The following is a 54,728-nucleotide window of genomic DNA, read 5'->3' as shown; positions in this document are numbered from 1 at the left end:
CGGAGGAAGCAGGAGGAGTCGGGGTAGTTGATGGAGTCGAGGACGCCGTAGACGGTGACCTCGCCCCGGTGGACGTAACCCTCCACGGCGACCTGGACGCCCGAGAGCGCCTCCTCGGCGAGACAGACCTCGGCGCCGATCCCGTCCATCTCCGGGGGCAGGTCGATCTGCTGGAGTATGTACTCGAAGGGGCGGCCGACCCGGCTGATCCCCTCCTTGATGCGGGCGCAGGCCTCGCGGAACTCCTCCTCGTTCTTGACGCCGTAGGCCAGCTCGGAGGAATAAGAGAGCGCGGGCTTGAGCCACATCGGGTACCGCACCCCCTCGGGCGGCCGCGGCTCGTCCGCGTCCAGGTCGACCCGGCCGAAGCGCGGGTGCGCGTCGGTCACCTTCTGCTGCTCGAGCCGGCTCCAGTACTTGTGCTCGCACTTGACGATCGACTCCAGGCTGGTGCTGCGGGTGCCGTAGCGGTCGCCGAGCATCGCCACCAGCGTGCTGACGGGAAAGTCCCAGTAGCCCACGATCGCGTCGATGCTGCCGTCGAACGAGTCGAGGATGCCCTGGGCCTTGTCGAGCAGCTCCGGCACGGAGACCTCGCCGCCCTGCAGCTCCTCGACGGTGAGCAGCGGGTGGAAGCGGTACTCAGCCGCGTCGAGAACGCTGTTCAGGGTGGGCGCATTGGCGTCGTCCAGACCGATCACAAAGACGTTCTTGCGGGGTGCAGCCACGGATTCTCCTTCAGTCGGCGTCGGAGCGGCCGGGTACCCGCACGCCGAAAAGGCACACGTCAGGTGGGGCGCGCGAAGATCCCGATCGGCCCCGCCCGGCCAGCGGACCCGTGCCGGGTCGCCGATCCTGGGGCCATGACGCCCACTGTGCCGATGACGCGCCGGGCCCGGTTCACCGCCTGGTGGACGGGGCTGCCGCCCGCGGCCGGATCCGCGGTGATGGCCACCGGGATCATCTCCGTCGGCCTGCACCTCCTCGGCCACGAGACCCTCTCCCGCGTGGCACTGGCCCTTGCCGCCGTCGCCTGGCTCGCGCTCGCCGCGGACTTCACGGTCCGCCTCGCCCGGCAGCGCTCCCGATGGAGGGCGGAGGCGGACACACCGCCAGCGCTCACCGCCGTCGCCGCGACCTGCGTGCTGGGCACCCGCCTGTCGCTCCTCGGCCGGCAGCCGCTCGCCGTGACCCTGCTGGTGATCGCCGCCGTCCTCTGGCCGGTCCTGCTGCCCGCTGTCCTGCGGCACTGGGGGCACCGCATGCCGGGCGCGGTCTTTCTCGTCTGCGTCGCCACGCAGGGGATCGCCGTGCTGTGCGGCACCCTGGCCGTCGCCCTGCCCGCGCGCCCGCTCTCCGGCGTCGCGCTCGTCTTCTTCTGCCTGGGCCTGGCGCTGTACGGGGCGGCCTTCGTCCGGTTCGACCTCGCGAACCTGCGTACGGGGGCCGGTGACCAGTGGGTGGCGAGCGGTGCCCTGGCGATCTCGGCGCTGGCCGGGGCGAAGCTCGTGGCCGCGCCCCTGTTCACCGGAGCCTGGCACGACGTCCTGCGCACGGTGACGCTGATCGTCCTCGCGCTGGACCTCGCCTGGTACCTCGTCCTGCTGGTCGCCGAGGTGCGCTGGCCGCGGCCGCGCTACGACGTGCGGCGCTGGGCCACGGTCTTCCCGATGGGCATGACGGCCGTCGCCACGCTCTCGGCCGGCGCGGCGGCGGGCATCGGCTGGCTCGACGCGCCGGGCAGAGTGCTGCTGTGGATCGCGGTGGCGGTCTGGCTGTGCGTGTTCGCGGGGATGGTCAGACGGGCAGCAGACGGGCGATGAGCGCGCTGAGCTGCCGCGCGTTGCGGCACTCGTACATCTCGACCAGTTCGGCGTACGCGTCCGCCGCCGAGTCCCCGGTCGACCACTGCGCGCGCCCTTCCGGGTTGAGCCAGTACACCCGGCGGGCCCGCTCCGCGATGTGCCGCAGCGCGGGCAGGTTCGGATCGCTCATGTTCGTCCGGGCGTCGCCGAGGACGAAGACCGTGGAGCGCGGGCCGACCGCGTCGGGGTACCGCTCGGCGAACTCGCCCAGGGAGGTGCCGTAGTCGCTGCTCCCGTGCCATCCGGTCACCGTGGCCTGCCCGAGGATCCGGGCGCCCAGGCCGCCCGGGTCGGCGGCGCCGCTCGCGACCAGGCCCGTCACCTCGTCCACACGGTTGACGAAGGCGAACACGCGCACCTTGCTGAACTGGTCGTGCAACGCCTGGACCAGCAGCATCGTGAAGTTCGCGAAGCCTGCCACCGAACCGGACACATCGCACAGCAGCACCAGCTCGGGGCGGGCCGGGCGGCGCCGGCGCAGCACGGGACGCATCGGCACGCCGCCTGTCGACAGCGAACCGCGCAGGGTGCGGCGCAGGTCGATGCTGCCGTTTGCGGCCCGCCTGCGCCGGGCGGCAAGGCGGGTCGCGAGCTTGCGTGCCAACGGATGCACCGCCCGGCGGAGCTCGTCCAGGTGCGCGCGGCCCGCGAGGAGGAAATCGACGCGGTCCGCGGTGGTCGCCACGGCGCGGCGGGCGATCTCCTCCGTGCCGCGCCGCTCGGCGACCCGGCGCCGCGCCTCGGTGCGGACACGCTCGCGGAACCCCTCGATGCGGCGCCGCACCTCGTCGGCCTCCAGGCGGTCCGTGAACGTGGCCTCGCCGGTGTCCTGCCCGGTGGAGCCCGCGCGCAGGGCCGCGAGGACACGGGTGAGCAGCGTCTCCGGCCGCAGCCTGCTCAGCGTCTGGTACGACGACCAGCCGTCCGCACCCGACGAGGAGGAGCCGTAACCGCCGAAGCCGTCCACCGCCTCACCCGCCAACTGGCCGAGCAACGCCTGGTCGTCGGCGGCGAGCGCGGCGACGAGCCGTTCCCGCAACGCGTCCCGTTCGGCGTCTCCGCCCTCGCGCACGCGGTCGCTCCCGCCGTCCGGCGCACCGACCCCCAGCGGAAAGTACAGGTCGAAGACGGGGTCGAAGACCGCGCGCTGGTCCTCCCGGTGCAGCAGCGCGGCGGCGAGCCCCTCCCTGACCCGCTCCCGGTCGGCGAGGCCGAGCGCCTCCAGGGCGGCCGCGGCGTCGACGGTCTCACCAGGGCCGATGCGCAGCCCGTGCGAGCGGAGGGTGCCGACGAGACCGGTGAGGCGGCCGGTGATGCCGGAGGCAGGGGAGCCGGGGCCGGGGGAGCCGGGCCCGCCCGCGGTCGGCGGGGCCGTCACACGGCGTCCAGGTCCAGCTTGGCGGCGGCCTTCAGCACGTCGTCCTGGTGCTTGAGGACGACGCCGAGGCTGTCGCGCACGACGGTCTCGTCCAGCGTGTCGGCGCCGAGCGCGAGCAGCGTGCGCGCCCAGTCGATGGTCTCCGCGACCGACGGCACCTTGCGCAGGTCCATCGCGCGCAGCGCGCCCACCACCCGCACCACCGACGCGGCCAGCACCTCGTCGAGCCCCGGCACCTTCATCCGGACGATGCGCCGCTCCAGCTCCTCAGCGGGGAAGCCGATGTGGAGGAACAGACAGCGGCGGCGCAGCGCCTCGGACAGCTCGCGGCTCGCGTTCGAGGTGAGGACGACGAACGGGCGGCGCTCGGCGCTGACCGTGCCCAGCTCCGGCACCGTGACCTGGAAGTCGCTGAGGACTTCGAGGAGCAGCCCCTCGACCTCGACGTCGGCCTTGTCCGTCTCGTCGATCAGCAGGACCTTCGGCTCGGCGCCGCGGATCGCCGTGAGCAGCGGGCGCGGGAGCAGGAACTCCTCGCTGAAGATGTCGGTGCGTGTCTCGTCCCACGACTCGTCGCGGCCCGCGGTGATGCGCAGCAGCTGCTTGGCGTGGTTCCACTCGTACAGCGCGCGCGACTCGTCGACACCCTCGTAGCACTGCAGCCGCACGAGCCGGGCGCCCGCGACCTCGGCGACGGCCTTCGCCAGCTCCGTCTTGCCCACGCCGGCCGGGCCCTCCACGAGCAGCGGCTTGCCGAGCCGGTCCGCCAGGAACACGGTCGTGGCGACGGCGGGGGAGGCCAGGTAGCCGGTCGTGGCCAGGCGCGCCGAGACGTCGTCGACGGAGGTGAAGTACCCGGTCGTCATGGGGAGTTCTCCTGACTGCTCGTCCCGACCGGAGCGTCGCCCGGGTCCCGGTCCCCGTACCCGATCAGTTCCGGCCGTCCGGCCACAACAGGCGGGCGCCTTTTGCGTCGAACGTCACTCCCCGGGCGCGGTCCCTCCCTGCTGGGTCTCATGCTGAGACCGGCCTTCGTATGCTGGCGTCATGAGGCGGACTTCCTTTGCGAACTGGCCGTGCTCCATCGCCCGCACGATGGACCTGCTCGGCGACTGGTGGACCCCGCTCGTCCTGCGCGAGGCGTTCTACGGCATCAAGCGCTTCGACGCCTTCCAGCGGGAGCTCGGCATCGCCCGCAACACCCTGACCGACCGGCTCCGCCGCCTCGTCGACGAAGGGCTCCTGGAGAAGCGGGCCTACCAGCGCGACCCGGTGCGCCACGACTACGTGCTCACCGAGAAGGGCCGCGATTTCTTCGGCGTCCTCGCCGCCATGAACAGCTGGGGCGACCGCTGGCTGAGCGGCGAGGAAGGCGCACCGGTGGTGTTCCACCACGACCGCTGCGGCCACGACAGCCACGCCGAGGTCGTCTGCGCCGACTGCAAGGAACCGATGACGGCCGCGAACACGAGCCCGCGGCTCGGCCCCGGTTACCCGCCCCGGCTCGCCGAACGCCCGGACGTCCAGGCACGCTTCAACCGCTGACGGCACCGCACTCCAGGGCGTACGACAGTGCTCGCCCCTCGGCCGCCGACCCTTGACGAGTGAGTTCATCTACGCAACTCTCAAGCTCAGAGACGACTTGGAGGGCGGTCTTCGATGGAGTGGACAGGTGCGCGTTACGGGGACGGGCCGACGGTCGAGGTGTGCGGGCGGATCGCCGCGTCACCGGAGCGGGTGTGGGAGCTCGTCTCCGACATCGGTCTGCTGCCCACGCTGAGCGCGGAGTTGCAGTCGGTCGCGTGGCTGGACGGAGCGGCCGGCCCCGCGCTCGGCGCGCGGTTCACCGGGCGCAGCAGGCACGCGTCGCTGGGGGAGTGGGAGACCACGTCGTACGTCGTGGCGTGCGAGGCGCCGCGCGAGTTCGCGTGGGCGGTGAACGACCCCGAACACCCCAGCGCCCTGTGGCGGTTCGGCCTCGCGGCGCAGGACGACGGAGGCACCCTCCTGACGCAGTGGATGCGCCTCGGCCCCGGCCGCTCGGGGCTCAGCCACGCGATCGAGCGGATGCCGGAGAAGGAGCAGAAGATCGTGTTCGTACGGCTGAGGGAGTTCGAGCGGAGCATGACCGCCACGGTCGACGCGATCAAGGCGCTGGCCGAGGGCACGGCCGGCGCGCCGACCGCGGAAGGGGCGCACGCCTGATGCGTACGTCGACGACGATCGAGGCGTCCGGGGCGGACTGGCGGGAGACGGTCGACTTCGTCACCGAGGCCGAGAAGCTGGGCATGGACATCTGCTGGGTGGCGGAGGCCTGGGGCTCCGAAGCGCCGTCCCCGATCGGCTACTTGGCGGCCCGCACGGAACGGATGCTGCTCGGCTCGGGCATCATCCAGCTCGGCACCCGCAGCCCGGTCGCCATCGCCCGGGCGGCCCTCACGCTCTCGCAGATCTCCGAAGGGCGCTTCCTGCTGGGCCTCGGCCCTTCGGGGCCGCAGGTGATCGAGGGCCTGCACGGCGTGCCGTTCGCGCGCCCGCTCTCCCGGATGCGGGAGACCGTCGACATCGTCCGGCGGGCGGCCTCCGGCGAGAAGATCGTGTACGCGGGGCGGGAGTTCACCGTCCCGCTGCCCGGCGGCGATGCCCGGCCCATGCGCCTCTCGCTGCGCGCCGAGCACGACCTGCCGATCTACCTCGCCACTCTCTCCCCGAAGATGCTCCGCCTCACGGGGGAGGTCGCGGACGGCTGGCTCGGCACGAGCTTCGTGCCGGAAGGCGCCAAGGGGGCCTACTTCGACCACTTGGACGCGGGTCTCGCCGCGGCCGGCCGCACCCGCGCCGACCTCGACATCTGCCAGGGCGCCGAAGTGGCGTTCGCGGACGACGAGGACGCCCTGCGCGCGATGGTCGCGGGACGCAAGAAGGAACTCGCCTTCTCCCTCGGCGGGATGGGCTCCGCCACCACCAACTTCTACAACGGCGCCTACAGCAGGCAGGGCTGGGCCGAGGTCGCAGCGGAGGTCCGAGAGCGCTGGCAGGCGGGTGACCGGGACGGCGCGGCCGGTCTCGTGACCGACGAGATGGTGCTCGCGACCACTCTGATCGGCACCGAGGAGATGGTGCGCGAACGGCTGCGGGTCTGGCGCGCCGCGGGAGTCGACACGGTCCGCCTCTATCCGGCGGGCGACACACTGGCGGCGCGGCTCGACACGCTGGGGCGGGCGATCGAGCTCGTACGGGAGGGGTGAGCCGCCCGCCCGCTCGCCAGGCCGGACCTGCCCGGGCCCGCCGAACCTGCCAGGAGGCGCGGTGGACCCGGAACCGGCTCAGGCGTTCAGAGCTGGAGAGGGATCAGGACTCGAAAGGGGTCAGGACGAAGAGCGGGATCTCCCGGTCCGTCTTCTTCTGGTACTCGTCGTACGCCGGCCAGACCGCGACCGCCCGCTCCCACCACAGCCGCCGCTCCTCACCGGAGGCGACCCGGGCGCGGTAGTCCTTCTTCACCGGGCCGTCCTGCAGCTCCACGTGCGGGTGCGCGATCAGATTGTGGTACCAGGACGGGTTCGCCGGGTCGCCGCCCTTCGACGCGACCACCGCGTACTCCCCGGCGTGTTCGACGCGCATCAAGGGGTTCTTGCGGAGCTTCCCGCTCTTGGCGCCGACCGAGGTCAGCAGGATGACCGGCTTTCCCTGCATGGTCGTCCCGTCGGTTCCACCGGAGCTCTCGTACAGCTCGGCCTGCTTGCTCGCCCAGTCCCACGTACCCGGCTCGTATTCACCATTCAGAGGCATACCCGCTTCAACGGCCGGGCCCTGCGGACTGTTCCCGCCCCGGCCGTTGCGACGAGCGGGCCGGGCTAGCGCAGTTGCGGGATCTCGATGGCGGGGCAGCGGTCCATGACCATGTCCAGGCCCGCCGCGCGCGTCCTGTCGTACGCCGCCTCGTCGACCACGCCGAGCTGGAACCAGACCGCCCGCGCACCGGCGGCGACCGCGTCGTCGGCGACCTGGCCGGCCAGCGCGCTGTTGACGAACACGTCCACCACGTCGACCGGGAACGGCACGGCGGACAGGGAGGCGTATCCCTGCTCGCCGAGGACCGTCTCCGCCTTGGGGTGGATCGGCACGACCCGCTTGCCGAAGCGCTGCAGGACGGCCGCGACGCCGTACGCCGCACGGTCGCGGTTGTTGGACAGGCCCACGACGGCCCAGGTGTCGCCGAGCTCCGTCAGGATCTTGCGCACCGTCTTCCGGTCGCCGTACATGACCTGCCTCCTCAAGGGTCGCGGCCGGACGCCGTAAGGGCGTGGCCGGATGCCGTCAGGGCCGCGCTCGGTCAGACGTTCACGCCGAAGTCCGTCGCGATGCCGCGCAGCCCACTGGCATAACCCTGGCCGACCGCACGGAATTTCCACTCCGCGCCGTGTCGGTAGAGCTCGCCGAAGACCATGGCGGTCTCCGTGGAGGCGTCCTCCGACAGGTCGTAGCGGGCGATCTCCACGCCGTCCGCCTGGTTCACCACGCGGATGAACGCGTTGCGGACCTGGCCGAAGCTCTGGCCGCGGTTCTCGGCGTCGTGGATCGACACCGGGAAGACGATCTTCGAGATGTCGGCGGGGACCTGCGCGAGGTTCACCTTCACGGCCTCGTCGTCGCCCTCGCCCTCACCGGTGAGGTTGTCGCCGGTGTGCTCGACGGAGCCGTCTGGGCTCGTCAGGTTGTTGTAGAAGACGAAGTGCTGGTCGGAGACGACCTTGCCGGAGTCGTCGCAGAGCAGCGCGCTGGCGTCGAGGTCGTAGTCCGTGCCGGTCGTGGTGCGCACATCCCAGCCGAGGCCGACCAGTACGGCGGTGAGGCCAGGGGCCTCCTTGCTGAGCGAGACGTTGCCGCCCTTGGCCAGGGAAACTCCCACGATGTCCTCCTACGGTCCGAGTGCTGGAATCCGGTGTCTGGCTCCCCGAAATCTACAGGAGTGTAGAAGTGGGTCGTGCGGCGGTGCCCCGTTACGATAGGGCGCTCCCCGTCCGCCGTGGAGCACACAGAGGCTGGAGGGATCCCGGGCATGAGCCATGCCGACGAGCACGAGGGGCGCGACGAGCGGCAGCCGCGGCTGCGCCGCCGCGCGCAGGGCGAACTGGAGTCGCAGGTCCTCGCCGCGCTGCACGCCGCGCGCGGGCCCGTCAGCGCGGCCTGGGTGCAGGAGCGGATCGGCGGCGACCTCGCGTACACGACCGTCATGACGATCCTGACCCGCCTCCTCGCGAAGGACGTGGTCACCCGCGAGCGCGCGGGCCGGTCGTTCGCGTGGACGCCCGCGTCGGACGAGGCCGGACTCGCCGCGTTCCGCATGCGCAAGGTGCTCGACGGCGAGAGCGACCGGGAGGCCGTGCTCGCCAGCTTCGTGACGACGCTCACGCCCGACGACGAGGAGCTCCTGCGCGGGCTGCTCGGGCAGGCGGGCGCCGAGGCCGACGACTGACGCCCGATGGGGGTTCTCCACTGATGGGCGTCTTCGTCTTCCTGCCCCTCGTGCTGCCGCTGACCGCGTGGCCGATCGCCCGCCTCGCCGAGCAGCACCTCCACCCGCGCACCGCGACCCGGCTGCTCACCGCCGTCGCCGGCGTGATGGCCGTGTGCAGCACGCTCTGTCTGGCGCTCCTGATGGTCGTCGGCACCGCCCAACTCCCGGGCAACCCGCTGCCGGACGGCTGGTCCGACCCCGAGGTGCGCGCGGCCGTTCCCTACGACGAGGTCGCCGGGAAGGTCGCGATCCCCGCGCTGCTCGCCGTGTGTGCGGCATGTGCACGCACACTGTGGCGGCACGCGCGCGTACGACGCCGCGGGCGCCGCGCCCTCGAAGGGCTGCGTGGCGGCTCCGTCGCCGTCCTCGCCGACGAGGCGTCGTACGCCTACGCCCTGCCGACCCGCGCCGGCGGCCGGGTCGTGGTCACCACCGGCATGCTGTCCCGGCTCGCGTCCCCGGAGCGCCGCGCGCTGTTCGCCCACGAGCGGGCCCACCTCTCCGCACGGCACCACCGGCACCTGCTCGTCACGCAGTTGGCAGCCCGCGCGAACCCCTTCCTGCGGCCGCTGCGGACCTCCGTCGCCTACGCCGCCGAGCGGTGGGCGGACGAGGCGGCGGCCGGCGCGGTGCGGGACCGCAAGGCCGTCGCCCGTGCGATCGGCAAGGCGGCCATGGTCTCCAAGGGCGTGCCCGCACCGACCTTCGCGGGTCTCGCGGCGCCCGGTCCGGTACCGGGCCCCGTACCGCGCCGCGTCGCCGCGCTCCTCGCCCCCGCGCCGTCCGCCCGCACCCGCCATTCCGTGTTCACGGCGGTGGGACTCGCGCTGTGGTCCGCGGCGTTCGGCACCGCCGTGTCCGCGATGTCCTCGGCGAACGCCGCCGTGACGATGGTCCTCATCCTGCGGGCGGCCACGCCGCTCTGAGCCCCGGCCGCCACGAGCGGACCGGCCCCGGGGGCCGGTCCGGCAGGGGGTGGCCAGGGCGTGTCTTTCGGATCAGCCCGGGCCCGCGACGCCTGGCACGGCGCCTCGCGGCGTTGTCGCATCACCCACGGACACCCGGTCCGCGGGCGATGCTCCGCCTTGCGATGCACCGCACCAGACGCCGCGGGCTGTCCGGACCGATCCAAAAGACACGTCCTAGAGGTCGAACTCGTGCGGCGGCAGGTCGAGCGCGAAGCACGCCTCGCGCACCACGGCCTGCTCGTCCTTGTCGAAGTCGCCGTCGGCGCCGCCGATCACGATGCCGATCTGGATCACCGCGCGGGCCTCCGCGGGCTTCTTCTTCGCCTTGGCGACCTCCTGGAGGACGCTCACCTTGCCGAACGCGAAGTCGGCGGTCAGCTTGTCCACGTACTCGTCGAAGCGGCGGCGCAGGTCGTCCGCGGGGAAGTTCTGCAACACCTCGTTCGTCCCGATGAGCTGGGCGACGCGGTGGCGCTCGGACGGGTCGACGGTGCCGTCCGCGGCCGCCACCAGGGCGCACATGGCCATGCTGGCGTCGCGGAAGGCGCCGCTCTTGAGGTCGTTCTTCTTCGCCATCAGCTGGGTCTGCATCGTCGACGCGGACTCTTTGACGCGGTCCCACAGGGCCATGGGGAACTCCATAAACGTATCGATGTATCAGGGGTGTCCGGCGCGGTCCCGGTACGCTGCGCGCAAGTCCGGGCCCCCGCCAATTTCTACAACAGAGTAGAAACTAGCAGCCGGGCCGAGAAGTTCCCGCCCAGCGGAAGGTGCGCGTGATGACTCCGACGGCACATGAGCTCCTGCGGACCACGGCCGCCCGCCTCGTCCCCGACCCCGCCGCCAATCCGCTCGTGCCGCGCGTCGCCGACGGCCGGGCACGGGCGCGCACGATCGCCGTCCTCGCACTGGAGCAGCGGCACGTGATCCCCGCCGACCGGCGCTCCTTCCAGCTCCTGACCAGGCGGGCGGCCGAGGCCAAGGACCTCGAGTCAGCCGCCTTCTTCGACACCCTCGCCGACGGCGAGAGCCTCGCCCGGGAGCGGCTCGCCCCGCTGCTCGACGCCTGCGGGGTGAGCAGGACCGAGGCGGCGACGTACGAACCGCAGCCGGGCTGCCAGGCCTATCCCGCGTACGTGGCGTGGCTCGCCCTGAACGGCGAACCGGCCGACGTCGTCCTCGCCCTCACCGCCAACTTCGCCGCATGGGGCGCCTGTTGCGCCACCATCGCCCGCGCGCTGCGCGACCACTACGGCTTCACCGACGAGGCCTGCGGGTTCTTCGACCTCTTCGCGGAGCCCGCGCCGGACCTCGACCGGCAGGCACTGGCCGCGGTGCAGGCCGGCCTCGACCGGGGACAGGTCACGGCGGTCCATCTGCGCTACGGCCGCCTCCTCGCGCGCTACGAGGAGATGTTCTGGCAGACCCTCGCGGAGGGGGACGCCGACGCCGACGGGGCTGCCGACGGCGACGTCGACGCCGCGACGCGGGGCCGGTGACACCGTGCTGGACGCACCGCCCGCGCGCGACCTCCCCGGCGGAGGCCTCACCGACGGCGCCATCGGCACCGGCGGCCTCGTGTTCTTCGTCGTGGCCGCCGCCGCGCCGCTCACCGTCATGGCGGGCGTGGCCCCGCTGGCCATCGGCATGGCCGGGGACGCGGCACCGCTCGGCTATCTGCTCGCCGGGGTGCTGCTCACCGTGTTCGCCGCGGGGTTCACGGCGATGAGCCGGTTCGTGCGCAACGCGGGCGCGTTCTACGCGTACATCGGGCGGGGGCTGGGCCGCCCGGCGGGGGCGGGGGCCGCGTACGTCGCGCTCTTCTCGTACAACGCGATCGAGGTCGGACTGCTCGCCGCCTTCGGCTGGTTCACCGAATCCGGCTTCGCGGACCTCACGGGGATCCGGGTGGCCTGGTGGATCTGGGCGGCGGCCGGGCTCGTCGCCATCGGAGTGCTCGGCTACCTCAAGGTCACGCTCAGCGCCAAGGTCCTCGGCGCCGCGCTCGTCCTGGAAGTCCTCGTGCTGCTCGTCCTCGAAGCGGGCGTCCTCGCGCACGGCGGCGGCCCGCAGGGCCTCGATCCCGGCGCGCTCTCACCCGCCCGCCTCGGGGAGTCCGGGATGAGCGGCATGTTCGTCCTCGCCATCGGCGCGTTCATCGGCTTCGAAGCGACCGCGATCTACGCCGAGGAGGCGCGGCACCCCGAGCGGACCGTGCCCCGCGCCACCTACTTCGCGGTGGGGTTCCTCGCGCTCTTCTACACCTTCACCGTCTGGACGATCGTCAACGCGTACGGAGCCGACCGCGCCCAGGCGGTCGCGAACGGGGACGACGGCGCCGACATGGTGTTCGCGGCCACCGAACGGTTCGCCGGGGCCTGGGCGGCCGACTCCATGCACGTGCTGATCATCACCAGCGCCTTCGCCGCCACCCTCGCCTTCCACAACTGCGCCGCCCGCTACTTCTACGCCCTCGGCAGGGAGGGCCTGCTGCCCGCGCGCCTCGGCACGGTCTCCGCGAGGACACGGGCGCCGGCCGTCGCGGTCGTCACGCAGTCGGTCATCGCGCTGGCCGTGCTGGTCGTGACCGTGCTCGGCGGAGCCGACCCGTACACGGTCACCTTCTTGTGGAGCAACGGTTCCGGCATCGTCGGCGTGATGCTCATGCAGGCCCTCGCCGCGCTCGCCGTGTACGGCTTCTTCCGCAAGGACCGGCGTGCCGTGCCGGCCTGGCGGGTCGTCGCCGCGCCGCTCGTCGCCTGCGCGGGACTCGTCGTCATGATCGTCCTCGTCTGCGTCCACCTCGATCTGCTCACCGGCGCCACGGCCGGGGTGAACGCGGCGCTGATCGCGCCGCTGCCGGTGCTGTTCGTGGCCGGGACGGCGCTGGCGCTGCGACTCCGGCGGCGCGATCCAGCGGCGTACGAGCGGCTGACGACGGTGGACGCCGAACGCGAGGAGTCGGTGACGGCATGACGGAGACCACCACCCTCGTCTTCCTCGGCACGGTCCGCACCGATAACGGTGACGGGGACACCACGGCGCTCGCCGTGCGTGACGGCCGGATCGTCGCCCTCGGTGATGACGCCCGCGCACTCGCCCCCACCGCGCACGAGGTGGTCGACATCGGCGGCGGACTGCTGATGGCCGCCTTCGGAGACGGGCACGCACACCCGCTCTTCGGCGGCCTGGAGAGCTTCGGGCCGCAGATCAAGGAGCTCGGCTCGGTCGACGCGATCGTCTCCGAAGTGGGGCGCTGGGCGAAGGAACACCCGGATACGGAGTGGATCGTCGGCGCCTCCTACGACCCCGCGCTCGCGCCCGGCGGCGAGTTCGACGCGCGCTGGCTGGACGCCGCGGTGGCGGACCGGCCCATCGTGCTGCGCGCCCACGACTACCACACCGTGTGGTGCAACACCGAGGCACTGCGCAGGGCGGGGGTGACGGAGACGACTCCGGAGCCGCGCCTCGGCTGGATCGTGCGCCGCGCGGACGGCACGCCCCTGGGCACACTCCGCGAGTGGCACGCCTGCGATCTCGTGCTCGACCAAGTGCCCTCGCGCGCGGTCGACGAACTGGTGGAGGCCGTGCGCCGAGCCGGTCACGCGTACGCGCGCGCGGGCATCACCTGGGTCCAGGACGCCTGGGTCGAACCGGAGATGGCCGACGCCTATCTCGCCGCAGCCCGGCGTGACGCTCTCACCGTGCGTGTCGATCTGGCCCAGCGCGCCGACCCCGACCGCTGGCGCGAGCAGCTCGGGCCGTTCGCCGCCACCCGCGCGCGCGTGGCCGACGACGGCGGGGAGTTGCTGACCGCGCGGACAGTGAAGTTCTTCAGCGACGGTGTCATCGAGGGCGGCACGGCCGCCCTGCTCGACCCCTACGTGGACGCGCCGCACAGCTGCGGCATGCCGGTGTGGGAACCGAGCGCCCTCGCCGAAGCCGTACGGGCCTTCGACGCCGAGGGATTCCGGACGCACATCCACGCCATCGGCGACGCGGGCGTGCGCGCGGCCCTCGACGCCGTCGAGTCGGCAGTCGAGGCCAATCCGGCCTGGGACCGGCGCCCGGTCATCACCCACGTCCAGCTCGTCGACCCCGCCGACCTGCCACGCTTCGCCGCGCTCGGCGTCATCGCCAACTTCGAGCCGCTGTGGGCGCAGCCGGACCCGCTCCAGACCGAGCTGTCCGTCCCGCGGATCGGCACGCGGCGGGCCGCGCTCCAGTACCCCATGGGCGAGCTGGCACGCGACGGAGTGCGCCTGTCCTTCGGCAGCGACTGGCCCGTCAGCTCGCACGTCCCGCTGGAGGGCATCCAAGTAGCCGTCACCAGGCGTACGTTCACGGGCGAGCCGGCCGGCGGCTGGCTGCCGCACCAGCGGCTCACCGTCGACCAGGCGCTGACGGCGGCCACGACCGGTGTCGCCCACCAGGCGGGCGCCGACGACCGCCTGACGCTCGCCCCCGGAGCCCCCGCCGACCTGGTCCTGCTCTCCGCCGATCCACGCGCGGGCGATCCGATGGACATCCGCCACGCGCGCGTGCTGGGTACGTGGCTGGCCGGCCGGCCCACGTACAGAGCGGCCTCCGCGGGGGAGTGATGTGACCCTCACCGGAGGGCGGCGCACCCCACCCTTTGGAGGACCGTGTGGCCGCTCTGGACGCCCGGCACGTCGTTGAGGACCTCGCCGTGCAGCTCGGTCCAGGAGTGGAAGGCGAACCGCGCGCCGATCGACGAACGCTGCCGGGCGATGACGGTCTCGGCCGGCAGCCCGAGCGCCGACAGATGGACGGCCAGCGCGAACGACCTGGCCAGACAGAGCGCGTCGGGAGCCAGCAGGCGTACGACGAGCTGGCAGTGCGGCAGGTCGCGGCGGGCGAGGCGGATCGCCGTCGCCTCCGGCAGGTCGCGGTGGGCGCCCGCGGGCACGTGCAGGTCGCGCAGCCGGGACTGCGCCGTGCCCCAGCCGTGCCTCTTCAGGGTCCACAGTGCCCCTGCCGTGCGCGAGGCGGCGGCCACCCGGACCGGGAGGGGAGTGCGCGGCAGGGGCCCGGCCGCGTCGTCGCCCCAGAGCAGGAAGGCCCAGTCGGCGGTCACCGGCGGCTTCGTCGTCGGGGCCGTCATGACGGCACGTCACCGGGTCCGGCGAGGCGGCTCTCGGCGAGCTGGGCGGCGAGTGACCTGATGCCCTCCCGCAGTTCGCCGTCGGCGGCGTCGATGCGCTCGGTGAGGTCGCGGACGGCCTCGTCGTACGTCTCGCAGCGCAGGGCCGTCTCCAGCATGAGGGTCGCTGTGGGGTTCAGCTCGAAGTAGACGCCGTCGGCGGTGTCGAGGAGGACCCCCGTACCGTCGGCGGGGTCGAAGACGGTCTGCTCGGCCAGTTGGATCAGCGGCATCTCGGTCTCCTTTCACGAAGCCGGCCACGGTGGCCGTCAGGGCACGTGGCGCGGGGGCGCTCACTCCCTCGGCACCGGGCCGAGCTTGTGCGTCAGGTCGCGCAGGAACAGCTCGACCATCGCCGTGCACAGCAAGTTCTCCGCGTTGCGGCGCAACGCGCGCGGGTCGTCGAGGACGGCGGCCAGGCGGCGCGGATCCACGACGCCCAGGGCGGGCAACAGGGCGTCGGGCCCGCCCAGTACGTCGCCCACGGCGTCCGGATGGCGCAGGCACCACGTCTCGTCCGGCGAGCCCAGCCAGTCCCGTCCGTAGTGCCGCCACACGACGGAGGGAAGCTTCCGGCGGGCGGCGGCGAGGCGCGGCACGGGCTTGTCGATGGTCCGGCCGGCGTACGGGATCACCCGGTAGGCGTTCGGCAGCCGGGCGGCGAGCCGGCGCAGCTCCCGGCCGCCCCAGGGCTTGGCGCAGTGGATGCCGTACGGCCGCCAGACCGACAGGTTCAGGGTGTGCTCCTGTGCGGCGGAGTCCGGTTCGTAGCGCTCGGCCTCGGCGTCGGGAAGGGGGACGAGGAAGTCGCTCGCGCGTTCGGTCTCGGCGGCCGCTTCGGGGTCGTCGTAGAGGGAGCGGCCGGGGTGCAGACTGCGGAGGATCCTGCTCAGTTCCCACCGGGAGCTGAGCAGGCCGTTGGCCATGGCCCACCGTTCGCGCCACGGGACGTCCGCGACGGCGACGTCGTAGAGGCCGTAGCGCAGGGGGCCGAAGACGACGTCACCGTCGAGGCCGGTGAGCACCGTGCGCACGCCGTCGTCGGCGATCCGTCGGGCCGTCAGGTCGAGACGGCGGAACCACACGTGGTTGAAGGGCAGCGGATGGTCGCGCCCGACCGGGAAGTAGGACTCGTCCTCACCGGGTGGGTCCACCGTCACCAGCGGGACCGACAGCCGTCGGCATACTTCACGCGCGCGTGGCCACTCGTCGGCGATCGGGTCGGTGGTGCGCATGTGGTACGCGGTGACCTCGGCCCCTTGATCGACGAGCGCGGCGAGCACGAGGGCCGAATCGACGCCTCCGGAGAGCAGGACGCCGATGCGGCCGGCGGACGCGTAGGAGCGGGTCTCCTCCAGGAGCAACTCCTGCGCGATGCCGGCGTACTGGCGCAGGGAGGTGCGGCGCGGCAGTGGGAGCGGGCTGATGCTGTCGTACGTCTCGTCGCGCGCCGTCCGGCCGTCCGCGACGACGAGGTGGCCGGGGAGCAGCCGCTCCATGCCGGGGAAGACGAAGACGTCCTCGCCGCGACAGGCGCGCCACAACGTCTCCGGGGCGAACTCCGGTGGCCCTTCGAGCAGATCGCGGGGGTCGCTCGACCACTGTGTCCCACGGTCCGACGTACGGAAGAAGAGCTGGTCGGCGCTGCACACGCCGCGGAAGAGGACGACGCGCCGGGCGGTGACGACGGCTCCGGCGAGCTCCGGCGGCAGTCGGCGGAGCGCGTCGAACCGGCCGCGTTCCGTCTCCCGTATCAGCCGCTCCACCTGATCCGACGTCAGCTCGTACGGCAGGGGGCCGGCGAGGGCGAGGCAGGCGTTCGGGACCGGTTGCGGGACGGTCGGCTGGGTGCTCACTCCCGCCGGAAGCCACTGGCGGACACCGTCGGCGGTGCGACCGTCGGCGTGGCGGGCGTCGAACGAGACGTGCGTGAGGTCCACGGTGCTCGGACGGGCGGCTGCGCGCCCGGAGCAACCGGGGAACGCCGCGAAGTGCTGGCCGGCCATCGCGCTCCCGGGCTCGTCCCACGAACGGAGCGGAGCCCATGAGGCTCCGCCCTGAGGTGGGGTCGGTCAGAGGATGTTGCCGTGGCCGAGCAAGTCGGGAACTCCACGACGCAGTTGGCCGGTCAGCTTCTCCACCCGCCCGATTCGGACGATCTTCGGAGGCGTGTAGCGCAGACGCATTGTGCTTCACCTTCCTCCTGCTCCCGGGTCGTCGCCGCAACGACGACATGTGACATATAGGGTGTTTGTTCCCTCTTCTTCCAGTTTGTGGGGTGGAGCGTGCCACGTCAAAAGCGGCAACCAGGTGAGCCGGAGACCCGGTGGTGACCGGCGCGGACCGCACCGGCTGCCCCGCCGGTGACGCGGGCCCGTACGCGATCTGCGCCCACGGCCTGACCAAGCACTACCCCGGCACCGAGGCGGTCCGCGGGGTCGACCTCCACGTACGTACCGGAGAGACCTTCGCCTTCCTCGGCCCCAACGGCGCCGGCAAGACCACCACCATCGCGATGCTGTGCGCCCTGGCCCGCCCCACCTCCGGGCACGCGCGCGTGGCCGGCGCCGACATCCGCACCGAGCCGCAGCGCGTACGCCGCGGTGTCGGCCTGCTCTTCCAGCACAGCGCCCTCGACCCGAACCTCAGCGTGGAACGCAGCCTCTATCTCCACGCCCGCCTGTACGGCCTGTCCCGCCCCCTCGCCCGGACCCGCGGTGCGGCACTCCTGGAACTCACCGGGCTCACCGAGCGCCGCCGGGACCGCGTGCGCACCCTCTCCGGAGGGCTGCGCCGCCGCCTGGAGATCGCCCGCGCCCTGCTCCACGAACCAGCCGTGCTCTTCCTCGACGAACCCACCCTCGGCCTGGACCCGCACGCCCGTGCCCACATCTGGGACCACCTGGCCCGGCTCCGCGCCGACCGGCGCACCACCGTCTTCGTCACCACGCACTACTTGGACGAGGCCGAACACTGCGACCGCCTCGCCATCCTCGACCGGGGCCGCGTCGTCACGCACGGCACTCCGGCGGCCCTCAAGGCCGCCATCGGCGACGACCACGTGCGCGTGCGCACCGCCGACGACGCCGCGGCGGCCGCCGTGCTGCGGCAGGACCTCGCCCTGAGCCCGGCCGCCGGGCCGGGCGGGCTGACCGTCGCCGTGGCGGGCGGCGCGCAGCAGGTGCCCCGGCTGTGCGCCGCCCTGGCCGCCCGCGGCATCCGCGTGCACGCCATCACGCTCACGGAACCCTCCTTGGACGACGTCTTCTTCCACCACACCGGCCGCCTCATCACCGGGAGCGGCCGGTGACGGCCCCGCCGGCCACCGAGGCCGCGTCCCCCCTGGTACGGGAAGCGCGCGCCGTCCACGCCCTCGTTCTGCGTGACCTGCTGCGCATGCTCGCCCAGCCCGCGCAGACGGCCCTGACGCTGGTGCAGCCCCTGCTCTTCCTGCTGATCCTCGGCGGCGGCCTGGCCGCCCTGGTGCCCGCGACGGCCGTCGGCGGCGACTACCGGGCCTACCTCTTCCCCGGCATCCTGGTGATGACCGTGCAGACCCCGGCGGTGACCGTCGGCATGCGGCTGATCACCGACCGCGAGAGCGGCTACCTCCGCGAGCTCCTGATGGCCCCCGTACGCCGCGCCACCCTCCTCTGCGCCAGCTGCCTGGGCGGCACGGCGGAAGCCACCGTGCAGGGCGCGGTACTCCTGGCCACCGCGGGCGTCGTCGGGCTGCCCTACGACCCCGCCCTGCTCCTGACCCTGCTCGCGACCATGGTCCTGACCTCGTTCGTGCTCACCGTCCTGGCGGCTGCGCTCGCTCTCGGCATCCGCAGCGTGGAGTCCTTCCACATCCTGCTCAGCCTCGCCCTCATGCCGTTGCTCTTCCTCTCCGGAGCGTTCTTCCCCCTGACCGCCCTGCCCGGCCCGCTCGCCCAGCTGACGGCCCTCAACCCCCTCGCGTACGCCGTGGACGTGCTGCGCCGCAGCATCGAGCGGCACGCCCCCGGCGGCCCGACGGCCGACGGGGTGCGCTGGGGGGACTGGCAGGTCCCGGCCGCGCTGGAGATCGTGGTCCTCGCCCTGTTGGGCCTGGCCGTGCTCTGGTGGGCCGCCCGCCGGTTCGGCCGCCTGGAGTGAGAGACGGACGTACTGCGCGATCGCCACGCGCGCGCACGAACTCCCTTGCAGGGAAGGCCTCCAGGCACACATGACATCTCACGAGACCGAGAAGGAGAAGCAGACGGAAACCGAGACCGGGCCCGGGACCGGGACAAAGACGGAGGCGGACGGGCAGGGCGCGGGGCTCACGGTGACCACCGCCGCGTTCACCTTCCTCCTCCTGCGGCTCTTCGCCGTGTCCGGCTACGACTGGCACACCGCCTTCGCGGTCCTCCACACCCTCGACCTGGACGACACCATCGGCCTCGTCCTCGGCACCGTCATGGCCGACTCGTTCGCCTCCGTGCTGTTCCTCGCGCTCCTCCTGCCGGTCGCCGTCCTCCGGCTCGTCATGGAGGCGCGAGCCCTGCGGGAGGCCAGGAACCGCGCGCGGGCGGCGGGCCGCCGGGCCGAGCGGCCCGACCTGGCGGGGGCGATGCTGCTGCTGATCGCGGTCGTGGCCGTCGTCGCGTACATCGGGACGTTCCACAGCTGGTGGGTGCTGCTGCTCATGGTCGGCGTCTGCGGAGTGGTCCTCGGCATCGGTTACGGCGTACAGGCGGGTGGCCGGCTGCAAAGGGCCGCCTTCTGGGCCACTCGGCACCTCGTGGCGCTGACCGGCCTGGCGATGCTGCTCGGAGCGGCGACGATCACCACCCCGTGGGTCCCGCTGGAGCGGATCGAGCTGGGCGGCGCCAAGGGCCTGCGGGGATATGTGATGCAGGCCGAGCCCGGGTTCCTCAAGGTGCTCACCGAGAAGGAGCGGGAGTTCCTCATCCTGACGGATGACGACGTGAGGTCGAGGGAGGAGATCGCGGCGCACTGACCGCGGACCTCACGGGCGGGGCCGGGACCGGTCCGCGGGTGCCGTCAGCGCAGCACGATGGCCGTGGCGGCGATCCCGTCCCGTACGACCCACTGACCGGAGAACACCTTCAGCTCGACGCCCTCCACCACAGGCCCCTCGACCAGCAGCCGCGCGGTGAACGTGCCGCCCGGATCCAGCTCCACCCGCGCCTCCTCGAAACCGAGCCACCGCCCGGTGAGCGGGAACCACGTCTTGTAGACGGATTCCTTCGCGCTGAAGAGCAGCCGGTCCCAGGGCGTGGCCGGGTGGCGGGAACCGAGCGCGGCGAGCGCGGCACGCTCCGTCTCGTCGGCCACCAGGTTCAGGACGTCGGGGTCGCGCAGCGGCTCGCCCGGCTCCGCGTCGATGCCGAGCGAGGTCACCTCGTCCGCGCGGGCCACGACCGCCGCGCGGTATCCGGCGCAGTGCGTCATGCTGCCGACGACGCCGTCCGGCCACCCGGGCGCGCCCCGGTGTCCCGGCAGGATCGGCGCGGGCGGCACCCCGATCCGGGCCAGCGCGGTGCGGGCACAGTGCCGCACGGTGGTGAACTCGTTGCGCCGCTTGGCCACCGCGTTCGCGACCACCGCCGCCTCCTCGGGGAAGAGGACGGCGTCCGCCGGATCGTGGTGGGTCTCGACGACGGTGACGGGCACGCCGGCGAGCAGGGATGCCAAGGGGCCCACCGGGTCGGGGACTTGGCGCACGGTTGTCGAAGGTGACGTCACAAGAGATCACGGTACCGGGCGGCCCGCGCGGGAACGCGGGGCTGTGTCCTATGCCACTGGCCACCCCTCCCGGGCACGGCAGACCCCCGGGCAGCGCCTACGCTGGCGTGATGCAGGACGAATACCGCACAGTGGCCCGCGAGGGCGTGCACGAGACCGAGATCAACCGCTCGCGCTTCCTGTGCGCCCTGGCACCCGCGGCCACCGAGCGGGAGGCCCAGGACTTCGTCGCCCGCATCCGCAAGGAGCACCCGACCGCAAGCCACAACTGCTTCGCGTACGTCATCGGGGCCGACGCCGCCGTGCAGAAGGCGAGCGACGACGGCGAGCCCGGCGGCACCGCGGGCGTCCCGATGCTGCAGATGCTGATGCGCCGCGACATGCGGTACGTCGCCGCGGTCGTGACCCGCTACTACGGAGGGGTCAAACTCGGCGCAGGCGGCCTCATCCGCGCCTACGGAGGAGCCGTCGGCGAGGCACTGGACACCCTCGGCACCGTCACCCGCCGCCGCTTCCGCCTCGCCACCGTCACCGTCGACCACCAGCGCGCGGGCAAGGTCCAGAACGATCTGCGGGCGGCGGGCCGCGAGGTGCGCGACGTCCGCTACGGAGACGCCGTCACGATCGAGATCGGCCTGCCCGACGCCGACGTGGACGCCTTCCGCGGCTGGCTGGCCGACGCCACCGCGGGCAGCGCCGTCCTCGAACTCGGGGGAGAGGCGTACGGGGACGCCTGACGGGTCCGGGGCGGAGGAGTTACGGGAGTGGCCATCCGTGATGTCCGACCCGCCCGATAGTCTCGGGAATCATGAGGCTTCTGCACACGTCCGACTGGCATCTGGGGCGATCGTTCCACCGTGTGAACATGCTCGATGCCCAGGCCGCGTTCATCGGTCACCTGCTGGCGACCGTGCGCGAGCGTGACGTGGACGCCGTCGTGGTGGCCGGGGACGTGTACGACAGGGCGGTGCCGCCGCTCGCCGCCGTCGAGCTCTTCGACGACGCCCTGCACCGGCTCGCGGACCTCGGCGTGCCAACGGTCATGATCTCCGGGAACCACGACTCGGCACGCCGCCTCGGCGTCGGCGCCGGCCTCATCGACCGCGCCGGCATCCACCTGCGCACCGACCCGGCCGCCTGCGCGGACCCCGTGATCCTCGCCGACCGCCACGGGGACGTGGCCTTCTACGGCCTGCCCTACCTCGAACCCGCCCTGGTCAAGGACGCGTTCGGAGTGGACAGAGCAGGACACGAGGCGGTCCTCGGAGCCGCCATGGACCGGGTGCGGGCCGACCTCGCCGCCCGCGCGCCGGGTAGCCGCTCCGTAGTCCTCGCCCACGCCTTCGTCACCGGCGGCCAGGCCAGCGACAGCGAGCGGGACATCACCGTCGGCGGGGTCGCGGCCGTGCCCGCCGGAGTCTTCGACGGCGTGGACTACGCGGCCCTCGGCCACCTGCACGGCAGCCAGACCCTCTCCCCGCGCGTGCGCTACTCCGGATCCCCCCTGCCGTACTCCTTCTCCGAGGCCGACCACCGCAAGAGCATGTGGCTCGTCGACCTCGGCCCCGAAGGGGACATCGACGCCGAGCGCGTCGACTGCCCGGTCCCGCGCCCGCTCGCCCGCATCAAGGGCGCCCTCGACGACCTGCTCGACGACCCCGCCCTCGCCCGCCACGAAGAGGCGTGGGTCGAGGCCACCCTCACCGACACGGTGCGCCCCGACGACCCGATGGCCCGCCTCTGCCAGCGGTTCCCGCACACCCTCAGCCTCGTCTTCGACCCGGACCGCGCCCCCGACGACCCGGACGTCTCGTACGCCCAGCGCCTCCAGGGCCGCAGCGACCAGCAGGTCGCCGAGGACTTCGTGACCCACGTGCGGGGCGCGGGTCCGGACGAGCAGGAACAGGAAGTACTGCGGTCGGCTTTCGACGCGGTCCGCACCGACGACACCCTGCGCGAGGTCGCCCGATGAGGCTCCACCGGCTCCGCATCACCGCCTTCGGCCCCTTCGGCACCACCCAGGACATCGACTTCGACGACCTCAGCGCCGCCGGACTCTTCCTCCTGCACGGCCCGACCGGCGCCGGCAAGACCTCCGTCCTGGACGCCGTGTGCTACGCCCTCTACGGCTCGGTGCCGGGCGCCCGGCAGGGCGGCGGACAGGGCATGACGCTGCGCAGCGACCACGCGCGGCAGGGCTCGCGCACGGAGGTGTGTCTCGAACTCACCGTCGCCGGGCGCCGCCTGGAGATCACCCGCCAGCCCCCGTGGGCGCGCCCCAAGAAGCGCGGCACGGGCACCACCACGGAGAAGGCGCAGAGCTGGCTGCGCGAGTACGACGCCGGGGCGACCCCGGGAACCTGGAAGGACCTGAGCCGCTCCCACCAGGAGATCGGCGAGGAGATCACCCAGCTCCTCGGCATGAGCAAGGAACAGTTCTGCCAGGTCGTGCTCCTGCCCCAGGGCGACTTCGCGCGGTTCCTGCGCGCGGACGCGGAGGCGCGCGGCAAGCTGCTCGGGCGGCTCTTCGACACGCGCAGGTTCGCCGCCGTGGAACAGCGGCTCGCCGAGCAGCGGCGCACCACCGAAGCCGAGGTCAAGGACGGGGACGCAGCGCTCCTCGCCGACGCGCACCGCATGCAGCAGGCCGCGCACGACGGCGGCCGGGACACCGAACTGCCCCTGCCGGACCTCGCCCCCGGCGACCCCGGCCTGGCGGACGCCGTCCTCACCTGGGCTGCCGTCGCCCGCACGAACGCCCGGGAGCGCCTCACCGTCGCGGACTGCGCGCTCACCGCCGCCGAATCCGCCCAGGCGGCCGCCGAACGCGAGCTCGGTGACGTACGGGAACTCGACCGGCTGCAACGCCGCTTCGCCGAGGCGCAGTCGCGCGCCGAGCAGCTCCACGCGCGCGCGGACGAACAGCGCGACCTCGAAGAGCGTCTGCGCCGGGCCCGCAAGGCCGAGACGGTCGAGCCCGCGCTCGCCCTGCGCGACACCACCGACGCCGAACACCGGCGCGCCACCGAAGCCGAGGCACGCGCGCGTGGCCGGCTGCCCGAGACGTTCGCCTCCGCCGGCGCGGCGGGCCTCGCCGCTGCCGCGCGCACGGCTGCCGAGGAACTGGGCGGCCTCGCGTCGGCCCGGCGCGCCGAGCTGCGGACCGCCGAGATCACCGCTGAACGCGCGACGCTGGACCGTCAGGAGCGGGCGGACGACGAACTGCTCCAGGACGCGTCCGGCTGGCTCGACGGCTGGGAGACGACCCGGACCGCGCTCCAGGAGCGCATCGAAACCGCCCAGGAAGCCGCCACCCGCGCCGAGCGCCTCGCGGGCCGCCTCGAACCGGCCCAGGCCCGCCTCGACGCGGCCCGCCGCCGCGACCGGCTCGCCCAGGACGCGGCGGAGGCGCAGGAACGCGCCCTCGCCGCCCGCGAGTCCGCCACCGCCGCGCACGAACACTGGCTCGCCCTCAAGGAACAGCGCCTCACCGGTATCGCCGCCGAACTGGCCGCCCACCTCACCACCGGCGAACCCTGCGCGGTCTGCGGCGCGACGGAACATCCCGCCCCCGCGCGGAAGATCGCCGGACACGTGGACCGCCACACCGAAGAGGCCGCCCTCGCCGAGCACCGCCGCGCGGACGAGGCCCGCGCGGCCGCCGAGCGCGCCCTCGGGGACGTACGCGAATCCCTGGCGGCGGCGACGGCCGCGGCGCGGGGCGGCCCGGTGACCACGGACCCGGACGAGACCGGGACGGGCACGGACCCCACGACGGACGAACTCACCGCATCTGTCGGCGAGTTGCGCCACGCGTATACCGAGGCCCGCGACCGCGCCTCCGGACTGCACGCCGCCCGGGAGGCGCTGGCACAGGCCAAGCGCGAGTACGACCGCAGGCTCGCCCAGCAGCAGGAGGCCGTCCGCCGCGCCACGTCCCGCGCGACCCTGCGCGAAGCCCTGGAGCGTGAACAGGTCGCCCACGAAGAGGAGCTGACCCGCGCGCGGGGCACCACCGGCAGCGTCGCCGCACGCGCCGCCCAGCTGGAGCGGCAGGCCGAGCTGCTCACCGAGGCCGCCGATGCCGCCCGCGCCGCCGACGACACCGCCCAGCGCCTGAAGGCCGCCGACGCGCGACTCGCCGACGCGGCCTTCCGCGCCGGCTTCGACACGCCGACGGCCGCGGCGGCCGCCCTCCTCGACGACGCCCGCCACCGCGAGATCCAGCACCGCATCGACGCCTGGCGGAACGAGGAGGCCGCGGTCCGCTCCGTCCTCGCCGAGCCGGACACGGCCGCCGCGGCGCAGCGGCCGCCCGCCGACCTGCCGGCCGCGCGGGCCGCGGCCGAGGCGGCGGCCCGACGCCTGCGCGACGCGTCCTCCGCGCGGGACGCCGCGGCCCGGCGCTGCGCCGAACTGGACCGGCTCTCCGCCCGATCCGCCGCGGGAGCGCGCAGGCTGGCGCCCCTGCGCGCCGCGTACGACCGAGTGGCCCGGCTCGCCGGCCTCGCCGCCGGCACCTCCGCGGACAACGAACGCCGCATGCGCCTCGAGTCGTACGTGCTCGCCGCCCGCCTGGAGCAGGTGGCCGCCGCCGCGACCGTACGGCTGCGGCGCATGTCGTCCGGGCGCTACACCCTCGTGCACTCCGACGACCGCACGGGCCGCGGCCGTTCGGGCCTCGGCCTGCACGTGGTCGACGCCTGGACGGGCCGCGAGCGCGACACGGCGACCCTCTCGGGCGGCGAGACCTTCTTCGCCTCACTCGCCCTCGCCCTGGGCCTCGCCGACGTGGTCACCGACGAGGCGGGCGGCGTCCGCCTCGACACACTCTTCATCGACGAGGGCTTCGGCTCCCTCGACGACCAGACCCTCGACGAGGTCCTCGACGTCCTCGACTCCCTGCGCGAACGCGACCGCAGCGTCGGCATCGTGAGCCACGTCGCGGACCTGCGACGACGGGTGCACGCGCAGTTGGAGGTGGTGAAGGGGCGGGCGGGTTCGTCGGTACGGCAGCGGGGTGGTGAGTGAGTCCTCAGATCCTCGATACCGGATCGCGCCCTGTCATCCCCGGCTTGCTCAGGCCCTAACCCCTCACGTCGGCCCAGACCAGTGTTCCCGGGAAATCGGTGTCCATATCGATGGCCCGCCACTCGTTACCGTCACCCATGACTGCGATCCACGGGGGCGGGGATGCCAATGCGTCCCCGATGACTTCGAGTGCGGTCGAAAGAGACGCCCATCCCGGTCCTTCGCGCCAGTGGTAGCCGGTCTCCTCGATGTCCCATGAGCCGAGAAGCCCCGTCCGGGTGTCGACGACGAGCTGCATTTCGCCCAGCGCGCCGATCGGCACGATCAAGCGGCTGTCGCCCCAGCCGTAGTGATCGTTCTTCAGCTTGTACTTGAGCGTTCCAAGATGATCGTCAGCGATCTGCTCGACGCTGTGGAGCGCGAACTTGGACGGAATGACATCGGTGAGCCCGGACCCGTTGTGCCGTAACAGCGATTGCTCGACATCCCCGGGCAGCCGCACGCCGAGCGCGCTGTAGAGGCCGTCCAGCTCGGAGCGGGTGCACGGCGCCGGCAGAGGCTGTTCTTGCGGAGCGTACTGGTCCAGCCAGCGTTCGATCTTCTCCCAGGACTCGTCGACCGACACTCGTGTCCTCCGCTCGTGCCTTCGTACCGAGGGGCGGGCCAAGAAGTGACGCTTGGCCCGCCCTGACGGCGGGTGAACTCCTCAGTATGAGGCGTTAGTAGGAGGCGTTTTTCTTGCCTCGCAGGTATGCGCTCTTGCGTCGCGCCGTGGCGACGACGCAGGCCACGACGGTGCCTGTCAGTCCTCCAAGTAGACCGTTCCGCTGACGATGCCCCAGGTGTAGTGGGGGTCGGCGACCACGGGGAAGGCCGTGGTGTCGTTGGTCTCGATGCTCTGCACCAAGGTGCCGCCTTCCAGCTGTAGCTGGTGGTGACGTCCTTGCCGTTGGCGTCCTTGGCCCAAGGTGTCGAGATGGTGCCCTTGAGCACGGTGGAGCCCTCGCCGCTGTCCTGGAAGATGTCGTAGCCGCCGCTGTCGTTGGCGGCCAGGTGCGCCCCGGCCGGCATCTGGAGGTCGAAACGCTGCTCGGTGGGAGCGTTCTTGTCCTTGAGCGTGACGAGCGTGCGGGCATCGCCCTCCGTGGCGGGCTGGACGGCGAGGTCGGTGGAGTCGGCGGCATCGGGATAGACGATGGTCCCGGAGCCCGCCTTCACGGAAGCCGTGGTCCGCACGTTTCCGGTGGCGTCTTCGGAAGCCTGCACGGTCACAGTGCCGCTCTTGGTCTTCGTGACACTCCGCGCGGCTACGCCCGGAGCGAGGTGGCGGTCACTGCGGCGACCAGGTCGGTCGCGGTGCGCTGACGGTGATTCATGATGCCCTTCCGGTGCGACATTCCATAGGCGTCGGCGCACGAAGCCAGGTGGGGGCTCCCGCGCCAAGATGATCTTGAAGAACTGTGTCATATGCCCCAGCTGACATGAACGGTGTTTATCGGATCTAAATAAGAAAGAGGGCCAAAGTCCCCTTCGGGGGGCTTTGGTCCCGACGGCTGGGCGACTTCGCCAGGGCCGCTCCGTGCCTACCGAAAGCCGAGGTGTGGGTCGGCGTCGACCAGGTCTCGGCTGGCGGCCCACAGGTCGGCGGCGACGGCCGGGTCGGACATGTGGGAGGGGGTGGGCTCGTGTCGCGGTTTGCCGCGGAGGCCGAAGACTGCCGGGCCCCACAGTTGGCCTCCTCGCACCTGTGAGTCGAGGACCGCGCGGACGATGGGCCAGGCTCCGGCGTCCTTGCCCTGGACGAAGAGGGCGGAGGGCAGGGCGCGCAGCCGCTCGCCGGGGGTCGTCTCGCATATCGGTGGGCGGGGCGGGGTGAGGGAGTCCAGTGCGCCGCCGGGGTGGGCCACCACACTGAGTACCGTGCTGCCGGCGGCACGCAGGCGGCGATCGAGTTCGAAGCCGAAGCACATCTGCGCCAGCTTCGATCGGCCGTAGGTGCGCTTGGGCCGGTAGTCGTGGGTGGACTGCAGATCGCCGAGGTCCAGTCGTTCGGACCGCGCCGCGAAGCTTCCCACCGTGACGACGCGGCCCGCCGGCGCCGCGGACAGCAGGGGGGCCAGCCACTGGGTCAGGGCGAAGTGGCCGAGGTGGTTGGTGCCGAACATGAGCTCGTGACCGTCCTCGGTCTCCCGACGCGGCGGGTCGTCGAGCGCGACGCCCGCGTTGTGGACCACCGCGTCGAGATGAGTGAGGTCCAGCTCGGCCACGGCGGTCTTGAGGGAGGAGAGGTCGGCGAGGTCGAGCCGGAGGTGGCGGACACGCGCGCCGGGGACGCGCGAGCGGATCGAGGCCATGGCGGCGTCGGCCCTCGCGCGGTCCCGGCTGCCGAGTATGACGACGGCGCCGGTGGCGGCGAGCTGCTCCGCGGCGAAGTAGCCGATGCCGGCATTGCCCCCGGTGATCAGGAAGGTACTGCCCTCGGCGGACGGCAGTCGGTGAACGTCCCACGGTCTGCTCTGGGGGGTGGAAGACACGATGGCAGGCTCCTTGCGCTCTGAGGCGGCGTGCTCATCGAGAGCACCGATCCGCCCGCCCAAGGTCGCAACCTCCACCGACATACTGCCGACAGAGCACACCTTGTCGCCGACAGGTTCCCGACACGCGACACTCCGGAGAGCTCCGGAGAGCTCCGGAGAGCTCCGGAGAGCTCCGGAGAGCTCCGGAGAGCTGAGGAGAGCGAGAATCCCTCAGCCGAGCACGATGCGCTCGATCTCTCTCAGCTGCGTGGCACCGACGCGTCCCCTCTCCAAGGAGCAGAGCCAGCGGAGCAGTTCGGGTGCGGCGTACACCTCGTCGTAGAAGCCGAGTTGCAGGTCGGCGATGTCGTCCTCGATCAGCCAGGTGTCGAGGGCGTCCTCGAGGTGCCGGTCGGCCGCGTCGGTGCGTGTTTCCGCCCATACGGCCAGCCAGGGCTTGAGAGTTCCGGTGGTGACCGCCAGTGTCTCCAGTACGTCGATGATGCGTGTGGTGGTGCGTGCGGTGGTGCCGGGGTGCATGTGCAGGGCCGAACGCCACCAGGCCTGCCACACCTCCTCCAGTGCCGCCCGCTCGGACGCGGGCCAGTCCCGCCAGCCGGCGGCGAGGTAGCGGGAGGCGACCATGTCGTGGAGGAGCCGGCCCTCGGTCAGCGCACGCACGATGCGGGGCGTCAGTCTGCGGTACAGGCCGGGAAAGTCGTCCCAGTGGTTCGTCGCTTCGTGGGCGACGTGCGGGATCAGGTCCTCCGGCACCAGGTGCACGGGGCCGGCGAGGACTTGAAGGTCGGACTCGGCGTAGCAGTAGGTGCAGCCGCCCACCGTGAACGGCAGGTCGGACAGCGGGGCGAAGGTGGCGTCCAGGGTGTCGAGTGCGTTCTGGAGGCGCTGGTGGGGGTCGGTGATGTGGGGTCGCATGTGGTGTTGCCTGACTGGACTCCGTCCGGCGTGCCGGAGAAGAGCGCGACGTTACCACCGGCGGGCGGACGGGTCGATCAGCGGCCCAGTGGCCTTCGGGGCAGCGGCGAGGAGTAGACGACGCTGGTCGTCACCGAGCCGAGTGCGCCGATCCTGCCCGACACCTCTTCCAGGTGCTGCATCGAGCGGGCCGCGACCTTGATGACGAAGCAGTCGTCGCCCGTGACGTGGTGCGCCTCCAGGATCTCCGGGGTGGCTTCGACCAGGTCGTGGAAGGGCTTGTAGTTGCCGTTCGGGTAACGCAGGCGTACGAACGCGAGGATGGGCAGGCCGAGGCGGTCCGGGTCCACCACCGCCGCGTACCCCTGGATCACACCCGCCTCCTCCAGGCGCCGCACGCGTTCGGTCACGGCGCTCGCGGACATCGAGACGGCGCGCGCCAACTCGGCGTAACTGGCGCGGCCCTCCCGCTGGAGGACGTCGAGTATGCGCCAGTCGGTGGCGTCCGTGGAATATCCGCTCATCCCCGAGAGGTAACAGGGAAATCCCCGGCCGTTCAAGAGGCGGCCGGGGATTGTTCGTACCTGAGTGCGTATCGGGCGTGCCGGTACAGGTGTCGGTACAGGTGTCAGTACAGGTGTCGGTGCAGGTGTCAGCGCGGGTGTCAGACGCCCGCGATGCTCTGGATCCAGGAACGGTACGCCGTCACGTTCGTGTACGCCGTCGTGGTCTGGCGGTCACTGGTGGAGGCGACGCCGACCTGTACGCCGTTGGCCATCATGGGGCCGCCCGAGTCGCCGCCCGCGGTGATGCCGTCGCCGCGCCGGGCGCAGATGGCCTGGCCCTGGTAGGCGTCGCGGCAGCCGCCGGTCACCACGACGTTGGCGACCTTCAGGAGCCGGGACTGGCAGTTGATCTCCGAGCCGCACTGGGAGGTGGCTCCCCAGCCGTACACCTGGACGGTCTGGTTCACCGACACGGAGCCCGGGTTGCCGAGGCGCGCGTAGGTGCCGGCCACGGAGCGGTCCAGCTGGACCAGGGACAGGTCCGAGGACGCGTGGTTCCTGACGCTGATGCCGTTGGCCGTGGTGCCGCCGGAGGTCTGGTCGAGGCTGCCGATGCGGAAGGAGAGACCGCCGCCGCTGACACAGTGCTTCGCGGTGAGGATCCAGGTGGGGGCGATGATCGTGGCGCTGCAGGTCTGCCGGCCGTTGGAGAAGAGCCTGGCCGCCCAGGGGGCGTTGCTGGCGTAGCCACCGCCGATGATCGGCTGGGGCCCGTTGCTCGATGTCACGGCGGGGGCGTCCGCGCGGGCGGCGGTCTGGGCCGCTGCCGTGGGGGCGAGCCCGAGAACGGCGAGGGCGGTGGCCGCGAGAGCGGGGACGAGTCTGGATATACGCACGTTCGTCTCCATTATGTGGGGATGAAGCGTCCTGGATGAGGACGAGGCTGCATAGGTATGCAGCCCTAGTGCACGCTCGGGAGGCGGGTTCTCTGTCGCGTGCATGCCATGTGCGGCAGGGGTGAATCTGGCAGAGGTGTTGTGCGTGGCGCAAGAGGCTGGCGGGGCTTCTGTTCGGCGCCGCCGTTCGGGCGGTTCGGTGCCGGTTGCGGCGCCGTGGGTGGGTTTGCGGGTCGTCGCATGATCAAACCGCTTGCTGGTACGGACCATTCTCGGCGGAAGGGCCGCGTTCCTGGCAACGCCCTTTCGCGACAACCCTGTTGGCCTCGCCTGCGGAGCCGACAGGGGAACCGTGCGTGGCCCTCACGAATTGCCGGGGATTCGACGGCGTCAGCGGTGGGACGCCGGGGATCGCCGCTTCAGACTTCCGGCCGCCGCCCATAGATTTTTCGCCATGAACAACGTGACCGGCGTGACCGGCGTGACCGACGTGAACAGTACGAACGGCACCAACGGGGTGCCGCCCGCCTCCCCGGCGGCGGCTGCCGCCTACTTCGGCGCGAGCCTCGCCTTCCACGCCGACGTCTCCGATGTGGCCTCCGCTCTCGCCGCGAACGACGACCCGGGCTTCGTGGTCATCGACACGCGCTCCACCGCCTCCTGGGACCAGGGACACGTGCCGGGCGCCGTCCATCTGCCGAACGCCCTCATCCCCGAGCAGGCGGAGGCGCTCCTCGACAAGTCGGTGCCGGTCATCACCTACTGCTGGGGGCCCGGCTGCAACGGCGCGACCCGTGCGGCTCTCGCCCTCGCCCAACGGGGCTTCCACGTCAAGGAGATGCTGGGCGGCTTCGAGTACTGGGTGCGGGAGGGCTTCGCGTACGAGACGTGGGAAGGCCGCGAGCGGCGTGCTCCCGACGCGCTCACCGCGCCGGTCGATGCCGGCGACTGCGGCTGCTGACCGGCCGCCCCCGCGCACGCACCCTCACGTCCACGCCGCGTGTGCCCGGGGGAGGGGGGTGGGAGGCGGAAAATCCGCGTGCGCGTCGGCGCCCGCGAGTCCACCATGGTCTGCCATGCCTCACCTGCCACAGCCCTCACCCGCACAACTCCGCCGCGATCCGCTCCCGTTGCGCGGCCGTACCGCGCTCGTCACGGGGGCCAGCCGACGCGGCGGCATCGGATACGCCGTCGCCCGGCGGCTCGCCGCGTACGGCGCCGGGGTCTATCTGCACCACCACGTCCCGCACGACGCGGCGATGCCCTGGGGCGCCGACCGCCCGGAGGCCGTCGTCGCCGGGGTGCGCGAAGCGCTCGGCGACCCGGAGGCGCCCGTCCACGCGGGGCCGGGCGACCTGACGGAGACCGACGCCCCGGCCCGCCTGATCGACACGGCCGCCGACGCGCTCGGCGGCCGGATCGACATCCTCGTCGCCAACCACGCGCTGAGCGGCAGCGACGGGACGCTCGACGAGATCGACGCGGCGATGCTCGACGCGCACTGGGCGGTCGACACCCGCTCCGTGATCCTCCTCGTCCAGGCGTACGCCCGGCTGCGTGCGCGGTTGCCGGACCGTACGCCCGGCGGCCGTGTCGTGATGATGACGTCGGGGCAGGACATCGCGGGCGGCATGCCGGGCGAGATCGCGTACAGCTTGCAGAAGGGCGCACTGGCGTCCGTGACCCGCTCGCTCGCCACCGCGCTCGCCGACCTCGCCACCACCGTGAACTGCGTCAACCCCGGGCCCGTGGACACGGGTTACCTCACCGGCGAGGCGTACGACGCGGTCGCCGCACTGTTCCCGGCGGGCCGGTGGGGCATGCCGGACGACCCGGCCCGGCTCATCGCGTGGCTCGCCACGGACGAGGCCGAGTGGATCACCGGGCAGGTCATCGACTCGGAGGGTGGCTGCCGCCGCTGACGTCCTTGGCCGGAACCGGCGGGCCGCCCTGGGCCGGAACCGGTGGGGCGCCCGCCAGGCCGGCGTACAGCGCGGTCGTGGCCATGGAGGCCCCGGCTTCCCGCGGCAGCCCGCTGACCTGCCCGTCGCCCACCTCCACGACTCGCCACCGCCCGTCGGAGTGCGGCGCGAGGTCCGTCGTCACGAACCGGCAGCCAAGTGCCGCCACCGCCCCGCGCACGGCATCGAGTCCGGGCGCGGGAACCCGGTCCGGAGTGTCCGGATGTGCGGTCACGAGCAGCACTTCTCCGTCCAGCCACCACACGCGGGCCTCGCCTCCCGCGACGAACGGCTCAAAGGCGCGTACCACCAACCCGCCGGCGAGTGCCTCCTCCTGCAATGCGAAGAACCGGTCGACCACCGCGGACAGCCGCGCGCCGTCCGCCAGTTCGGGCACGAAGCACGCCTCGTCCCACTCGTGCTTGCGGGACTTGACGTAGTCCTTGACGATCCCCGGGCCGGGCCCGAGCGGGGCCACGAGTTCCGTGAGCCGCTCGGCCGAGGGCGGCTCACCCGGAGCCGCCGCGCACCAGACGCTGCGCGGCGTGAGCGAGGCCCGCTCCAACGTGGCGTACCAGCCGGGCAGTTCGTGGGCGCGACCGTACGCGCCGGAGTCCGTGAGCAGTGCGCAGCCGCGCGCCGCGAGAGCCTCCTCCAGCTCTTCGTAGCGCGCGACCGGCACCATCCACCCCCGGTACCAGTACGGTCCGGACCCGCGCGGCACCCGTCCGACGGCGCGGGCCGCGTCACCGGACATGAGCGCGTCGTGGTCGACGAGGGCGACCTCGGCGCCGGTCGCCCGCGCGGCCGTGACCTCCGGTACGAACTCGGGGTCGGGCCGCGCGGCGCGCAGGGGGTCGGAGGGGAAGAGGAACCCGGTGCTCACAGCTCGGACAATTCGGCCACCAGGTCGTCGAGGCCCAGCGACCCCTGCGACAGCGCGGCCATGTGCCACGCCTTGGCGTCGAACGCGTCGCCGTGCCGTCGGCGCGCGTTCTCGCGGCCGAGCAGCCAGGCGCGCTCGCCCAGCTTGTAGCCGATGGCCTGGCCCGGCATGGTGAGGTAGCGGGTCATCTCGCTCGCCACGTACTCCGTGGGGCGGCCGCAGTGCGCGTCGTAGAACTCCTGGGCGAGGTCGGGCGTCCAGCGCTCGCCGGGACGGAAGGGCGAATCCGCCGGGATCTTCAGCGCCAGGTGCATGCCGATGTCGACGATGACCCGCAGCGCCCGCATCATCTGCGCGTCGAGGTAGCCGAGCCTGCGCTCGGGGTCGGTGAGGAAGCCGAGCTCGTCCATGAGCCGCTCCGCGTACAGCGCCCAGCCTTCCGCGTTGGCGCTGACGATGCCGACGGTCGCCTGGTAGCGGGAGAGGTCCGACGCGACGTGCGCCCACTGGGCGAGCTGGAGGTGGTGGCCCGGCACGCCCTCGTGGTACCAGGTGGAGACGAGGTCGTAGACCGGGAAGCGGGTCTCGCCCATCGTCGGCAGCCAGGTGCGGCCGGGGCGTGAGAAGTCCTCGGAGGGGGCCGTGTAGTACGGGGCGGCGGCGCCGCCGGGCGGCGCGATGTGGGACTCCACCTTTCGTACCCGCTCGGCGAGTTCGAAGTGTGTGCCGTCCAGGGCGTCGATGGCCTCGTCCATCAGCTCCTGCAACCAGACCCGGACCTCGTCGACGCCCTCGATGTGCGTCCCGTGCTCGTCCAGGTGGGCGAGCGCCACCCACGGCGTGGCCGCGCCGGGCAGGATCTTCTCGGCCTCGGTCCGCATCTCGGCGAGCAGCCGGTGGAACTCCGACCAGCCGTACGCGTACGCCTCGTCGAGGTCCAGGTCGGCGCCGTTGAAATCGCGGGAGAGGCGGGCGTAGCGCTCGCGGCCCACGATGTCGGGGGCGCCCTGGATCGCGGGCGCGTAGACGTCCCGCATCCAGTCGCGCAGCGCCACCACGGACGCGGTGGCGCCGAGCGCCGCGGCGTCCAGGTCGGCGCGGAGCGTGTCGGGGCCCGCGGACGCGAACTCCTCGAACCAGCCGCGCCCGCTCGCGCCGCCGCCCGCCTGCCCCGCCCACTCGGTGAGCTGCCCGATGAAGGTGTCGGTGGGCCGTGGCGCCCCGAACAGCTTCCGGTCCAGGCCGAGTTCGAGCGACGCGCGGTAGCCCTCCAGGGCGGCCGGCACGGCGCGCAGCCGCTCGGAGATCGCCGCCCAGTCCTCCTCCGTGTCCATGGGGGAGACGGTGAAGATCTCCCGCACCTGGTGCGGCATCGTGTGCAGATTGCCGACGGCGCGCAGCTCCTCCCCGGCATCGAGCACGGCCAGCCGCGCCGTGAGCCGCTCCCGCAGGAGCCGGCCGCAGCGGCGCTCGGCCTCGCTCTCCGCGCCGGGCCGCGCCTCCGCCTCGTCGAGCCGCTCCAGGGTCGTGCGCACCAGCCGCGCCAGTGCCTCCTGACCCTCGGGGGAGGTGTCGGGGAGCTTGCTGTTGCTCTCCTTCACGCCCAGGTAGGTGCCCGTGATGGGGTCGAGGGCGATGAGCTCGTCGACGTAGGTGTCGGCGACGGCGCGGGGCAGGGGGCCGGTGTTCGAATGCGGGTTCTTCGTGGCTGACATGTGGACATCCTCGTACGAGGAACGGGCGCGCGTCACCATGATTCAGTCACCATGATTCACCTGCTTCAGTCACCGTGATTCACATGATTCAGTCACCATGGTTCATCTGACGGGTTCGGCGGTTCCGGCGGGGCGTCGGGCGGCAGGAGCGGGCCGCACGACCACTGCTGGAAGATCAACCGGGTCTCCACGCGGGCCACTTCGCGCCGCGCGGTGAACTCGTCGAGGACGAGCCGCTGCAGATCCGCCGGACCGGCCACCGCCACGTGCACCAGGAAGTCCTCGGGCCCCGTGAGGTGGAAGAGGGACAGCGACTCGGGCAGCGCCCGGACGCGTTCCACGAAGGGGCCCACGAGATCCCGGCGGTGCGGCCGCACCTGCACGGACAGGAGTGCCTCGACCCCGCGGCCGAGCTTCGCCGGGTCGAGCCGCAGCTGGTGTCCGAGAATCACCCCCGACCGCCGCAGCCGCGTCACGCGGTCGAGACACGTCGACGGCGCGACACCGACCTGCGCGGCGAGGTCGCGGTAGGTGGTCCGGGCGTCGTTCTGCAACAGACGCAGTATGTGGAGGTCCACCGGGTCCAGTGCGACAGAATCGGCCATCGGCCGAACGTAACACGGGAGATGGGCCGCGGACTCCGGGTGATGTTCAGCCTGTGGCCCATGGAAGCGAACACCGGGACAGCACCGCACGCGCCCTCCGCCGACAGGACGGCACCGCACACACCCGCCGCCGACGGGACGACGCCACCGCGCGCTCTGGCCACCGAGGCCGTCCACGCGGGACGGGACGATCTGGCCGAAATGGGCCTGCACGCCCCGCCGATCGACCTCTCCACGACCTACCCCTCCCGCGACAGCCGGGCGGAGGCCGCCCGCATCGACGCCTTCGCCGCCGAAGGCGTCGTCGACGACGGACCGCCGGTCTACGCCCGGCTCGGCAATCCGACCGTCGCCCGCTTCGAGACCGCCCTCGCCCGGCTCGAAGGCACCGAGAGCGCGGTCGCGTTCGCGAGCGGCATGGCGGCCCTCACCGCGGTGCTTCTCGTACGGGGATCAGCGCGCCTGCGCCATGTCGTGGCGGTCCGGCCCCTGTACGGGTGCAGCGACCACCTGCTCACCGCGGGCCTGGTCGGCACGGAGGTGACCTGGGTGGATCCGGCGGGCATCGCCGACGCCATCCGCCCCGACACCGGCCTGGTGATGGTCGAGTCGCCCGCCAACCCCACCCTCGCCGAGCTCGACCTGGCCGAGGTCGCCCGCGCCTGCGGCACGGTGCCGCTGCTCGCCGACAACACCTTCGCCACGCCGGTACTCCAGCGGCCCGCCGAGAGCGGTGCCCGGCTCGTGCTGCACAGCGCCACGAAGTACCTGGGCGGGCACGGCGACGTCCTCGGGGGAGTGGTCGCGTGCGACGAGGAGCTGGCGCGCGGGCTGCGCCAGGTGCGGTTCGCCACGGGCGGGGTGCTGCACCCCCTCGCCGGATATCTGCTGTTGCGCGGCCTCGCCACGCTTCCGGTCCGGGTGCGTGCCGCTTCGGCGACCGCGGCGGAACTGGCGCGCCGCCTCACCGCCGACCCGCGCGTGGACCACGTCCACTATCCGCGCCTCGGCGGCGCCATGGTCGCCTTCGAGGTGCGCGGCGACCCGCACGAGGTGATCGCCGGCGTACGGCTGATCACCCCGGCGGTCAGCCTCGGCAGCGTCGACTCGCTCATCCAGCACCCCGCGTCCATCAGTCACCGCGTGGTGGACGCCGCGGACCGGCGCTCGGCCGGCGTGAGCGACCGGCTGCTGCGGATGTCGTGCGGCCTGGAGGACGTCGAGGACCTGTGGCGCGACCTGGACCGGGCGCTCGGCCCCGTGCCGGTCACCATCCCCGCGCCTGCGGCCACCGGGACCGTGGGCGCCACGGCCACCGAGGGCCTCAGGGGCGCTGCGCGTGGTCGTACGGCAGCCGCGAGGTGACCGGCGTCGCGTCCAGCCGGGCGGTGATCACCAGCGTGCCCTCCTCGATCTGGTAGTCGAGCGGCAGGCCGAGCCCGCGCATCGCGGCCACCATGCCGGTGTTGGACGCCCGCGTCACCGCGTACACGCTCTCGCAGCCCGCCTCGACCGCCATCGTCACCAGCCGGCCCAGCAGCTCGCTGCCGATGCCGCGGCGCTGCCAGTCGTCCTCGACGAGCAGCGCCACCTCGGTTTCGTCGCCGTCCCAGAGGAGATGGCCGATGCCGACGATCCGCCCGGAGGCGGTCCGCACCGCGAGCGTGCGGCCGAACCGGGGGCTGAGCAGGTGGTTCAGATAGCGGTCGGCGTCGTGCACCGGGCCGTGGTAGCGCATGTCCAGCGTGCGCCGCGAGCAGCGCTCGTGCATGGCCTTGGCGGCCTCGATGTCCGCCGTGCCGGCCCGCTGGACGGTGATGGAGTTGCCCTCCGGGAGCGTCAGGACGTCCTGGCTGCGCGGGATGCGCGGGCCGAGCCGCGTGTCGAGCTCCACGAGGGCCCGGGCGCGGGCGAACTCCGTCGGGGTGAACGGCAGATAGGGCCGCTCCACGGTGATGACCTCGCCGTCGGGGCCCTCCAGGCGCAGCACGGTCCCTTCGAGTACGCCCTCGACGGGGGCCGCGTCCGACGGCGCGGCCTCGTCCTGCCGGGGCCCCGGCCGCGACGTGGCGGGCAGCGAACGAATGGTGCAGCGGCCCAGCAGGTGGCGCAGGGCCAGGGGCAGTTCGGCCGCGTCGAGTGCGGTGCGGGTGGCGAGGCCGAGGATGCGGGTGGGGGCGTCCACCAGGTCGTGGGCGTCGGCGCGCTCGATCCAGGTGCCGGTGCCGCCCGCCCCGGCGATGGACCGCGTGATCTCGGCACCGGTCAGCTCGGCCGGAGCGCGCAGCAGGAATTCGTCGACGGTTCCCTCGGCCAGCGGGTGGGCCTGGAGGCTGAGGATGTCGATGCGGCGGTCGGCGAGGGCCACGCACAGCGAGGCCAGCGATCCCGGTTCGTCCCGCACAGTCGTACGCATGCGCCACAGGGTGGTGTCACCCGGCTGGACCGGCTCCGCGGGCGGTGCGGCGGCAGTGGTGGAAGTGGAAGTGGTGGAAGCCGTGGGGGTTGTCGTCATGCGCCCGGCCTGCTCCGCGTCCGCGGGTGGCCGGGCGACGGTATCGTGCGGCGGCGGCGCGTGGTTGTGGCGTCGCGCCCACCAGATGTGGAAGCCGGCCGTGGCGAGCAGCACCACGGCCGACACGAGCAGCAGGGCGGGCCCGTCGGGCCCGTGCCCCACCATGTTCGCCACGGCGTCGGCCACCGCGACGGCGGTGAACAGGGCCGCCAGTTCGACCACGTCGCGCCGCCAGTGATGGACGGGGCGACCGTGCTTGGTCCGTGTCACGTCAGGCATGTCAGCTCTCATACGTTCACTGTGCTGGACCGGTGTTTCGTGATCACGAACGCTCTGTGACTGGTGGGTAAAGAGGTCCTCTGTCCTTTTGGCGGCAATTGGCCCGGCGCTACTGCCCCACCCGGCCGGGCTGGAGGACCTTGCTGAACAGCACGCCGCCGCCCTCCTGCCGGAGCCGCACCGTCAACTCGCCGCTGCCGCCGTCGATGTCGACCTCGCCGAAGTACTGTGGGGTCTCGGCCGGCGAGGTGTTGGCCCGGCTCGGAGCCTTGAGGAACTTCTGCTCGGGACCGAACGTCGCGTCGAGCGGCGTCGCGGGAAAACCGCCCGCGGCGAGCGGCCCGGACACGAACTCCCAGAACGGCGCGAAATCCTTGAACGCCGCGCGCGACGGGTCGTAGTGCTGCGCCGAGGTGTAGTGCACGTCGGCGGTCAGCCACAGCGTGCCCGTGATCCTCTGGTGCTTGATGTGCCGCAGCAGTTCGGCGATCTGCAGCTCACGGCCCAGCGGGGCGCCGGGGTCGCCCTGCGCCACGGCCTCGAAGTTCGTCCTGCCGTCGGGCACGACGATGCCGAGCGGCATGTCGGAGGCGATGACCTTCCACACGGCCCGCGAGCGGGACAGCTCGCGCTTGAGCCAGGCCAGCTGGCGGGCGCCGAGGATGCCGGTGGCGTCGTCGGGCTGTCTGTTGGGGGAGTTGGCGTTGCGGTAGGTGCGCATGTCGAGCACGAACACGTCCAGGAGCGGGCCGTGCCGCTGTACCCGGTACACGCGGCCGTCCTCGTCGCCCGGCGGCAGCGTGGAGATGGGGAAGTACTCGCTGAAGGCCCGCAGCGAGCGTCCCGCGAGGACGTCCACGTTCTTCTCCGTGTACCGCGCGTCGTCCAGGATCTGCCCTGGGTACCAGTTGTTGCGCACCTCGTGGTCGTCCCACTGGATGATGGACGGCACCTGGGCGTTGAACCGCCGCAGGTTCTCGTCGAGCAGGTTGTAGCGGAACGCGCCGCGGAACTCCTTGAGTGACTCGGCGACCTTGGACTTCTCCTCCGTCGTGATGTTCCGCCACGTGGTGCCGTCGGGCAGCGTCACGCTGGGCGGGATGGGGCCGTCGGCGTAGATGTTGTCGCCGCTGCACAGGAAGAAGTCCGGGTTCCGCCGGCGCATCTCCTCGAAGACGCGGAAACCGCCGCGGTCCGGGTTGATGCCCCAGCCCTGGCCCGCGATGTCGCCCGACCACAGGAAGCGCACGTCCTCCTTGCGGCCCTTCGGCGTCGTACGGAACGTGCCGGTGACCGGCTTCCCCGTACGCCGCGGGTCGTCCGGGTCGGCGAGCAGCACCCGGTAGTGGATCTGCTCCCCCGCGGGCAGGCCGCGCAGCCGCGTCGTCCCCGTGAAGTCCGTGCCAGGGCCGAGCAACGGGCCCTGCCACCGCCGGGCGTTGCGGAACGACTCGGTGGCCGACGTCTCCACGATCATCCGGGCCGGGCGGTCGGACCGCACCCATACGAGCCCCGAGTGCGCGCTCACGTCTCCGGCCTGTACACCCCACCCGGCTTTCGGGCGTCCCGAAAGGGCGAGTGAAGGAGCCGCCCCGGCCAGTGCCGGCACGGCGAGCGCCGCCGGTACGGCGAGCGATCCGCGCAGCACGCTGCGGCGGCGGGGGGACGGGCTCGGCTGACGTTGCGACATGAATGCGCCTCCAGGTGACGGGTGCGACCAGTGTGCGGGTGCCGGGCCGGTACCGCGCCACAGCGCCCACGCGAAGCACAAGTGAACAACTCCCTACGGGCGTGGGGGAACCGCCGCGCGGAGATCGCGTCACCGGGGGCGGGCCGGGCCGCGTCGGCGTCGGTGAGGACAGGGACCTAGGCCCGCGGCCGTACGTCTCCGGGACCGAAGCCCGGGGTCGTACGACCGATGTCCGACAAGATCAACGACTGTCTACGCTCGGGACGAGAAGGCACGCCCACAGGCGAGCCGCACCGAAGGGGGAGCCCGTGTCCATCGACGCTCAGAGCCACATCCGCATCGCCCGCCCCTCCCGCGATCTGGCGGCGGCCGAGCGCTTCTGGACCGAAGGGCTCGGGCTGGCCGTCCTGTACAGGGCGGAGGGCGGCGGCGCACCCGGCGAGCACGACCTGCTCATGCTGGGCCTGCCCGACGCGTCCTGGCACCTCGAACTCGTCCACGAGGCGGCCGCTCCCGTCCGGCCGAACCCCACCGAGGAGGACCTGCTCGTCGTCTACCTCGACGGAGAGGTTCCCGACGAGCTGGTGGCGCGGCTCGAGGAGCGCGGCGGAAAGCGGGTCCTCTCGCCCAACCCCTACTGGAACGAGTGGGGCGTCACCGTCGAGGACCCGGACGGCTACCGCCTGGTGCTGTCCACGCGCGCGTGGTCCAACTCCTGAATCGCCGCCCGGGCCAGCAGACGCACGCCGTCGGCGATCCGGGCCGGTGACAGGTGCGCGTAACCAAAGGCCAGCTGGACCCCGTCGTCGGCGGTGCCATGGGGAGCGGCGTCTGCGAGGACGGTGTCGCCGGTGGCGGTCGGCATGCGGTAGGCGCTCAGCGGCCGGATCGCGATGCCGGCCGCGGCGGCCCGCGCCAGGAGTTCGTCCTGCGGGCCCCAGCGGCCGGGCAGCCGTGCGATGACGTGCAGTCCGGCCGCGATTCCGGTGACCCGTACGCCAGGGAAGTGCTCGTGCAGGGCGGCCACCAGTGCGTCCCGGCGCTCACGGTAGGCGCGCTGGCAGCGGCGCAACTGCCGGTCGTAGTCACCGCGTTCGACGAAGCGGGCCAGCAGCTCCTGGTCGAGGGCCGGATTGCCCAGGTCCATCACCCGCTTGCGCTCGACGACCTCGGCGGCCAGACCGCCCGGCACCAGCAGCCAGCCGAGGCGTAGCCCCGGAGCGAGCGATTTGCTGACCGACCCGGTGTACGCGACGTGTTCGGGGTCGAGCCCCTGCAAGGCGCCCACCGGGGCACGGTCGTAGCGGAAGTCCCCGTCGTAGTCGTCCTCGACGACCAGCCCTTCGACGGATCGCGCCCAGTCCAGGAGTTCCGCGCGGCGCCTCGCCGAATAGCCGATGCCGGAGGGGAATTGGTGGGCGGGCGTGGTGACGACCGCGCGTACACCCCGCTCCCGCAACGCCACAGGGTCCATGCCCTCCTCATCCACCGGTATGCCCACCGGGGTGATCCCCGCCGCGGTGAGCAGCGTGGCGTGCTCGGGGCTGCCGGGGTCCTCGACACCGATCGCCGTGTGCCCACGCGCGCGGAGGGCCAGCGCCAGCAGTGTCATCGCCTGGGCCACTCCGGAGCAGACGACGACGCGCTCCGGCTCCGCGACCACACCGCGGCGCCTCGTCAACAGGTCGGCGAGGACCGTACGCAGCCTCGGCAGTCCGCGCGGGTCCGGGTAGCCCAGCATGTGGTGCGGCAGTTCGGCCAGCACCTGGCGGTGGGCGGTCGTCCACGCCGAGCGGGGGAACAGCGTCAGGTCGGGCACGCCGGTCAGGAAGTCCACGCGCGCGTGCCCGTCACGCGGCGCCAGATCCCGCACCGTGGGTACCGCGGCCCGCGCCGCCTCCCCGACCCACGTCCCTGATCCGCGGCCGCTGCGCAGATAGCCTTCGGCGGTCAACTGCTCGTACGTCTCCGTGATCAGGCCGCGGGAGACGCCCAGGTCGGCGGCGAGCTCACGGCTGGAGGGCAGCCGGGTGCCCGCGGCGAGCCGCCCCGACCTGACCGCCTCGCGCAGAGCCGAACACAGATGGCGGCCACGGCTGCGCGAGGGGGCGGACACGGCGGGCAGGAGCAGCTCCCAGGCGGGGTGCCGGCGCTCGCGGTCGTCGGGACTCTGTGCGGTCAGTGCGATCCACCTCTTCGGTAGAGCTGCCGGGGAGCGGGCTGGTGGGAGGCCTGGGGGAGAGGCCGCATGGGAGCCCGGCGCGGTGAAGTGGTCCCCGAACAGGCCGTGAAAGTGGACCTTAATGGGAGCCGCCGCGCTTCCTAGCGTCGGGGCATGAACGCGAACTCCTCAAGCGGTGCACTCATCGCGGGCCTCGCCTGTCTCCTCGTCGGCGGCTCCTTCACCGCCAACAGCGTGCTGGGCGACTACCCGTACGCGGGCGGCCAGTTCGTCCGCTACGGCCTGGCCTGTCTGCTCCTCCTGCCCTGGCTCGGGAAAGGCACGGCCACCGCGCTGCGCCGGCTGTCGCGTCCCCAGTGGGGGCGTCTCGCGCTGCTCGCGGCCGTGGGGATGGTCGGCTTCAACATGGCGATCCTCGCCGCGGAACGGTCGGCGGAACCTGCCGTACCGGGTGTCTTCGTAGGATGCGCCCCGGTCGTCGTCGCTCTCCTTGTGCCACTCCTCGAACGGCGCACTCCCCAACGGGCCGTTCTGCACGGCGCGCTGCTCGTGGCCGCGGGGGCGTTCACGGTGCAGGGGTGGGGCCGGACGGACGCGGCGGGTCTTCTCTTCTCGGTGGGTGCGCTCGCGGGTGAGGTCGGCTTCGCGGTGCTCGCCGTCCCCGTGCTGCGGCCGCTGGGGCCGCGGCTGCTCGCGGCCGCGGTGTGCGCCGTCGCCGCCGTCGAAGCGGCCGTGCTGGGGCTCGTCGTCGACGGCGGCGGCTTCGTGCGGTGGCCCGACCGCACCGAAGGTGCCGCCCTGTTGTGGCAGGCGGTCGTCGTGACCGTCGTCGGTTTCGTGCTCTGGTACACGGGTGTCCAGCGCATCGGTGCCGAGCGGGCCACGCTCTTCTCCGGTCTCATCCCTGTCGCGGCGGCCGGCACCGCCCCGCTGGTGGGCACGGGCGCGTACGGGGCGCCCCAGGCCGTCGGCAGCGTGCTCGTCGGCGCCGGGGTGGCCCTGGGTTCCGGAGTCCTCGGCGGGCGCCGGTCAGCGGCGGCAGGTGTCGAGGATGACGCGGGCGACGAGGGCCGGGTCGTCGTGCATCGGGACGTGGCCGCAGCCGGGGAGCCGGACCAGCCGCGCGGCGGGGATGGCCTGCTTGGCACGGATCCCCTGGCGGCGCAGGAGCAGCCGGTCCCGCGTGCCCCAGGCGATGGTGATCGGCAGGCCCGTCACGTCGTCCTTGAGGAGGACGTCGCGCCCGGCCGTCAGCGTCGCCGCGAACCCCGTGGCCTCGCGAAGTGCGAGCGTCTCGGCGACGACGGCCTCGGGTGAACGGCGCCAGGGGCGGGCGTAGATGGTGCTCGTGAGCGCCGTGCGTCCGGCCGCGCTGCGGGACAGCCGCTCGATCGCGGGGACCGGCAGCAGGCGCGCGCCCCGCCGCATGGCGAGGAGCGTGGCGAACGCGTACCGGCGCTCGGCGGGCGACCAGAAGCCGCCGGGGGAGAGGGCGGTGACGGAGCGGACCCGCTTCTCGCGGGCCAGTTCGAGGGCGAGCAGGCCGCCCAGGGAGTTGCCCGCCACGTGCGGGCGGTCCAACTCCAGCGCTTCGCACAGCGCGGCGAGGGCCGGGACGACCGTGGCGAGGCCGTACGCCAGTCCGTCCGGGAGCGCGGGGGAGCGGCCGAAACCGGGCAGGTCCACCGCGATCACGTCGTGCTCGGCGGCCAGGATCCGGAAGACCGGGTCCCAGGCCTGCCGGTGGTGGCCGATGCCGTGGAGCAGCAGCAACGGCTCGCCGGCGCCCGCCCGTTCGTAGGAGATCGTCGCGGTGCGCGGGCCGTCGGGTGACGCGACGCCGAAGGAGACCTCTGCGGCCATGAACTGCTCCTGTCCCCGCCGCGGGGCGACGGTTCCTCAATACGTTAGACACGCTGTCAGCAACAATTACCGCTCAGTAGGCCCCAGTTCAAGAGGTGGCCAGGGGCCATCGGGAAGAACCGTGCGGGGCGCCCGTCACTGTGCTCCGTGCCGCACCCGAACCGCCTGGACAGGCGCGCTCCCGTGAGCTGGGATGGAAGGGTGGCTACCGACAGCATGACCGACGTCTTCGAAGAGCACCGACCAGTCCTGATGGGCGTGGCCTACCGCATGCTCGGCCGGGTGGCCGACGCGGAGGACGTGGTCCAGGAGGCGTGGCTGCGCTGGTCGGCGGCCGACCACGACCAAGTGCGCGAACCGCGCGCCTTCCTGGTGCGCGTCACCACCCGGCTCGCCATCGACCGCCTGCGCCACCTGCAGTCCCGGCGCGAGGCGTACGTGGGGCCGTGGCTTCCCGAGCCCTGCGTCACCGAGTTCGGGCCCACGGTCCCCGACACCGCGGAGCGGGCCGTGCTCGCCGAGTCCGTCTCGCTGGCGGTCCTCGTGGTCCTGGAGTCCCTCTCGCCCCTGGAGCGCGCCGTGTTCGTGCTCCGTGAGGCCTTCGGCTTCCCCTTCGCCGAGATCGCGCTCACGCTCGACCGCAGTGAGGCCGCCGTGCGCCAGCTCGCCGGACGGGCCCGCAAGCACGTGGACGCCGGCCGTCCGCGTTACAAGGTGGACCCCGCCGAGCGCCGCGACCTGACCGAACGGTTCCTGGCGGCGGCGAGCGAGGGCGACCTGGACGGACTGATGTCCCTCCTCGCGCCGGACGTCCGGCTGGTCGGCGACAGCGGCGGCAAGGCGAAGGCTCCGGTGCGCGTCCTGGAGACCGCCGACAAGGTGGGTCGGTTCCTGCACGGCGCCGTGGGCAAGGCGCTCAGGGAAGCGACCGACCTGGAACTCCGCTTCGTCGAGGTCAACGGCGCGGAATCCCTGCTCGTCCTCATCGACGGCAAGCCCGACAGCGTCTTCCAGTTGGGCGTCGCCGACGGCCACATCCAGGACGTCTACATCGTCCGTAATCCGGACAAGCTCACGACGCTCGCTCCGTAGGGCGCCGCCGCCGGACCACCTTCAAGAGCGCGTTCGCACAGTACAGAGCCCCCGTCCGGGAAGGGCGGGGGCTCCGTCGTGCGCCCGTTGCCGGCCGTTCACGCGCGCGTGGCCGATTACGCCTGCTTGGCCCCGTGCGAACTCCGCATGAATGCTCTGTGGCATCACCCCTGTGCAGGCTGTAACGGAACGAGGATTGGTCTTGACCAAGGGTGGGTGCGGCTTTATGGTCGCAGAGATAGTGCAGGAACCTTTAATAAACAAGGGCGCTAAAACGCCGCCGGATGACGGCGATTGCGGAGGACAGGGTGGGGACCACGCAGCTCGAAACGGCGCCGGAGCCGAAGTACTGGCACCTGAAGACGGTGCTCAGTGAGGCGCTCGACTCCGAATTCGCCGTGGGGGAGATCCTGCCGAACGAGCGGGAGCTCGCGGCCCGGTTCGGTGTCGCCCGCGCCACGCTCCGGCAGGCACTGGAACAGCTGGAGCTCGAAGGCAGGCTGCAGCGCCGCCGTGGAGTGGGCACGACTGTCGCTCCGCCGCGGATGGGTGTGGCCGTCGGATCCGCGCAGGGCAGCTGGCCGGGCGCGGTCGGCGACGCCTGGCAGCCCGCTGACTGCGCCCCGGCGGCCCCGCCCGCGGAGGTGGCCCGCATGCTGGGGCTCAGCGCGGGCGAACAGGTGCACGTGGTGCGCCGCACCCGCGTCTCGAACGGCCAGCCGGTCGCCGCCGAGCTGCTGTACGTGCCCACCTCATCGGTCGCCGAAGTGACCGGCATGGACGCGCCCTCCGGCGCGGCACGCGCGCGTGTCGTCCTGCGCGACCTGGCCCGGCTCGGCCTCGAGGGCCAGGACCGGGCCGTCGAGCTCGGCTCCGCCCGCGCCGACGACGCCAGGGCCCTCGACCGCCTCCCCGGAGCACCGGTGCTCGTCGTGACCACCCGCTTCTTCGCCGAGGGCCGCACGGCCGCGGTGTCCGTGGCCACCTACCGCGCCGACACGTGCAGGCTCACCTTCGGCGACACCGGCGGCGTGGAGATACACCACGAGTCGGAGCCCGACGCTTCCTGAGGTCCGGCCGCCCGACGCTTCCCGAAGTCCAGCCGCTGTCGAGGAGACCTCACCGCCGCGCGGTGACGGTCCCCTCGACGGCGAACAGCTGCTCCTCGACATGGTCGAGCGCCAGCCGCAGCGCGCCGGTCGACACCGCCGCCTCGCCGAGCATCGACAGCGCGACCCGCGGCGGCCGCAGACAGTAGCGCGCGAGCTCCCGGTGCAGCGGCTCCAGGACACCGTCCAGGCCCGCCGCCCAGCCCCCCACCACGACCAGTTCGGGGTCGAGGGCGAGAACCAGCGCGGCCACGTCGTGCACGAGCCGCTGGATGAAGCGCTCCACTGCTGCCTGCGCCCGCTCGTCGCCCTCACGCGCGTGGGCGAAGACCTCCGCGACGGCCGGCTCGTCCAGCGGGTGCAGCGGCTCCCCCGTGGTGGAGAGCAGCGTCTCCGGAGTGACCTCCCGGCCCAGCAGGTGCAGCGCGCCGATCTCGCCCGCCGCACCCCCGTAGCCCCGGTGCAGCCGCCCGCCGATCAGTGATCCCGCGCCCGGACTCAGCCCGGCCAGGACGAAGACCACATCGTCGGTGTCGGTCGCCGCGCCCTTCCAGTGCTCGGCGACGGCCGCAGCGTTGGCGTCGTTCTCCACCAGGACCGGACACTTGAACGACCGGCGCAGCCGCTCGCCCAGCTGCAGCCCCGTCCACTCCGGCAGCGCCGTGCTCAGCCGCACCGTGCCGTCCGCCTCCAGGATGCCGGGGCTGCCCACCCCGACGGCACGCAGCGAACTGCGGGCGATCCCGGCCCGGCGCAGCAGATCGGCGACCACGGTGCGCAGCCGTTCCAGCCGGTCGTCGGCGGCGGCGTCTTCGGAGACGCCCTTCGACGCCGTGCCGAGGACCTTGCCGTCCAGGTCCGACAGGACGGCGGCCACCCGGTGCGGACCGATCTCCAGACCGAGCAGATGGCCCGCCTCCGCACGGAACCGGAACTTCCGCGCGGGCCGTCCCTGGCGCCTGGCACCGACGTCCTCGGCGGCCGACTCCACCACGAGCCCGGCCTCTATGAGCCCCTCGACGACCCCCTCGACGGTGGGCCGGGAGAGCCCGGTCACGCGGGTGATCTCCGTGAGCGTCGCCAAGTCCGCGGCGCGCAGCGCGTGCAGCACCACCGCGGAGTTGATCCGCCGCAACAGAGAGGGGTCCCCGCCGGTCAGCCGCCCCAACGTCCGTCCTCCCAGCTCGTGCGCATGATGGCCGGATCGTACTCGCACGCGGGTTCGGCGGCGAGTGCCGGGCCCACCCGCACGCCGCGCGGACGCGTCATCCCGGTCACCCCGGAGAGACGAAACCGGATTCGTAGGCGGCGATGACCGCCTGCGTCCGGTCCCGCGCGCCCAGCTTCGCGAGCACGGCACTGACATGCGACTTGACCGTCTCCGTGCCGACCACCAGACGGGCGGCTATCTCCGCGTTCGACAGACCGCGTGCCATCAGCCGCAGCACCTCCGCCTCGCGCTCGGTCAGCGCCGCCTTCTCGAGCGTGGCCCGCGCCCGCGGATTACCGTGCTCCCCGCCGTACTCCCCGGCCAGCTGCCGGACCGCCTGCGGGAAGAGCAGCGACTCGCCCTCGGCGACCAGCCGCACCGCGTGCACGATCTCCGCCGGCCTCGCCCGCTTCAGGAGGAACCCGTCGGCCCCGGCACGCAGCGCCTCGTACACGTACTCGTCGTTCTCGAAGGTCGTCACCACCAGGATCTTCGGCGGGTCCTGCACCGTGCGCAGCACCGCGCGCGTGGCCTCGATGCCGTCGAGCAGCGGCATGCGGACGTCCATGGCGACCACGTCGGGGCGCAGTTCACGGACGAGGGGGATGACCGCCGCGCCGTCCGCGGCCTCGCCCACCACCCGGATGTCGGGCTGCGCCTCAAGGACGGCGCGCAGACCCGCGCGTACGAGAGGTTCGTCGTCGACGAGGAGCACTGTGACCGGCATCCGGCCAGCGTAGATCACTTCAGCGGCAGCTCGACGTGCACCTGCCATTCGTCTTCGTGCGGTCCCGTCGTGGCCCGCCCGCCGAGCAGCGTGGCCCGCTCCCTGATCCCGCGCAGCCCGCTGCCGCCCCGCCCGGTGACACCCGTCGACTCCGGAGGGAGCACATTGCGTACGTTCATGACCAGGCGGGCGTCGTCGACGGCGATGCGCAGCCGCACCGGCACCGGACCCGAGTGCCGCAGGACGTTCGTCAACGCCTCTTGGAGCATGCGGTAACCCTCGCGGGAGACCGGCCCCGGCACCCGCTCCACCGGGCCCGTCACCTCGACGTCGACCTTCGCCCCCGACGCGCGGGCGGAGGCCAGCAGGCGCTCGGCATCGGTGAGCGTGGGCCGGCCGCTCGCGGGCCGCCCGTCCTCCCGCAGCACGCGCAGCACCCGCTCCAGATCCTCCAGCGCGGCCCGGCCCGTCTCCTCGACCGCCTCGAGGGCGCGGTCGGTGAACTCCGGGTCGGCGGCGGCCCTCGCGGCACCCGCCTGGACGACGGCGACGGTCAGCGCGTGACCGATGGAGTCGTGCAGTTCCCGCGCGATGCGGTTGCGTTCGAGGAGCTGCTCGGTCCGCTCCTCCAGGACGGCGAGGCGCTCGGCGGGGGAGGGGCCGAGGAGGCGGCGCGCGGCCCGGGCCAGCAGGTGGCCCGCCACGACGAACATCGCGAGCTGCGCCAGGACGGCGAGGACGACCACCGGCACAGTGGCCCAGCCGTGCACGACGGGAAGGAGAAGACCGTCGCTGTCCTCGGGTTGGTCGATCGCGCCCATGGCCGCGAACACGATCCCCATGAACTGCCCCGTGAGCAGGACGACGGCACAGCCGGCCTCCACCCTGAGGACGAGCCAGGCCGCGGTCCTGGCCCGTTCACGCCAGGACGCGGACGGCGCCACCGACACCCCCGGATCCGCCCCGTCGCCCTCCACGCGCGCGTGCGGCCCCGGGAACAGCATCATCCGGGCCTGGAGCCCCTCGGCCCGTCGCATGGCGGGCACCATCCCGGCAAGCACCAGAAAGGGGATGGGGTCGGCCAGGACGAGCAGTCCCTCGGTGTACGAGGGACTGGAGAGGCCCGGGTAGACCGCGGCGAAGACCCAGGCGACCCCGGAGCCGATGAGGAGATGCAACCCCCGCGTATAGGTGACCGCACGCGTCAGAGGTCTCAGGAAGCCGGGCATTGCGCCATCGTGCCAGGTGATCGGGGCCGCGCGGCTCCCCCGTGAGGGGGAGCCGGACTCCCCGGGCGGGGGAAGACCCCGCGGGACGGCAACGGCCAGGCTGACGCCCATGACCAGCATCGACGTCCAAGACCTCACCAAGGAGTACGGCACGACCCGCGCCGTGGACGCCCTCACGTTCAGCGTCCGCCCCGGCCGCGTCACCGGCTTCCTCGGCCCCAACGGCGCGGGCAAGTCCACCACCATGCGCCTCGTCCTCGGCCTGGACCGCCCCACCTCGGGCACGGCCACGGTGGGCGGCCGCCACTACACCGGACTCACCGACCCGCTGCGCCACGTCGGGGCGCTCCTCGACGCCCAGGCGGCCCACGGATCGCGCACCGCACGCAACCACCTTCTCGCCCTCGCGGTCAGCAACCGCCTCCCGGTGCGCCGCGTCGACGAGGTCCTCGACGAGGCGGGTCTGGCGTCCGTCGCGGGCAAGAGGATCAAGACGTTCTCGCTGGGCATGCGGCAGCGGCTCGGCATCGCCGCGGCGCTCCTGGGCGACCCCGAGGTCGTGCTGCTGGACGAGCCCTCCAACGGTCTCGACCCCGAAGGCATCATCTGGATCCGCGAGTTGATGCGACGCCTGGCCCGCGAGGGCCGCACCGTCCTCGTCTCCAGCCACCTCATGAACGAGACCGCGACCTTCGCCGACCACCTCGTGGTCCTCGGCCGCGGCAGGCTCCTCGCGGACCGTCCCATGGCCGCGTTCATCGAGGCGCACAGCCACCCGCGGGTCCGTGTGCGCACGACGGACCCGGACCGGCTGCGCTCCATCCTGACGGGCAAGGGCTACGCCCTCGGGGAGGCCGTGGAAGACCGGTGGACCGTCGAAGGGGCAAGGGCCGAGGAGATCGGGGCCATCGCCGCGGGAGCCGGGATCCCGGTCCTCGAACTCGCCGACGAGCAGGCCTCCTTGGAACAGGCCTACCTCGCCCTGACAGCCGACGAGACCCAGTTCAAGGCGGCGGCCACCGCTGCCGCGTCCCGCCAGGAGGCCTGACCGTGTCCAGCACCGCCGCCCTGCCCGTGGCCCACGCCGAGTGGATCAAGATCAAGACCCTGCGGTCCAACTGGGGTTCGCTGCTCGCCGTCTTCCTGGTCACCGTCGCCGTCACCGCGCTGGCCTTCGCGTCGGTCGGCCAGGCCGAGGCGGACAACGCGGACGCCGAGCCGCTCTTCGACGCCTTCTACGCCCTCAACTTCGGCCAGATCGCGGCCATCAGCTTCGGTGCCACCGCGGTCTCCGCCGAGTACACGAGCGGCGCCCTGCGGATCTCGCTCGCCGCCGTGCCGCGCCGGGGACTCTTCTACGGCGCCAAGATGGCGGTCGTCGGCGGCCTCGCCCTGCTCGCCGGACTCGCCACCGCCTTCGGAGCCTTCCTGACCGGCCAGGCCTTCATGGGGGACCACGCGATCGGGCTCGGCCACCCGGGCGCCGTGCGGGCCTGCGTCGGCGGCGGCGTCTATCTGGCGCTGATGGCGCTCCTCGCGGCCGGTCTGACGGCCGTGCTGCGCAGCGGAGTCGCCGTCCTGAGCATCCTCATCCCCTTCACGCTGATCGTCTCCTTCGTGGTCGGCGACGTGGCGAGCGGGGCCGCGGGTTTCCTGCCCGACAAGGCGGGCCAGCAGGTGCTGCACGAGGACCCGACGGGGAGCCTCGGACCGTTGGCGGGGCTCGCGGTATGCGCGGCCTGGGCGGCGGCCGCGGTCCTCGCCGGCTGGTGGGCGGTGCGGCGACGCGACGCGTGACTGATTGTCAGTGGCGCCCGCTTTACTGGATGTCATGAGTCTGGACGCCATGAGTACCGCACAGCATCTCGCCACGATCGACCTGCTGCGCTCCCGGGACTTCCCCGCCGAGCACGGCAGGTCGCCGAGCGGTTCCGGGGGACCCGGGTTCCACATCGCGGAGTTACTGACGAGCGACACCTTCTGGGAGGACGACGGCACCCGCTGGGAGGCCACCGAGGAGCAGTACGAGGCGGAGCGTGACGCGCTGACCGTGCTCCTGGCCGACCGCTGGGGTCCGCCGCAGCGGTTCAGCCTGGCGAGTCTCTTCGAGCGCACCGTGGCCGTGGACTTCGGCGAGGCGGACGAGGAGATACCGGAGCCGTGGGCCCAGTTGAGTTCCTGCGTGCCGGATCTGCACCTGTGGCAGGTCGACGGCCGCTGGATCGCCCTCGGTGTCGCCCAGTGGGACAAAGAGCTGCCCTTCCAGCTCCTCGCCGTCGTCACGGAGACGGACCCGCCGTGAGGACGCGAGCGGCGCCGGTGCCGTCAGAGGCGCCCCCGGAGCCGTCAGAGGAGGCCGAGCGAGCCCGAACCCGTCGCCTCGAAGCAGCGGGCGACGTCCGCCTCCGTCACCCCGGCCAGCTCCGCGGGCGACCAGCGAGGCCTGCGGTCCTTGTCGACGACCTGGGCCCGGATGCCCTCGGGCAGATCGGGCGAGGCCAGCACGGCACAGGACACCCGGTACTCCTGCTCAAGGACCGCCTCCAGAGACGGCAGTTCCCGTGCCCGGCGCAGCGCGGCGAGGGTCACCTTCAAGGACGTGGGGGACTTCGCCAGGATCGTCTCCGCCGCCTCCTTCGCATGCCGGTCGCCGCACGCGTGCAGCCGGTCGACGATCTCCTCGACGGAGTCCGCCGCGTAGCAGTGGTCGATCCACTCGCGGTGCCCGGCCAGCTCACCGGCGGGGGCATCGGCCGCATACTGCCGCACGGCCTCGGACGGCTCCGTCCCGGCGATCGCCGCCGTGAACTCGCGCAGCCGCTCCGACGGTACGAAGTGGTCGGCGAGCCCGCACAGCAGCGCGTCGCCCGCACCCACCGCCGTGCCGGTCAGCGCGAGATGGGTGCCGAGCTCCCCGGGCGTGCGCGTCAACAGGTAGGTGCCGCCCACATCGGGCACGAAGCCGATGCCGGTCTCCGGCATCGCGACCCGGGACCGTTCGGTGACCACCCGCACACTGCCGTGCGCCGAGACACCCACGCCGCCGCCCATCACGATGCCGTCCATGACGGCCACGTACGGCTTCGGGAAGCGGGCGATCCGGGCGTTGAGGCGGTACTCGTCGTGCCAGAACGCGGCCGACGCCGCCGCGCGGCCCGCGCGCACGTCGTCGTGGATGGAGCGGATGTCGCCGCCCGCGCACAGTCCGCGCTCCCCGGCGCCGGTGAGCACCACCGCCGCCACCGAATCGTCCCGCTCCCAGGCGTCGAGGGCGTCCGCCATGATCCGCACCATGGTGTGGTTCAGGGCGTTGATGGCCCGGGGCCGGTTCAGGACGAGGTGCCCGGCGTGTCCCTCGCGGCGGAGCAGGACGGGGGAGTCGTCGGGGGCGTCGGGCGTGGCGTGCATGGTGCGGGTGGCTCCGTTCGGGAGGGGCGGGGTCAGGGGCGGTCGGTACGGAACGCGTCGAGGATCCGCTCGGCGGCCGACGTGGCCGTCAAGGTGCCCTCGCGGACGCGCTGTTCCAGGTCCGGGGCGACCCGCTGCACCTCCGCGTCACCGCGCAGCCTGCCCAGGAGCTCGTCCCGCACCATCGACCACGTCCAGTCGACCTGCTGGTCGCGGCGTTTGGCGGCGAGGCGGCCGGTCGAGTCGAGGAGGGTGCGGTGCTGCTCGATCCGCTCCCAGAGCGTGTCAAGACCGCTCGACTCACGGGCACTGCACGTCAGGACGGGCGGGGTCCAGGCCGAGTCGGCGGGGTGCATGAGTCGGAGAGCGCCCGCCAGTTCACGGGCGGCCGAGCGTGCGTCCCGCTCGTGCGGCCCGTCCGCCTTGTTCACGGCGATGACGTCCGCGAGCTCCAGGACACCCTTCTTGATGCCCTGCAGCTGGTCGCCCGTGCGGGCGAGGGTCAGCAGCAGGAACGTGTCCACCATGTTCGCGACCGCCGTCTCCGACTGGCCCACGCCCACGGTCTCCACGAGCACCACGTCGTACCCCGCCGCCTCCATCACCACGATCGACTCGCGCGTCGCCTTGGCGACCCCGCCGAGCGTCCCGGCGGAAGGAGAGGGACGTACGAACGCGGCGGGATCCAGCGAGAGCCGCTCCATCCTGGTCTTGTCGCCCAGGATGGAGCCGCCCGTGCGGGTGGACGACGGGTCGACGGCGAGCACCGCGACCCGGTGCCCGAGCGACGTGAGCATCACGCCGAGCGCGTCGATGAACGTGGACTTGCCCACGCCCGGCACCCCGCTGATGCCGACCCGCCGCGCCCGCCCACTGTGCGGAAGCAGCTCCGTCAGCAACTCCTGCGCCAACGCCCGGTGTTGCGGCCGGGTCGACTCGACGAGGGTGATGGCGCGCGCCACGTACGCACGCTTCCCGTCGAGGACGCCCTTCACATACGCATCGATGTCGATCGTCACAGGCATGGGTCGGCGCTCACCGGCTCACAGCTCGTGGCCGAGATCGGCCGCCAGACGCTTCACCAGGTCGTGCGCCGCGTCCGGGATCACCGTGCCGGGCGGGAACACCGCCGTGGCGCCCGCCTCGTGCAGCGCCTCGACGTCCTGCGGCGGGATGACGCCACCCACGACGATCATGATGTCGTCGCGGCCCTCGGCGGCCAGCTCCTCGCGCAGTGCCGGTACGAGGGTGAGGTGGCCGGCGGCCAGCGAGGAGACGCCGACGATGTGCACGTCCGCCTCCACGGCCTGGCGCGCGACTTCCGCCGGGGTCTGGAACAGCGGGCCGACGTCGACGTCGAAGCCCAGGTCGGCGAAGGCCGAGGCGATCACCTTCTGGCCGCGGTCGTGGCCGTCCTGGCCCATCTTCGCGACCAGGATGCGCGGCCTGCGCCCCTCGGCCTCGTCGAACGCGTCCACCAGGGCACGCGTCCGCTCGACGGACGGGGACTGGCCTGCTTCGGTGCGGTACACACCGGAGATCGTACGGATCTGGCCCGCGTGCCGCCCGTACACGCTCTCCAGTGCGTCGGAGATCTCACCGACCGTGGCCTTCGCGCGGGCCGCGTCGACCGCGAGTGCCAGCAGATTGCCCTCCAGGCCCTGGCCGGGGCCGCGCTCGGCCGCCGCGGTGAGCGCGGCCAGCGCGTCCCGGCAGGCCGCCTCGTCGCGCTCCTCGCGC

Annotated in this window: 54 protein-coding genes and 1 pseudogene (2 of these 55 cut by a window edge); 25 read left to right on the top strand and 30 right to left on the bottom strand. The window is 72.7% G+C overall.

Annotated features, from left to right (window positions below):
• On the bottom strand, positions 1-728 hold the 5' portion of the coding sequence (locus ACI2L3_RS13990; RefSeq protein ID WP_404752603.1) for an acetyl-CoA carboxylase biotin carboxylase subunit family protein. 586 nt of this gene lie to the left of the window's left edge; 728 of the gene's 1,314 nt are visible here — the first part of the coding sequence; its start codon is at positions 726-728; its stop codon lies off the left edge, out of view.
• Positions 729-863: 135 nt separating this feature from the next.
• Between ACI2L3_RS13990 and ACI2L3_RS13985 the strand changes: the two genes are divergently transcribed.
• The gene (locus ACI2L3_RS13985; RefSeq protein WP_404752602.1) at positions 864-1,823 is read left to right on the top strand and encodes a tellurite resistance/C4-dicarboxylate transporter family protein; all 960 of its coding nucleotides are present in this window, start codon (positions 864-866) and stop codon (positions 1,821-1,823) included.
• Here the strand turns inward: ACI2L3_RS13985 and ACI2L3_RS13980 are convergent.
• Together ACI2L3_RS13980 and ACI2L3_RS13975 are read right to left on the bottom strand one after the other, a co-directional pair.
• Positions 1,798-3,180, bottom strand: a complete 1,383-nt coding sequence (locus ACI2L3_RS13980) for a VWA domain-containing protein (RefSeq protein ID WP_404752898.1) — start codon at positions 3,178-3,180, stop codon at positions 1,798-1,800. The genes ACI2L3_RS13985 and ACI2L3_RS13980 overlap by 26 nt on opposite strands.
• A gap of 59 nt (positions 3,181-3,239) precedes the next feature.
• Positions 3,240-4,109 (bottom strand): AAA family ATPase, encoded by an 870-nt coding sequence (locus ACI2L3_RS13975; protein ID WP_404752601.1) that lies wholly within the window; start codon positions 4,107-4,109, stop codon positions 3,240-3,242.
• A 181-nt stretch (positions 4,110-4,290) separates the two neighbouring features.
• On the opposite strand from ACI2L3_RS13975, the gene ACI2L3_RS13970 reads away from it, so the two are divergent.
• The 3 genes from ACI2L3_RS13970 (at position 4,291) to ACI2L3_RS13960 (ending at position 6,491) form a co-directional block, all read left to right on the top strand.
• A complete protein-coding gene (locus ACI2L3_RS13970) occupies positions 4,291-4,788 on the top strand; it encodes a winged helix-turn-helix transcriptional regulator (RefSeq protein ID WP_404752600.1) in 498 nt (165 codons plus the stop codon).
• 114 nt (positions 4,789-4,902) lie between these two features.
• Positions 4,903-5,448, top strand: a complete 546-nt coding sequence (locus ACI2L3_RS13965; protein WP_404752599.1) for an SRPBCC family protein — start codon at positions 4,903-4,905, stop codon at positions 5,446-5,448.
• Positions 5,448-6,491, top strand: coding sequence for an LLM class flavin-dependent oxidoreductase (locus ACI2L3_RS13960; RefSeq protein ID WP_404752598.1), 1,044 nt, complete (start codon positions 5,448-5,450; stop codon positions 6,489-6,491). Before ACI2L3_RS13965 ends, ACI2L3_RS13960 begins: the two co-directional genes overlap by 1 nt.
• 103 nt (positions 6,492-6,594) lie before the next feature.
• Here the strand turns inward: ACI2L3_RS13960 and ACI2L3_RS13955 are convergent, their stop codons facing one another.
• The 3 genes from ACI2L3_RS13955 to ACI2L3_RS13945 all read right to left on the bottom strand — a co-directional run bounded on the left by ACI2L3_RS13955 (position 6,595) and on the right by ACI2L3_RS13945 (position 8,155).
• Positions 6,595-7,035 carry a nitroreductase family deazaflavin-dependent oxidoreductase gene (locus ACI2L3_RS13955; protein WP_404752597.1) on the bottom strand — a complete coding sequence of 147 codons (441 nt, stop codon included), beginning with the start codon at positions 7,033-7,035 and terminating at the stop codon, positions 6,595-6,597.
• Between the two features lie 65 nt (positions 7,036-7,100).
• Positions 7,101-7,508, bottom strand: a complete 408-nt coding sequence (locus ACI2L3_RS13950) for a CoA-binding protein (RefSeq protein ID WP_404752596.1) — start codon at positions 7,506-7,508, stop codon at positions 7,101-7,103.
• Between the two features lie 71 nt (positions 7,509-7,579).
• Positions 7,580-8,155, bottom strand: a complete 576-nt coding sequence (locus ACI2L3_RS13945; protein WP_362988564.1) for a TerD family protein — start codon at positions 8,153-8,155, stop codon at positions 7,580-7,582.
• A 150-nt stretch (positions 8,156-8,305) separates the two neighbouring features.
• On the opposite strand from ACI2L3_RS13945, the gene ACI2L3_RS13940 reads away from it, so the two are divergent.
• Together ACI2L3_RS13940 and ACI2L3_RS13935 are read left to right on the top strand one after the other, a co-directional pair.
• Positions 8,306-8,722 (top strand): BlaI/MecI/CopY family transcriptional regulator, encoded by a 417-nt coding sequence (locus ACI2L3_RS13940; protein WP_404752595.1) that lies wholly within the window; start codon positions 8,306-8,308, stop codon positions 8,720-8,722.
• Between the two features lie 23 nt (positions 8,723-8,745).
• Complete coding sequence (locus tag ACI2L3_RS13935; RefSeq protein ID WP_404752594.1) at positions 8,746-9,690, top strand: M56 family metallopeptidase; 945 nt, start codon at positions 8,746-8,748, stop codon at positions 9,688-9,690.
• A gap of 216 nt (positions 9,691-9,906) precedes the next feature.
• On the opposite strand, the gene ACI2L3_RS13930 is transcribed toward ACI2L3_RS13935, so the two are convergent.
• Positions 9,907-10,362, bottom strand: coding sequence for a tellurite resistance TerB family protein (locus ACI2L3_RS13930; protein ID WP_404752593.1), 456 nt, complete (start codon positions 10,360-10,362; stop codon positions 9,907-9,909).
• Positions 10,363-10,511: 149 nt separating this feature from the next.
• Between ACI2L3_RS13930 and ACI2L3_RS13925 the strand changes: the two genes are divergently transcribed.
• From ACI2L3_RS13925 to ACI2L3_RS13915, 3 genes are read left to right on the top strand one after another with little or no spacing between them, the layout of a single operon-like run.
• On the top strand, positions 10,512-11,231 hold the full coding sequence (locus ACI2L3_RS13925) for a transcriptional regulator (protein WP_404752592.1): 720 nt from the start codon (positions 10,512-10,514) through the stop codon (positions 11,229-11,231).
• Between the two features lie 4 nt (positions 11,232-11,235).
• Positions 11,236-12,708, top strand: a complete 1,473-nt coding sequence (locus ACI2L3_RS13920) for an APC family permease (RefSeq protein ID WP_404752591.1) — start codon at positions 11,236-11,238, stop codon at positions 12,706-12,708.
• The gene (locus tag ACI2L3_RS13915) at positions 12,705-14,333 is read left to right on the top strand and encodes an amidohydrolase (protein ID WP_404752590.1); all 1,629 of its coding nucleotides are present in this window, start codon (positions 12,705-12,707) and stop codon (positions 14,331-14,333) included. The genes ACI2L3_RS13920 and ACI2L3_RS13915 overlap by 4 nt, the downstream gene beginning before the upstream one ends.
• Before the next feature lie 8 nt (positions 14,334-14,341).
• Here ACI2L3_RS13915 and ACI2L3_RS13910 read toward each other — a convergent pair whose 3' ends face one another.
• The 4 genes from ACI2L3_RS13910 to ACI2L3_RS13895 form a co-directional block, all read right to left on the bottom strand.
• Positions 14,342-14,857 carry a lasso peptide biosynthesis B2 protein gene (locus tag ACI2L3_RS13910; protein ID WP_404752589.1) on the bottom strand — a complete coding sequence of 172 codons (516 nt, stop codon included), beginning with the start codon at positions 14,855-14,857 and terminating at the stop codon, positions 14,342-14,344.
• Positions 14,854-15,129, bottom strand: a complete 276-nt coding sequence (locus ACI2L3_RS13905; RefSeq protein ID WP_365364612.1) for a PqqD family peptide modification chaperone — start codon at positions 15,127-15,129, stop codon at positions 14,854-14,856. Before ACI2L3_RS13905 ends, ACI2L3_RS13910 begins: the two co-directional genes overlap by 4 nt.
• A gap of 60 nt (positions 15,130-15,189) precedes the next feature.
• Entirely contained in the window at positions 15,190-16,902 is a 1,713-nt protein-coding gene (locus ACI2L3_RS13900) for an asparagine synthase-related protein (protein WP_404752588.1), read from the bottom strand.
• Between the two features lie 66 nt (positions 16,903-16,968).
• Complete coding sequence (locus ACI2L3_RS13895) at positions 16,969-17,082, bottom strand: lasso RiPP family leader peptide-containing protein (RefSeq protein WP_365364608.1); 114 nt, start codon at positions 17,080-17,082, stop codon at positions 16,969-16,971.
• A 143-nt stretch (positions 17,083-17,225) separates the two neighbouring features.
• Here ACI2L3_RS13895 and ACI2L3_RS13890 point away from each other — a divergent pair, with 143 nt between their 5' ends.
• The 3 genes from ACI2L3_RS13890 to ACI2L3_RS13880 all read left to right on the top strand — a co-directional run bounded on the left by ACI2L3_RS13890 (position 17,226) and on the right by ACI2L3_RS13880 (position 19,883).
• Positions 17,226-18,206 carry an ATP-binding cassette domain-containing protein gene (locus tag ACI2L3_RS13890; RefSeq protein WP_404752587.1) on the top strand — a complete coding sequence of 327 codons (981 nt, stop codon included), beginning with the start codon at positions 17,226-17,228 and terminating at the stop codon, positions 18,204-18,206.
• Complete coding sequence (locus ACI2L3_RS13885) at positions 18,203-19,036, top strand: ABC transporter permease (RefSeq protein WP_404752586.1); 834 nt, start codon at positions 18,203-18,205, stop codon at positions 19,034-19,036. Before ACI2L3_RS13890 ends, ACI2L3_RS13885 begins: the two co-directional genes overlap by 4 nt.
• A 70-nt stretch (positions 19,037-19,106) precedes the next feature.
• The gene (locus tag ACI2L3_RS13880; protein WP_404752585.1) at positions 19,107-19,883 is read left to right on the top strand and encodes a hypothetical protein; all 777 of its coding nucleotides are present in this window, start codon (positions 19,107-19,109) and stop codon (positions 19,881-19,883) included.
• Between the two features lie 44 nt (positions 19,884-19,927).
• Here ACI2L3_RS13880 and ACI2L3_RS13875 read toward each other — a convergent pair whose 3' ends face one another.
• Complete coding sequence (locus tag ACI2L3_RS13875) at positions 19,928-20,581, bottom strand: 4'-phosphopantetheinyl transferase (RefSeq protein ID WP_404752897.1); 654 nt, start codon at positions 20,579-20,581, stop codon at positions 19,928-19,930.
• Positions 20,582-20,742: 161 nt separating this feature from the next.
• On the opposite strand from ACI2L3_RS13875, the gene ACI2L3_RS13870 reads away from it, so the two are divergent.
• From ACI2L3_RS13870 to ACI2L3_RS13860, 3 genes are all read left to right on the top strand, one after another.
• Positions 20,743-21,369: a YigZ family protein gene (locus ACI2L3_RS13870; protein ID WP_404752584.1), complete on the top strand. Its 627-nt coding sequence runs from the start codon at positions 20,743-20,745 to the stop codon at positions 21,367-21,369.
• 71 nt (positions 21,370-21,440) lie between these two features.
• Positions 21,441-22,604, top strand: a complete 1,164-nt coding sequence (locus ACI2L3_RS13865) for an exonuclease SbcCD subunit D (RefSeq protein ID WP_404752583.1) — start codon at positions 21,441-21,443, stop codon at positions 22,602-22,604.
• Complete coding sequence (locus tag ACI2L3_RS13860; RefSeq protein ID WP_404752582.1) at positions 22,601-25,663, top strand: AAA family ATPase; 3,063 nt, start codon at positions 22,601-22,603, stop codon at positions 25,661-25,663. The genes ACI2L3_RS13865 and ACI2L3_RS13860 overlap by 4 nt, the downstream gene beginning before the upstream one ends.
• Before the next feature lie 55 nt (positions 25,664-25,718).
• On the opposite strand, the gene ACI2L3_RS13855 is transcribed toward ACI2L3_RS13860, so the two are convergent.
• The 5 genes from ACI2L3_RS13855 to ACI2L3_RS13835 form a co-directional block, all read right to left on the bottom strand.
• Complete coding sequence (locus ACI2L3_RS13855; protein WP_404752581.1) at positions 25,719-26,288, bottom strand: SMI1/KNR4 family protein; 570 nt, start codon at positions 26,286-26,288, stop codon at positions 25,719-25,721.
• A gap of 958 nt (positions 26,289-27,246) precedes the next feature.
• A complete protein-coding gene (locus tag ACI2L3_RS13850; RefSeq protein WP_404752580.1) occupies positions 27,247-28,197 on the bottom strand; it encodes an SDR family NAD(P)-dependent oxidoreductase in 951 nt (316 codons plus the stop codon).
• Positions 28,198-28,410: 213 nt separating this feature from the next.
• Entirely contained in the window at positions 28,411-29,115 is a 705-nt protein-coding gene (locus tag ACI2L3_RS13845) for a hypothetical protein (protein ID WP_404752579.1), read from the bottom strand.
• Positions 29,116-29,192: 77 nt separating this feature from the next.
• Positions 29,193-29,639, bottom strand: a complete 447-nt coding sequence (locus tag ACI2L3_RS13840) for an Lrp/AsnC family transcriptional regulator (protein ID WP_404752578.1) — start codon at positions 29,637-29,639, stop codon at positions 29,193-29,195.
• Between the two features lie 140 nt (positions 29,640-29,779).
• The gene (locus ACI2L3_RS13835) at positions 29,780-30,517 is read right to left on the bottom strand and encodes a S1 family peptidase (protein ID WP_404752577.1); all 738 of its coding nucleotides are present in this window, start codon (positions 30,515-30,517) and stop codon (positions 29,780-29,782) included.
• A 454-nt stretch (positions 30,518-30,971) separates the two neighbouring features.
• Between ACI2L3_RS13835 and ACI2L3_RS13830 the strand changes: the two genes are divergently transcribed.
• Together ACI2L3_RS13830 and ACI2L3_RS13825 are read left to right on the top strand one after the other, a co-directional pair.
• Positions 30,972-31,478, top strand: coding sequence for a rhodanese-like domain-containing protein (locus ACI2L3_RS13830; RefSeq protein WP_404752576.1), 507 nt, complete (start codon positions 30,972-30,974; stop codon positions 31,476-31,478).
• A gap of 115 nt (positions 31,479-31,593) precedes the next feature.
• Entirely contained in the window at positions 31,594-32,439 is an 846-nt protein-coding gene (locus ACI2L3_RS13825; protein ID WP_404752575.1) for an SDR family oxidoreductase, read from the top strand.
• Here ACI2L3_RS13825 and ACI2L3_RS13820 read toward each other — a convergent pair.
• The 3 genes from ACI2L3_RS13820 to ACI2L3_RS13810 form a co-directional block, all read right to left on the bottom strand.
• Positions 32,408-33,364 carry an ATP-grasp domain-containing protein gene (locus ACI2L3_RS13820; protein ID WP_404752574.1) on the bottom strand — a complete coding sequence of 319 codons (957 nt, stop codon included), beginning with the start codon at positions 33,362-33,364 and terminating at the stop codon, positions 32,408-32,410. The genes ACI2L3_RS13825 and ACI2L3_RS13820 overlap by 32 nt on opposite strands.
• Complete coding sequence (locus ACI2L3_RS13815; protein WP_404752573.1) at positions 33,361-35,079, bottom strand: DUF885 domain-containing protein; 1,719 nt, start codon at positions 35,077-35,079, stop codon at positions 33,361-33,363. The genes ACI2L3_RS13820 and ACI2L3_RS13815 overlap by 4 nt, the downstream gene beginning before the upstream one ends.
• A 92-nt stretch (positions 35,080-35,171) precedes the next feature.
• A complete protein-coding gene (locus ACI2L3_RS13810) occupies positions 35,172-35,684 on the bottom strand; it encodes an Lrp/AsnC family transcriptional regulator (protein ID WP_404752572.1) in 513 nt (170 codons plus the stop codon).
• 60 nt (positions 35,685-35,744) lie between these two features.
• Here ACI2L3_RS13810 and ACI2L3_RS13805 point away from each other — a divergent pair, with 60 nt between their 5' ends.
• Complete coding sequence (locus ACI2L3_RS13805) at positions 35,745-37,049, top strand: trans-sulfuration enzyme family protein (protein ID WP_404752571.1); 1,305 nt, start codon at positions 35,745-35,747, stop codon at positions 37,047-37,049.
• Here the strand turns inward: ACI2L3_RS13805 and ACI2L3_RS13800 are convergent.
• Together ACI2L3_RS13800 and ACI2L3_RS13795 are read right to left on the bottom strand one after the other, a co-directional pair.
• Entirely contained in the window at positions 37,009-38,478 is a 1,470-nt protein-coding gene (locus tag ACI2L3_RS13800; RefSeq protein WP_404752570.1) for a GNAT family N-acetyltransferase, read from the bottom strand. The two genes, ACI2L3_RS13805 and ACI2L3_RS13800, sit on opposite strands and share 41 nt — an antisense overlap.
• A 109-nt stretch (positions 38,479-38,587) precedes the next feature.
• The gene (locus ACI2L3_RS13795) at positions 38,588-40,168 is read right to left on the bottom strand and encodes an alkaline phosphatase D family protein (protein WP_404752569.1); all 1,581 of its coding nucleotides are present in this window, start codon (positions 40,166-40,168) and stop codon (positions 38,588-38,590) included.
• Between the two features lie 308 nt (positions 40,169-40,476).
• On the opposite strand from ACI2L3_RS13795, the gene ACI2L3_RS13790 reads away from it, so the two are divergent.
• Complete coding sequence (locus ACI2L3_RS13790; protein ID WP_404752568.1) at positions 40,477-40,887, top strand: VOC family protein; 411 nt, start codon at positions 40,477-40,479, stop codon at positions 40,885-40,887.
• On the opposite strand, the gene ACI2L3_RS13785 is transcribed toward ACI2L3_RS13790, so the two are convergent.
• Positions 40,845-42,350 carry a PLP-dependent aminotransferase family protein gene (locus ACI2L3_RS13785; protein WP_404752896.1) on the bottom strand — a complete coding sequence of 502 codons (1,506 nt, stop codon included), beginning with the start codon at positions 42,348-42,350 and terminating at the stop codon, positions 40,845-40,847. The genes ACI2L3_RS13790 and ACI2L3_RS13785 overlap by 43 nt on opposite strands.
• Before the next feature lie 153 nt (positions 42,351-42,503).
• Between ACI2L3_RS13785 and ACI2L3_RS13780 the strand changes: the two are divergent.
• Positions 42,504-43,340 (top strand): annotated as a pseudogene (locus tag ACI2L3_RS13780) (EamA family transporter); the annotation flags it as partial.
• Positions 43,341-43,379: 39 nt separating this feature from the next.
• On the opposite strand, the gene ACI2L3_RS13775 reads toward ACI2L3_RS13780, so the two are convergent.
• Positions 43,380-44,213, bottom strand: a complete 834-nt coding sequence (locus tag ACI2L3_RS13775) for an alpha/beta fold hydrolase (RefSeq protein WP_404752567.1) — start codon at positions 44,211-44,213, stop codon at positions 43,380-43,382.
• Between the two features lie 201 nt (positions 44,214-44,414).
• Here ACI2L3_RS13775 and ACI2L3_RS13770 point away from each other — a divergent pair, with 201 nt between their 5' ends.
• Complete coding sequence (locus ACI2L3_RS13770; RefSeq protein ID WP_404752566.1) at positions 44,415-45,305, top strand: RNA polymerase sigma-70 factor; 891 nt, start codon at positions 44,415-44,417, stop codon at positions 45,303-45,305.
• A 308-nt stretch (positions 45,306-45,613) separates the two neighbouring features.
• Positions 45,614-46,375, top strand: a complete 762-nt coding sequence (locus tag ACI2L3_RS13765) for a GntR family transcriptional regulator (RefSeq protein ID WP_404752565.1) — start codon at positions 45,614-45,616, stop codon at positions 46,373-46,375.
• A gap of 49 nt (positions 46,376-46,424) precedes the next feature.
• Here ACI2L3_RS13765 and ACI2L3_RS13760 read toward each other — a convergent pair whose 3' ends face one another.
• The 3 genes from ACI2L3_RS13760 to ACI2L3_RS13750 form a co-directional block, all read right to left on the bottom strand.
• Positions 46,425-47,582 (bottom strand): ROK family transcriptional regulator, encoded by a 1,158-nt coding sequence (locus tag ACI2L3_RS13760; RefSeq protein WP_404752564.1) that lies wholly within the window; start codon positions 47,580-47,582, stop codon positions 46,425-46,427.
• A gap of 106 nt (positions 47,583-47,688) precedes the next feature.
• Positions 47,689-48,351, bottom strand: a complete 663-nt coding sequence (locus tag ACI2L3_RS13755; RefSeq protein ID WP_404752563.1) for a response regulator — start codon at positions 48,349-48,351, stop codon at positions 47,689-47,691.
• A 14-nt stretch (positions 48,352-48,365) separates the two neighbouring features.
• Entirely contained in the window at positions 48,366-49,580 is a 1,215-nt protein-coding gene (locus ACI2L3_RS13750) for a sensor histidine kinase (protein WP_404752562.1), read from the bottom strand.
• A 109-nt stretch (positions 49,581-49,689) separates the two neighbouring features.
• Here ACI2L3_RS13750 and ACI2L3_RS13745 point away from each other — a divergent pair, with 109 nt between their 5' ends.
• The 3 genes from ACI2L3_RS13745 to ACI2L3_RS13735 are packed head-to-tail and all read left to right on the top strand — an operon-like array spanning position 49,690 to position 51,882.
• Positions 49,690-50,628 carry an ATP-binding cassette domain-containing protein gene (locus ACI2L3_RS13745; RefSeq protein WP_404752561.1) on the top strand — a complete coding sequence of 313 codons (939 nt, stop codon included), beginning with the start codon at positions 49,690-49,692 and terminating at the stop codon, positions 50,626-50,628.
• Positions 50,625-51,377: an ABC transporter permease gene (locus ACI2L3_RS13740; RefSeq protein ID WP_404752895.1), complete on the top strand. Its 753-nt coding sequence runs from the start codon at positions 50,625-50,627 to the stop codon at positions 51,375-51,377. Before ACI2L3_RS13745 ends, ACI2L3_RS13740 begins: the two co-directional genes overlap by 4 nt.
• Before the next feature lie 49 nt (positions 51,378-51,426).
• A complete protein-coding gene (locus ACI2L3_RS13735; RefSeq protein ID WP_404752560.1) occupies positions 51,427-51,882 on the top strand; it encodes a hypothetical protein in 456 nt (151 codons plus the stop codon).
• Positions 51,883-51,926: 44 nt separating this feature from the next.
• On the opposite strand, the gene ACI2L3_RS13730 is transcribed toward ACI2L3_RS13735, so the two are convergent.
• The 3 genes in view from ACI2L3_RS13730 to scpA are tightly spaced (at most 32 nt apart) and all read right to left on the bottom strand, a layout consistent with a single transcriptional unit that may run on beyond the window.
• A complete protein-coding gene (locus ACI2L3_RS13730; protein ID WP_404752559.1) occupies positions 51,927-52,988 on the bottom strand; it encodes an enoyl-CoA hydratase/isomerase family protein in 1,062 nt (353 codons plus the stop codon).
• Between the two features lie 32 nt (positions 52,989-53,020).
• The gene (meaB, locus tag ACI2L3_RS13725) at positions 53,021-54,013 is read right to left on the bottom strand and encodes a methylmalonyl Co-A mutase-associated GTPase MeaB (RefSeq protein WP_404752558.1); all 993 of its coding nucleotides are present in this window, start codon (positions 54,011-54,013) and stop codon (positions 53,021-53,023) included.
• 18 nt (positions 54,014-54,031) lie between these two features.
• On the bottom strand, positions 54,032-54,728 hold the 3' portion of the coding sequence (scpA, locus tag ACI2L3_RS13720) for a methylmalonyl-CoA mutase (RefSeq protein ID WP_404752557.1). The gene runs 1,505 nt beyond the window's last position; only the last 697 of its 2,202 coding nucleotides appear in the window; its start codon lies beyond the right edge, outside the window; the stop codon is at positions 54,032-54,034.

The organism is Streptomyces sp. NPDC029674 (assembly GCF_044903205.1).
GTDB lineage: Bacteria > Actinomycetota > Actinomycetes > Streptomycetales > Streptomycetaceae > Streptomyces.
Note: the sequence above shows the minus strand (reverse complement) of the source record. Positions and strands in the feature narration are given on the sequence as shown.

What these genes read in the sequence shown, in the direction of transcription:
- ACI2L3_RS13985 (WP_404752602.1), top strand. Translation starts at nt 864, where the DNA reads ATGACGCCCACTGTGCCGATGACGCGCCGGGCCCGGTTCACCGCCTGG.
- ACI2L3_RS13975 (WP_404752601.1), bottom strand. Translation starts at nt 4,109, where the DNA reads ATGACGACCGGGTACTTCACCTCCGTCGACGACGTCTCGGCGCGCCTG.
- ACI2L3_RS13970 (WP_404752600.1), top strand. Translation starts at nt 4,291, where the DNA reads ATGAGGCGGACTTCCTTTGCGAACTGGCCGTGCTCCATCGCCCGCACG.
- ACI2L3_RS13965 (WP_404752599.1), top strand. Translation starts at nt 4,903, where the DNA reads ATGGAGTGGACAGGTGCGCGTTACGGGGACGGGCCGACGGTCGAGGTG.
- ACI2L3_RS13960 (WP_404752598.1), top strand. Translation starts at nt 5,448, where the DNA reads ATGCGTACGTCGACGACGATCGAGGCGTCCGGGGCGGACTGGCGGGAG.
- ACI2L3_RS13955 (WP_404752597.1), bottom strand. Translation starts at nt 7,035, where the DNA reads ATGCCTCTGAATGGTGAATACGAGCCGGGTACGTGGGACTGGGCGAGC.
- ACI2L3_RS13950 (WP_404752596.1), bottom strand. Translation starts at nt 7,508, where the DNA reads ATGTACGGCGACCGGAAGACGGTGCGCAAGATCCTGACGGAGCTCGGC.
- ACI2L3_RS13940 (WP_404752595.1), top strand. Translation starts at nt 8,306, where the DNA reads ATGAGCCATGCCGACGAGCACGAGGGGCGCGACGAGCGGCAGCCGCGG.
- ACI2L3_RS13935 (WP_404752594.1), top strand. Translation starts at nt 8,746, where the DNA reads ATGGGCGTCTTCGTCTTCCTGCCCCTCGTGCTGCCGCTGACCGCGTGG.
- ACI2L3_RS13930 (WP_404752593.1), bottom strand. Translation starts at nt 10,362, where the DNA reads ATGGCCCTGTGGGACCGCGTCAAAGAGTCCGCGTCGACGATGCAGACC.
- ACI2L3_RS13925 (WP_404752592.1), top strand. Translation starts at nt 10,512, where the DNA reads ATGACTCCGACGGCACATGAGCTCCTGCGGACCACGGCCGCCCGCCTC.
- ACI2L3_RS13915 (WP_404752590.1), top strand. Translation starts at nt 12,705, where the DNA reads ATGACGGAGACCACCACCCTCGTCTTCCTCGGCACGGTCCGCACCGAT.
- ACI2L3_RS13910 (WP_404752589.1), bottom strand. Translation starts at nt 14,857, where the DNA reads ATGACGGCCCCGACGACGAAGCCGCCGGTGACCGCCGACTGGGCCTTC.
- ACI2L3_RS13905 (WP_365364612.1), bottom strand. Translation starts at nt 15,129, where the DNA reads ATGCCGCTGATCCAACTGGCCGAGCAGACCGTCTTCGACCCCGCCGAC.
- ACI2L3_RS13900 (WP_404752588.1), bottom strand. Translation starts at nt 16,902, where the DNA reads ATGGCCGGCCAGCACTTCGCGGCGTTCCCCGGTTGCTCCGGGCGCGCA.
- ACI2L3_RS13895 (WP_365364608.1), bottom strand. Translation starts at nt 17,082, where the DNA reads ATGCGTCTGCGCTACACGCCTCCGAAGATCGTCCGAATCGGGCGGGTG.
- ACI2L3_RS13880 (WP_404752585.1), top strand. Translation starts at nt 19,107, where the DNA reads ATGACATCTCACGAGACCGAGAAGGAGAAGCAGACGGAAACCGAGACC.
- ACI2L3_RS13870 (WP_404752584.1), top strand. Translation starts at nt 20,743, where the DNA reads ATGCAGGACGAATACCGCACAGTGGCCCGCGAGGGCGTGCACGAGACC.
- ACI2L3_RS13865 (WP_404752583.1), top strand. Translation starts at nt 21,441, where the DNA reads ATGAGGCTTCTGCACACGTCCGACTGGCATCTGGGGCGATCGTTCCAC.
- ACI2L3_RS13860 (WP_404752582.1), top strand. Translation starts at nt 22,601, where the DNA reads ATGAGGCTCCACCGGCTCCGCATCACCGCCTTCGGCCCCTTCGGCACC.
- ACI2L3_RS13845 (WP_404752579.1), bottom strand. Translation starts at nt 29,115, where the DNA reads ATGCGACCCCACATCACCGACCCCCACCAGCGCCTCCAGAACGCACTC.
- ACI2L3_RS13840 (WP_404752578.1), bottom strand. Translation starts at nt 29,639, where the DNA reads ATGAGCGGATATTCCACGGACGCCACCGACTGGCGCATACTCGACGTC.
- ACI2L3_RS13830 (WP_404752576.1), top strand. Translation starts at nt 30,972, where the DNA reads ATGAACAACGTGACCGGCGTGACCGGCGTGACCGACGTGAACAGTACG.
- ACI2L3_RS13825 (WP_404752575.1), top strand. Translation starts at nt 31,594, where the DNA reads ATGCCTCACCTGCCACAGCCCTCACCCGCACAACTCCGCCGCGATCCG.
- ACI2L3_RS13815 (WP_404752573.1), bottom strand. Translation starts at nt 35,079, where the DNA reads ATGTCAGCCACGAAGAACCCGCATTCGAACACCGGCCCCCTGCCCCGC.
- ACI2L3_RS13810 (WP_404752572.1), bottom strand. Translation starts at nt 35,684, where the DNA reads ATGGCCGATTCTGTCGCACTGGACCCGGTGGACCTCCACATACTGCGT.
- ACI2L3_RS13805 (WP_404752571.1), top strand. Translation starts at nt 35,745, where the DNA reads ATGGAAGCGAACACCGGGACAGCACCGCACGCGCCCTCCGCCGACAGG.
- ACI2L3_RS13800 (WP_404752570.1), bottom strand. Translation starts at nt 38,478, where the DNA reads ATGCCTGACGTGACACGGACCAAGCACGGTCGCCCCGTCCATCACTGG.
- ACI2L3_RS13795 (WP_404752569.1), bottom strand. Translation starts at nt 40,168, where the DNA reads ATGTCGCAACGTCAGCCGAGCCCGTCCCCCCGCCGCCGCAGCGTGCTG.
- ACI2L3_RS13775 (WP_404752567.1), bottom strand. Translation starts at nt 44,213, where the DNA reads ATGGCCGCAGAGGTCTCCTTCGGCGTCGCGTCACCCGACGGCCCGCGC.
- ACI2L3_RS13755 (WP_404752563.1), bottom strand. Translation starts at nt 48,351, where the DNA reads ATGCCGGTCACAGTGCTCCTCGTCGACGACGAACCTCTCGTACGCGCG.
- ACI2L3_RS13750 (WP_404752562.1), bottom strand. Translation starts at nt 49,580, where the DNA reads ATGCCCGGCTTCCTGAGACCTCTGACGCGTGCGGTCACCTATACGCGG.
- ACI2L3_RS13745 (WP_404752561.1), top strand. Translation starts at nt 49,690, where the DNA reads ATGACCAGCATCGACGTCCAAGACCTCACCAAGGAGTACGGCACGACC.
- ACI2L3_RS13735 (WP_404752560.1), top strand. Translation starts at nt 51,427, where the DNA reads ATGAGTACCGCACAGCATCTCGCCACGATCGACCTGCTGCGCTCCCGG.
- ACI2L3_RS13730 (WP_404752559.1), bottom strand. Translation starts at nt 52,988, where the DNA reads ATGCACGCCACGCCCGACGCCCCCGACGACTCCCCCGTCCTGCTCCGC.
- meaB (WP_404752558.1), bottom strand. Translation starts at nt 54,013, where the DNA reads ATGCCTGTGACGATCGACATCGATGCGTATGTGAAGGGCGTCCTCGAC.